A 56,972-nucleotide genomic window follows, 5' to 3' on the forward strand; every position below is an offset into this window, starting at 1 on the left:
TGCGCCGCGAACGCCAGCAGCAGCGGCACGCGGCCCTGATCGAGGCGCTGCTGGCGCCGGAATGATCCTGACCGGGCTCGCGGCCGTTCCGCACCGGTTTTTGCGTCGCAAGTGATTGATTTTCATGGGGCATGCTTGCAATCCGGCCGGATCCCGCTACAATGGCCGGTCCCGCATCCTGAATCGACGGCCCGCCGGCCGCCGGGAGTCCCATGGCCCGCATCACCGTTGAAGATTGCCTGAAAGTCGTCGACAACCGCTTCGAGCTCGTCATGATGGCCGCCAAGCGCGCGCGCCAGCTCGCCAACGGCGTCGAGCCGCAGCTCGACAACTCCGAACTGCAGGACAAGCCGACCGTGCTGGCGCTGCGCGAGATCGCCGCGCGCCGCATCGACCAGGACTACATCGACGCGGTCGACAAGGCCGAGCGCGAGCGCAAGGAGCGCGAGGCGCTGGAGTGGGCCGCGGCCGAGGTGGTCGCCGGCGAGGACGACATGAAGGGCGACGACTGAACGGCGCCCGCCGGCGCCATCCAGTCCACCCCCGGAGGCCCCGCCATGGCGGGGCCTTCGCGCGTCCGGGCGCCGCGTCCGCGGCGCGGGCACGCCGCCGCCCGCGCGCGCGGCGCGGCCCTATTCCCCATTCCCGTCCCACGAATTAGGCTCGCAGGATGACTTCCGGTGAGTCCGCGCTGATCCAGCCCGTGTCCACGTCCGACGCCGACGTGCCCGGCTATGTGCTCGAGTTCGAGCGCGCCGCCTCGTACCTGCCCGAGGACCAGCGCGCGCTGCTGCGCCGCGCCTGGGCGGTGGGCGCGGCCGCGCACGCCGGCCAGACCCGCCGCTCCGGCGAGCCCTACATCACCCACCCGGTGGCGGTGGCCAAGGTGCTGGCCGACCAGAAGGTCGACGTCGAGACCCTGGTCGCGGCGATCCTGCACGACACCATCGAGGACACCCCGCTCACCCGCGAGCAGCTCGCCGCGGAGTTCGGCGAGACCGTGGCCGAACTGGTCGACGGCGTCACCAAGCTCGACAAGCTGCACTTCAGCAGCCGCCAGGAGGCGGCAGCCGAGAGCTTCCGCAAGATGATGCTGGCGATGGCGCGCGACCTGCGCGTGATCCTGATCAAGCTCAGCGACCGCTTGCACAACATGCGCACGCTCGGCGCGCAGCCGGCGCCGGCGCGCCAGCGCATCGCGCGCGAGACGCTGGAGATCTACGCCCCCATCGCCCAGCGCCTGGGCATGAACCTGATCAAGGCCGAGCTGCAGGACCGCGGCTTCCACGCCCTGCATCCGCTGCGCCACCTGATCCTCGAGAAGCACATCCGCAGCCAGCCGATGGTGCGGCGCGAGGCGATGGCCAAGATCGAGGCCCAGCTGGCGCAGAGGCTCACCGCCGAGGGACTCGAATACCGGCTGGTGAGCCGGGTCAAGTCGCCGTGGAGCATCTACAACAAGATGCGCAGCGAGGGGAAGACCTTCGCCCAGGTGATGGACGTGTTCGGGTTCCGGATCGTGGTCCAGTCGGTGGGCGACTGCTACCGCGCGCTGGGCGTGGCGCACTCGGTCTACAAGCCGTTGGACGGGCGCTTCCGCGACTTCATCGCGATCCCCAAGGCCAACGGCTACCAGTCGCTGCACACGGTGCTGTTCGGCCCGTACGGCTCGCCGATCGAGGTCCAGATCCGCACCGAGGAGATGGACCTGATCGCCGAGCGAGGGATCGCCGCGCACTGGGCCTACAAGCACGGCATGGCCGCCAGCGGCGCCCAGGCGCGCGCGCATTCGTGGATCGCCAACCTGCTCGAGTCGCAGCGCGCCACCGGCTCGTCGCTGGAATTCCTGGAGAACGTCAAGGTCGACCTGTTCCCGGACGAGGTCTACCTGTTCACGCCCAAGGGCGACATCCTCGCCCTGCCGCGCAACTCCACCGCGCTCGACTTCGCCTACGCGGTGCATACCGACGTGGGCAACACCGCGGTGGCCGCGCGCGTGGACAAGAAGCTGGTGCCACTGCGTACCAAGCTGGTGAGCGGGCAGTCGGTGGAGGTGGTCACCGCGAAGTCGGCGTTCCCCAAGCCGCAGTGGCTGGAAGTGGTGGTCACCGGCAAGGCGCGCACCGCGATCCGCGCCCAGCTCAAGCAGCTCGAGCACGAGGACGCGGTGACCCTCGGCCACCGCATGATCGACCGCGCGCTGGAGGATCTGGGCACCTCGCTCGACCGGATCCCGCAGGCCCGGCTGGACGAGTTCCTCGGCGAACTGCGCTATCCGCGGCTGGAGGAACTGCTGGCCGACATCGCCCTGGGCAACCGCATGCCGGCGCAGGTCGCGCTGGCCCTGGCGCAGAAGGAGCCGGCCGCCGCCGACGCGGCCCCGGGCGCGGCGCCGGTGCAGCGCCGCGGCGAACGGATCCTGATCACCGGCCACGAGCGCGGCGTGATCAGCTTCGCGAACTGCTGCATGCCGATCCCGGGCGACGAGATCATGGGCTACCACACCGCCGGCAAGGGCATCGTGGTGCACCGGATGGACTGTCCCAACGTCGCCGACTACCGCAAGTCGCCCGACCGCTGGGTGGCGATCGGCTGGGACCGCGAGGTGATCGGCGAGTACCCGGTGGGGCTGGTGATCGAGACCGAGAACAAGCCCGGTTCGCTGGCCGAGGTGGCGGCGGCGATCGCCAAGGCCGAATCCAACATCGAGGGCGTGGAATACCTCGAGCGCGACGCCAACGTCGCCGTGATCCGCTTCTCGCTGGGTGTGCGCGACCGCACCCACCTGGCCGACGTGATCCGCCGCACCCGCCGCCTGGGCGTGGTCCACGGCGTGCGCCGCGCGTAGCGGGGCCGGGGCTCGGCCGGCGCGCGACCTATAATCGGACGCATCCACGCACAGGAGACGCGCGATGCCCCGTACCCCGATCCAGACCGAGCGCGCGCCTGCCGCGATCGGCCCCTATTCCCAGGCCACGCGGGCCGGCTCGATGGTGTTCCTGTCCGGACAGATCCCGCTCGATCCGGCCACCGGCGAAGTCGTCCCCGGCGGCATCGAGGAACAGGCGCGGCGCGCGTTCGACAACCTCAAGGCGGTGGCCGAGGCCGCCGGCGGCTCGCTCGCCGACGTGGTGCGCCTGGGCCTGTACCTGACCGACCTGTCGCAGTTCGCCGCGGTCAACGCAGTGATGGCCGGGTATTTCGAGGCGCCGTATCCCGCGCGCTCGACCATCGAGGTGTCCGCACTGCCCAAGGGCGTGCTGTTCGAGGTCGACGCGATCATGGTGACCGGCTGACCGCGCGTCGGGATGGCCAGGCCCGCCCCCGTGCTGGCCGCCGCCGGCGACCGTCCGCTGACCACCCTGCCGGGCGTGGGCCGGGTGATGGCGGAAAAGTTCGCCGCGCGCGGGCTGACCACGGTCCAGGACCTGTGGCTGCACCTGCCGCGCCAGTACGAAGACCGCACCCGCATCACGCCGTTGCCTGAGCTGCAGCCGGGCGTGGCGGCGCAGGTGGAAGGGCGGGTCGAAGCGGTCGAGCGCGGTTTCCGTTACCGGCCGCTGCTGCGGGTGGCGATCGGCGACGGGTCGCGCGCCACCCTGGTGCTGCGCTTCTTCCACTTCCGTTCGCAGCAGGTCAACCAGTTCCGGATCGGCGCGCGGGTGCGCGCCTACGGCACGCCGCGCATCGGGCAACAGGGGCTCGAGATCGTGCATCCCAGCTACCGGGTGCTGGACGAGGGCGAGGCGGGCGAACTCGGCGACGCGCTCGACCCGGTCTATCCCGCGGTCGAGGGCGTGGGGCCGGGCACGCTGCGGCGCCTGGTCGCGCAGGCGCTCGAGCAACTGCCGCCCGCGGAGGAGCTCGAGCTGCTGCCGCCAGGCTGCCTGCCGGACCAACTGCCGTCGCTGCGCGATGCGCTGCTCACCCTGCACCGCCCGCCGCGCGATGCCGACGTCGGTGCGCTGCTCGCCGGACGGCATCCGGCGCAGCGCCGGCTGGCGCTGGAGGAGCTGTTGGCCCACCACCTGAGCCTGCGCCGCCAGCGCATCGCCCTGCAGGCGCACGCGGCGCCGGTGCTGGTCGACGACGGCGGCCGGGTGGACGCGCTGCTGGCCTCGCTGCCGTTCGCGCTCACCGGCGCCCAGAAGCGGGTGTTCGGGGAGATCCGCGCCGACCTGGCCCGGCCCTCGCCGATGCTGCGCCTGGTCCAGGGCGACGTGGGCAGCGGCAAGACCGTGGTCGCGGCGCTGGCCGCGCTGCTGGCGATCGGCAGCGGCCGCCAGGCGGCGCTGATGGCGCCGACCGAACTGCTGGCCGAGCAGCACCTGGCGAACCTGCGCGCCTGGCTCGAGCCGCTGGGCGTGCGCGTGGCGTGGCTGGCCGGCAAGGTCATCGGGCGCGCGCGCAGCCAGGCGCTGGCCGACGTCGCCAGCGGCGCCGCGCAGCTGGTGGTGGGCACCCACGCGTTGATGCAGCAGGGCGTGGTGTTCGCCGACCTGGCGCTGGCGATCATCGACGAACAGCACCGGTTCGGCGTGCACCAGCGCCTGGCACTCCGGGACAAGGGCGCGCAGGGCGGCCGCGTGCCGCACCAGCTGGTGATGACCGCCACCCCGATCCCGCGCACGCTGGCGATGGCGGCCTACGCCGACCTCGACGTCTCGGCGATCGACGAGTTGCCGCCCGGCCGCACTCCGGTGCAGACCGTGGTGCTCGGCGCGTCGCGGCGGCCGGAGCTGATCGAGCGCATCCGCGCCGCCTGCGCGGAAGGGCGCCAGGCGTACTGGGTGTGCACGCTCATCGACGAGAGCGACGAGGTCGTCGCCCAAGCCGCGCAGACCACCTGGGAGCAGCTCACCGCCGCGCTGCCGGAGCTGCGCGTGGGCTTCGTCCACGGACGGATGAAGGCGGCGGAGAAGCAGGCGACGATGCTCGCGTTCAAGCGCGGCGAACTCGACCTGCTCGTCGCCACCACCGTGATCGAGGTGGGCGTGGACGTGCCCAATGCCTCGCTGATGATCATCGAGAACGCCGAGCGCCTCGGCCTGTCGCAGCTGCACCAGCTGCGCGGGCGGGTGGGGCGGGGCAGCGCGGCTTCGAGCTGCGTGCTGCTCTACCAGCCGCCGCTGTCGCAGATGGCCCGGCAGCGGCTGGAGACCATGCGTTCGACCAGCGACGGTTTCGTGATCGCCGAGAAAGACCTGGAACTGCGCGGCCCGGGCGAGCTGCTCGGCACCCGCCAGACCGGCCTGGCCGAGTTCCGGATCGCCGACCTGGCCCGCGATGCCGACCTGCTGCCCGAGGTGCACCGCATCGGCGAGTCGCTGGCGGCACGGGCCCCGGAGGTCGCCGACCGCCTGGTCGACCGCTGGATCGGCGGCGCGGCGCGCTACGCCGCGGCCTGACCCCCGCCGCGCACGCGGCCCGCGCCGGCCGACCCGGGAACGCGCGGACCCGGCCGGACGGGAGCGGCGGAACCGGGCAGGCGTGGGCCCGGGTCCGCGGTGGCGCCCCGCCGGCCGCCGGAACGGGGACAATGGACCGCCCGACGCCGGATTCCGTCCATGTCCGACCCCATCCCCCTGCTGATCGACACCGACCCGGGCGTCGACGACGCCCTCGCCCTGCTGATGGCCTTCGACGATCCCGCCCACCGCGTGGTCGGCCTGACCGTGTCGGCCGGCAATGTCGGCCTGGAGCACACCGTGGCCAATGCGCTGAAGCTGTGCGAAGTGGCCGGTCGCGCGGACGTGCCGGTCTTCGCCGGCTGCGCGGCGCCGCTGCTGCATCCGGCGCCGGACGCGGCCGAGGTCCACGGTCGCGACGGCTTCGGCGACGTCGGCTACGTGCCGGCCGCGCGCGCGGCGCAGGACGAGCACGCGGCGCTCGCGATCCTGCGCCTGTCGCACGAGCATGCCGGGCGCCTGGTGCTGGTCGCGCTGGGTCCGCTGACCAACCTGGCGCTTGCGCTCTCGCTCGACCCCGGCCTGCCGCGGAGGATCGCGCGCCTGGTGGTGATGGGCGGCGCGGTGACCGCGCGCGGCAACGTCACCTCGGCGGCGGAATTCAACATCCACTTCGACCCCGAGGCGGCTCGGATCGTGTTCCGCGCCTTCCCGCGCTTCGACCTGGCCGACTGGGAGGCGACCGTCGCCCACGGGCTGCCGCACGCCGAGGCGGAAGGCTGGCTGGCCGCCGACACCCCGCAGGCGCGCTTCTACGAGGCGATCTCGCGCCGGACCCGGCGCTGGTCCGCCGACCGCCGCGGCGACCGCTGGTACCTGGCCGACCCGCTGGCCATGGCCTGGGCGCTGGAGCCCGAGGGGGCGGCGGAACTGGCCGAGCGCCCGGTCGAGGTCTGCCTGGAGCACGGTCCGGCGCGGGGGGCGACGGTGGTGGACTGGAACCGCCAGCTGGGCGTGCCGGACAACGCCCGGATCCTGCTGCGCTACGACCAGGCCCGGTTCGAGGCGCGGGCCCGGGTGGCGCTGGCGGCCGAGGGCGGCTTGCGGCGCCGGCCCCCGACGGGCTAGACTAGCGCGCTTACCCCGCGAATTTCCGGTGCCCGCCCATGAAGGCCGACATCCATCCCGATTACCGCGAAGTCGTCTTCCAGGACGTGACTTCCGATTTCAAGTTCCTGACCCGTTCCACGCTGGCCGCCTCCGCCAAGGAGACGATCAAATGGGAGGATGGCAACGAGTACCCGCTGATCAAGGTCGAAGTGTCCTCGGCGACGCATCCGTTCTACACCGGCCAGAACAAGATCGTCGACACCAGCGGCCGCATCGACAAGTTCAAGCGCCGCTACGCGAAGTAAGCGCGCGCCCGGCGCGCTGCGCCACACGCGCCGCCGCAGCCACCACGGCCGCCCCAGGGCGGCCGTGGTGCTTTCTGCGACCGTGCCCACCGACCGCGCTGCCCGCGTAGGAGCGGCTTCAGCCGCGACCGGCGTGGCGCAGAACCAGCCGAAGCGCGCGGTCGCGGCTGAAGCCGCTCCTACGGGGGCCGGCCAACGCGCCGCAGGGCCCGCTCAGCCCAGCTTGAGCGACAGGTCGATCGCGCGGACGTGCTTGGTCAGCCCGCCGATGGAAATGAAGTCCACGCCATCGGCGGCGATCGCGGGCAGGCCGTCGAACTCGACGCCACCCGAGACCTCCAGCGGGATCCGCCCGGCGAACGGCGCGCCGCGGGCGATGGCGACCGCCTCGCGCCGCATGCCCGGATCGAAGTCGTCGATCAGCACCCGGTCGCAGCCTTCGGCCAGCGCTTCGCGCAGTTCGTCGAGCGTTTCCACTTCCACCACCAGCGGCAGCTCGGGCCGCGCTGCGCGTGCGGCGCGGATCGCCCCGGCGACCGAGCCGAACGCGCGCACGTGGTTCTCCTTGAGCATCACCGCGTCGAACAGGCCGATCCGGTGGTTGTGGCCGCCGCCCACGCGCACCGCGTACTTCTGCGCGTGGCGCAGGCCGGGCAGGGTCTTGCGGGTGTCGAGGATGCGCGTGCCGGTGCCGCGCACGGTCTCCACGTGCGCCGCGGTGGCGGTGGCGGTGCCGCTCAGGGTCTGCATGAAATTGAGCGAGGTGCGTTCGGCGGTCACCAGCGCGCGCGCGCGCCCGTGCAGGACGGCGAGCACGGTCCCGGCCTCCACGCGCTGGCCTTCGGCCACCTGCCAGTCGATCCGCACCTGCGGGTCGAGCGCGCGATGGCAGGCGTCGAACCAGGGCCGGCCGCAGACCACGGCGGGTTCCTTGCACAGCAGCCGGGCACGCCCGGCGCGGTCGGGGAGCAGGGCGGCGGTGGCGTCGCCGTCGCCGATGTCCTCGGCCAGCGCGCGCGCCACGTCGGCCTCGACGATGGCCGGGTCGGGCGGGGCGAAGGCGGGAATCGTGGTTCCGGACATGATCGGGGCGGACGCCCGCGGGCGCGCCGCGCGCCTGCGGCAGTGGCGCGCTCAGCCGCGCGGGAAGTCGGGAACCTGCCCGGTGGCGATGCCTTCCTCGGCCAGCAGCACCGGGATGCCGTCGTCGATCCGGTACACCAGGCGGCGGTCGCGGGTGACCAGCGCCTCGCGCAGCGGCTCGGCCTGCGGGCTGCCGTCCACGCGTTGCAGGGTGCCGGCCGCCACCGCCGCGTTGAGCGCGGCCAGCCCGGTGGCGTCGAGCAGGGCCAGCGGTTGCCGGGTCGCGGGGCAGACGAGGAGGTCGAGCAGCTTGCGGTCCATGGCGGGAAGCGGCGTGGGCGAACCGCTAGAATACGTCTTTAGGCACGGGAGCAGCCATGTCCGTCAATCCTGCCAGCCCGCTGGTCGGCGTCGTCATGGGGTCGCGGTCCGACTGGGGCACCATGCAGCACGCGGTGCAGAAGCTCGAGGCGCTCGGCATCGCGCATGAGGTGCGGGTGGTGTCGGCGCACCGCACGCCCGACGTGCTGTTCGACTACGCGGCCACCGCGCAACAACGCGGGCTGCGCGCGATCATCGCCGGCGCCGGCGGCGCCGCGCACCTGCCGGGCATGCTCGCGGCCAAGACCGCGGTGCCGGTGCTCGGCGTGCCGGTGCAGAGCCGCGCGCTCAACGGCCTGGATTCGCTGCTGTCGATCGTGCAGATGCCGGGCGGGATCCCGGTCGCGACCTTCGCCATCGGCCAGGCCGGCGCCGTCAACGCGGCCCTGTTCGCCGCCGCGATGCTCGCCGCCGACCACCCCGCGATCGCCGACGCGCTCGCCTCCTTCCGCCAGCGGCAGACCGACGAGGTGGCCGGCAACGACGACCCGCGCCGGTGACCGCGGCCATGGACACGGTCGGGATCCTCGGCGGAGGGCAGCTGGCGCGCATGCTCGCCCTGGCCGCCGCGCCGCTCGGGCTGCGGGTGCTGGTGATGGACACCGTGGCCGACGCCTGCGCCGGGCAGTGCGCGCCGCTGCTGGTGGGCGACTACCGCGACGAGGCGGCGCTGGCCGAGTTCGCTGCGAAGGCCGGCGTGGCCACCTTCGACTTCGAGAACGTTCCCGCCGCCAGCGCCCAGTGGCTGGCGCGGCGCATCCCGGTGTACCCGGGGCCGGGCGCGCTCGCCGTGGCCCAGGACCGCCTGGCCGAGAAGACCCTGTTCCGCGAGCTCGGCATCCCGGTGCCGGACTTCGTCGACGTGCCCACGCGCGAAGCGCTCGAGGCGGCGGTGGCGCGCATCGGCACGCCCTGCATCCTCAAGACCCGGCGCCTGGGCTACGACGGCAAGGGCCAGTTCCGGATCCGCTCGACGGCCGACGTCGGTGCGGCGTGGGCCGCGCTCGGCGCGCAGGCGGCCGAGGTGGGCCTGATCCTGGAAGCCTTCGTGCCGTTCGAGCGCGAACTGAGCGTGGTCGCGGTGCGCGGCCGCGACGGCGATTTCCGCACCTGGCCGCTGACCGAGAACTGGCACGTCGACGGCGTGCTCTCCGCCAGCCTGGCGCCGGCGCGCTGCGAGCCCGCGATCGAGGCGCAGGCGCACGCGCATGCGCGTGCCCTGGCCGAGCGCCTGGACTACACCGGCGTGTTCGCGCTGGAGCTGTTCTGCCGCGACGGCGTGCTGCTGGCCAACGAGCTCGCCCCGCGCGTGCACAACTCCGGCCACTGGACGATCGAGGGCGCCGAGACCTCGCAGTTCGAGAACCACCTGCGCGCGGTGCTGGGGCTGCCGCTTGGCGCCACCCGGATGATCGGCCATGCCTGCATGCTCAACTGGATCGGCGCGATGCCCGATCCGGCGCCGGTGCTGCGCGAGCCCGGCGGCCACTGGCACGACTACGGCAAGCAGGCGCGCGACGGGCGCAAGGTCGGCCACGCCACGCTGCGTGCGGACACGCCGCAGGCGCTGCAGGCCGCGCTCGAGCGCGTGGGCACGGCGCTGGAGCGGCAGGCCCAGGTGGCGCCGGTCATCGAGCGCCTCGCCGGCTAGCCCGGTCCGGCCCCCGCGCGCGAGGCCTCGCGCGCCCGGTCCAGCCGCGCCTCCACCACCTGCCAGTCCACCAGCGCCCAGAATCCGGCCAGGTAGCGCGCCAGGGCGTCGTCGCCCTCGGGCATGGCGTGCGGCCACAGGCAGCAGGCCAGCAGCGGCGTATCGCCGCCGGTCAGCGGCGTGGCCGAGGCGGGCGTGGCCAGGATCGCGAGCCGGCCGTCGCGGCGCTGTGCCAGCCACAGCCAGCCGGGTCCGGACAGGCGCCCGGCCGCCTCGGCGAACCGCTCGCGCATCCGCGCCGGGTCGCCGAAGGCCTGCTGGATGGCCGCGGCGAGGGCACCGCCGGGCTCCCCGGGCTCGTCGCCGCGCGCCGGACCCAGGGCGGCCCAGTGGAACTCCTCCGCCCAGGCCTGGGCCGCGTGCGCGGCGAGCGCGCCGCGCGCCTCCACCGCCAGGCGGGCCAGGTCGGGCGCCGCGTCGTCGTCGCCGGCGTCCCGCAGCGCGTCGAGGGCGTCCAGCGTCCGCTGCTGCGCCTGGCGGTGGCGTTCCACCTGCTCCGGCGCCAGGTGCGGCACGAACGCGGCGGGCGCGCAGGGCAACGGACGGGGCTCGATCGGCATGGCGGCGGCGTGGTCGGGCGGGGAGAGGCAATACAATACGCAACCCCGAATTCTTCCGGTGCGTGTCCGGCGCCCGGTACTGGAGAGACCCATGGCCGTCCTGGACCGCATCAGGGCCGAAGTCGAGACGCATCCGCTGGTGCTGTTCATGAAGGGCACCCCGGAACATCCGATGTGCGGGTATTCCAGTCGCGCGGTGGAAGTGCTCAAGGCGGCCGGTGCCCGCGACCTGCGCACGATCAACGTGCTCGCCGACCCGGAGATCCGGGCCAACCTGCCGCGCTTCTCGAACTGGCCCACGTTCCCGCAGTTGTTCATCCATGGCGAGCTGATCGGCGGCTGCGAGATCACCCTGGAACTGCACGAGAGCGGCGAGCTGGCGCGGATGATCGCGGAAGTGCAGAAGACGTGAGCGCCCCCGGGACGCCCGCGGGCGGCCGGCGCCTGGCCGGTCGCGTGGTGCTGGTGACCGGCGCCTACGGCGGCTACGGCCGGGCGCTCGCGGTCGACTGTGCCCGCGCCGGCGCGCGCCTGGTGCTGCTGGGCCGCAACGCGCGCAAGCTCGAACGCGCGGCCGACGCGGTCGAGCAGGCCGGGGGCGAGGCCCTGCTGTATCCGCTCGACTTGGAAGGCGCGACCCCGGACGACTACGCCGAGCTCGCCGCGCGCGTGGGCGAAGGCGCGGGCCGGCTCGACGCGCTGGTGCACTGCGCCGCCCATTTCCCCGGCCTGACCCCGCTCGAGCACAGCGACCCGGCGGCCTTCGCGCGTGCCCTGCACGTGGGCCTGACCGCGCGCTGGTGGCTGACCCAGGCCTGCCTGCCGCTGCTGCGCGATTCGGGCGCGGGGCGGGTGGTGTTCGCGGTGGATCCGGGGCCGCGCGCGTTCCCGGCCTACTGGGGCGGCTACGGCGTGGCCCAGCGCGGACTGGAGGCGCTGGTGGAGACGCTGGCCGCCGAGCAGCCGGGCCTGGCGGTGCACGCGCTGCACCTGCCGCCGCTGCGCACGCCGTTGCGCGCGCGCGCCTACGCCGCCGACGAGGACCGCCTGGCGCGCGATCCGGCCGGCTTCACCGGCCCCTGCCTGGACCTGCTGGCCGGTGGCGGGGAGGGCGCATGACGATCCTCTCGGCCGCGCTGCTGCTGTTCCTGATCCTCGACCCGCTGGGCAACATCCCGGTGTTCCTGAGCCTGTTGCGGCGCCTGGAGCCGGCGCGGCAGCGGGTGGTGCTGGCGCGCGAACTGCTGATCGCGCTGGTGGTGCTGATGCTGTTCCTGTGGGCCGGCAAGTACGCGCTGGAGGTGATGCACCTGCGCCAGGAATCGGTGTCGATCGCCGGCGGCATCGTCCTGTTCCTGATCGGCATCCGCATGATCTTCCCCCCGCCGGAGGGCCTGATGGGCGAGATCCCCGGCGGCGAGCCGTTCATCGTGCCGCTGGCGATCCCGCTGGTGGCGGGCCCCTCGGGCATGGCCGCGGTGGTGCTGATGGGCAGCCGCGAGCCCGAACGCCTGGGCGAATGGAGCCTGGCCCTGTTCATGGCCTGGGCGGCCACCGCCGCGATCCTGTTCTGCGCGCCGTGGCTGTACCGGCTGCTGGGCGCGCGCGTGCTCAGCGCGATCGAACGGCTGATGGGCATGCTGCTGGTCGCGATCTCGGTCCAGATGCTGCTTGACGGCGTGAGCGGTTACATCGCCCAAAGCATGGCGGCCTGAATGTGGCGACCGGGCGACAAGGACTTGCCGGAACTATCTCGATCGCTTGTCAATTTCCAGCGCTGTCAATGACTTCCATTGGGCGGCCAGTGTCTTTTGCGTGTCATCTGCAACCGATATCGTGTTAACCTGATGTTAACCCACGGCCACGTCGCCCAGCGCGGCCGCATTCCCATGGCGCACCACCGGCCACACGTTCCACCGGTCCATCCGGTATCCCACGACCACCCATCGAGGCTCCCCACATGACCAGTCGCAACTGCCTTCGACTCTCGAAACTGTCGATCGGCCTGATCGCCGCGCTCGCCGCGGCGCCCGTCTTCGCCCAGAGCACGTCGGCGGGCGTCGGCGGCGTCGTCACCGACGGCAGCGGGCAGCCGGTGGCCGGCGCCGAAGTCGTGATCACGCACGTGGAGTCGGGCACGGTGAGCCGCGCCGTGACCGATGCCAGCGGCCGCTACAACGCGCGCGGCCTGCGCGTGGGCGGTCCCTACGAGATCACCGTCAGCGCCCCGGGCGCGGGCACGCGGACCGAAGACAACGTCTACCTCGCCCTGAACCAGGTGGGCGCGGTCAACATGCAGCTGGTCGACGACACGACCACCCTGGCTGCGGTCGCGGTCACCGCCTCGCGCCTGCTCGACACCTTCAACCCCGACAACAAGGGCGTCGGCACTTCGGTCGGCGGCCGCCAGCTCGAGATCATGCCGCAGGCGAGCCGCTCGGTGGACGACGTCGCGCGCCTGGACCCGCGCATCACCGTGATCGACCAGGCCGGCGGCGCGATCTCGGTGGCCGGCCTGAACAACCGCTACAACGACATCTCGGTCGACGGCCTGTCCCAGGGCGACCCGTTCGGCCTGAACTCCAACGGCATGCCGTACACGGGCAGCCCGATCTCGGTCGACACGATCGAGGCATACGACCTGAAGATCTCCGATTACGACGTCACCTCCGACACCATCGGCGCGCGGATCAACGCGGTCACCAAGTCGGGCACCAACGAGTTCCACGGCTCGGTGTACTACGCCTACAAGGACGCCGGCAGCATGGTCGGCAAGGTCGACGGCGAGGAGTACGACCGGTTCGGGACCGACGAGACCCGCGGCGTGACCCTCGGCGGCCCGATCGTCAAGGACCGCCTGTTCTTCTTCGCCTCCTACGAGGAGCAGACGATCTCCGACTTCGGCGGGACCGGCTCGGCCGACGGCGTGGCCAACGGCTACGTGACCCTGGACGAGGTCAACCGCACGATCGACATCGCCACCCGCCTGGGCATGCAGCCGGGCAGCTACGGCGTGGCCGCCAGCAACGACCTGGAGAACAAGCGCTACCTGGCCAAGATCGACTGGAACATCAACGACAACCACCGCGCCAGCCTGACGTACCAGCAGACGGAGGAATTCCGCATCTCGCCGTACGACGAGGGCGCGCGCAACGTGCTGCTGTCGAGCCACTACTACAACATCGACAACATCACCAAGAACACGTCGCTGCAGCTGTTCAGCGACTGGAGCACGAACTTCTCGACCGAGTTCAAGCTCAGCCACCAGACCTTCGACCAGGTCAACGGCAACGAAGTCGACAACCCCGAGGTGATCGTCAGGACGCCGGGCGGGACGATCTACATCGGCGAGGACGACAACCGCCACGAGAACCAGATCAACACCGAGCGCGTGGCCGCCAGCCTGGTCGGCACCTACTACGCCGGCGACCACGCGATCAAGGGCGGCGTCGACTACCTCCGCCACGACGTGTTCAACCTCTACGGCAAGACGCTGCACGGCGAATACCGCTTCAACAGCCTCGACGACTTCGAGGCCGGCAACTACTCCAACTACATCGTGCGGCGCCCGGTGGACGGCTACACCGAGGCCGACCTGGCGGCGGCGCTGGTCTACACCCAGATCAGCCCGTTCATCCAGGACACCTGGCAGGTCAACGACCAGCTCTCGCTGACCTACGGCGTGCGGGTCAACATCCCCAGCGCCGACAGGGCGCCGCCGCGCACCCCGGGCTTCGAGGAGGCGTTCGGCTACCGCAACGACTACAAGCTCGGCTCGGACAACCGCGTGATCATGCCGCGCGTCTCGTTCAACTACATGTTCGACAGCGAGCGCTTCTCGCAGCTGCGCGGCGGCGCCGGCGTGTTCCAGAGCGTGCCGCCGTTCGTGTGGCTGGCCAACCCCTACCAGAACAACGGCGTGACCGCGCTGCAGTACCGCTCGCAGGATCCGGCGAGCGCGCCGTTCAGCCCCGACCCGTACAACCAGCCGATCCCGAGCGGCGCCTCGACCGAACTGCCGGCCTACCAGGTCGACACGATCGATCCCGACTTCAAGCTGCCCACGGCCTGGAAGTTCACCCTGGGCTACGACGCGGAGCTGCCGTGGATGGGGCTGGTCGGCTCGATCGACCTGGTCGACATCCGCGCCAAGGACGCGGTCTTCTACCAGGCGATCAACATCGGCCAGCCGCAGGGCCAGCTGCGGGATGGCCGCCTGAACTTCCGCTGCCTGCCCGCCGACGGCTGGTTCGGCAGCGCGTTCGACTCGACCCAGTTCAGCGGCAACAACTGCGGCCGCAACGAAGCCTTCGACTGGCGGTCGACCAAGCTCGGCAACACCGACAAGGGCCGTTCCACCGCGATCACCTTCTCGCTGACCAAGCCGATGTCCAACGGCTGGTACGGCAGCCTGAGCTACACCTTCACCGACGCCAAGGAAGTGGCGTCCGACGGCAGCTCGCAGGCCTGGTCCAGCTACCAGTACGTATCGCGGGTCAATCCGAACCAGGAGGTCCTCACCACCGCCGGCCGTGCCATCCGCAACTCGATCAAGGCCACCCTGGGCTGGGAGCGCGCGTTCTTCGGCGACTACAAGACCAGCGTCACGGCGTACTACAACGGCCGCAACGGGTTGCCGTACACCTGGCTGATCGACGGCGACCTCAACGGCGACAGCATCGACCAGGATCCGGCCTACGTCCCGCTGGTCGACGACCCGATCGTGAGCTACGGCAACGCCACGCCCGAGCAGATCGCGGCGTTCCACGAGTTCATCGACGCCAACCCGTACCTGGCCGCGCGCCGCGGCTCGATCGTCGAGCGAAACGGGGCGCGCTACCCGTGGGTGCACCAGCTCGACGTCGGCTTCCAGCAGGAACTGCCGGGCTTCTTCAAGGACCACAAGACGATCGTGCGTCTGGACATCTACAACGTCCTGAACATGATCGACAAGGACTGGGGCGAGACCTGGGGCGGCACCTTCTCCGACAACACCCGCGACCTCGCGGCGCTGGCGGGGGTGAACCCGGACGGCACCTACGTCTACGACCTCGGCTCGGCCGACAGCCCGACCTGGGATCCGCTGTCCCGGTATGACTCCAGCGCGACCCATCCCTCGCGCGTGGTTTCGCGCTGGTCGGCGATGCTGACGGTCCGCTACCAGTTCTGATCCGGAGCGGAGGCTTGGAGGAAACGGCCGGGGCGACCCGGCCGTTTCCGTTCGCGCACCGGCTTGCGCTACATTCCCGCCACACACGAGAGGCAGCCAATGGACAACAAGCGGACCGAGGCGGCCACGGCGTCGCTGCCAGTGGTGAGCACGCGGATCTACCCCCGCGGCGCGCTGGACATCCTGTCGCGCGACGAGGTGGCGCGGCTCAAGGATGCCTCCACCGGCGGCCTGCACGACCTGCTGCGGCGCTGCGCGCTGGCGGTGCTGACCAGCGGCAGCGCCTCGGATGACCCGCGCGCCGCGCAGGAACTGTATCCCTCGTTCGACATCCAGGTCGAGCAGCACGATCGCGGCCTGCGGATCGAACTGGTCAACGCGCCCGCGATGGCCTTCGTCGACGGCGAGCTGATCCGCGGCGTGGCCGAGCTGCTGTTCGCCGTGGTCCGCGACCTTGCCTGGACCGCGATCGAGCTGGGGCCGGACGAGTCCGAGCGGCTGCGGACCTCCGCCGGCCTGACCGACGCGGTGTTCGGCCTGCTGCGCAACGCGCGCATCCTGCAGCCGACCGAGCCGAACCTGGTCGTGTGCTGGGGCGGCCACTCGATCGGCCGCGAGGAGTACCAGTACACCAAGAACGTCGGCTACGAGCTCGGCCTGCGCGGGCTGGACATCTGCACAGGCTGCGGCCCGGGGGCGATGAAGGGGCCGATGAAGGGCGCCACCATCGCCCACGCCAAGCAGCGCCGCCGCCGGCCGCGCTACATCGGCATCACCGAGCCGGGGATCATCGCCGCCGAGTCGCCGAACCCGATCGTCAACCAGCTGGTGATCATGCCGGACATCGAGAAGCGCCTGGAGGCCTTCGTCCGGCTCGGCCACGGCATCATCGTGTTCCCGGGCGGCGTGGGCACCGCCGAGGAGATCCTGTACCTGCTGGGGATCCTGCTGCGCGAGGAGAATGCGCAGCTGCCGTTCCCCTTCATCCTCACCGGCCCGACCGCGGCCGCGCCGTACTTCGAGCGCATCGACCAGTTCATCCGGCTGACGCTGGGCGAAGAGGCCGCATCGCGCTACGAGATCATCGTCGCCGACCCCGAGCGGGTGGCCAAGCGCATGGCCGCGGGCATCCGCAAGGTGCGCGAGTACCGGATCGCGCAGAAGGATTCGTTCTACTTCAACTGGGGGCTGGACATCCCGCTCGAGTACCAGCAGCCGTTCGATCCCACGCACGAAGCGATGGCGGCCCTCGAACTGCGCCACGGCCGCTGCCCGCAGGACCTGGCGGCCGACCTGCGCCGTGCCTTCTCCGGGATCGTGGCCGGCAACGTCAAGGAGCACGGCATGCGCCGGGTGGAGCGGCACGGGCCGTTCCGGATCCACGGCGACCGGGACATCATGGAGGCCCTGGACGACCTGCTGCGCGCCTTCGTCGAACAGCGCAGGATGAAGATCTCGGGCGAGTACCGCCCGTGCTACCGCGTGGTCGCCTGAGCCCGCCGGCCTGCCGACGCTCGTCCCCTTGGTCCGACCGCTCGTCCCCCGGGCGGTTGCCCCCCGGGCCCCGCTCCGTACCCTGTATCGTCAGCCGTTGAACCGGGTGGGGGACATGCAGCGCAACAGTGCAGCGGGCGTCAGCCTCATCGAGCTGCTCGTGACCGTGGCGGTCGTGGCGATCCTGCTGGCGATCGCATTCCCGAACTTCGAGGGGTCGATGCGCCGCAACCGCCTGGCCACGACCACCAACGAACTGCTGGGCAGCGTCGCGCTGGCCCGCTCCGAGGCGATCCGCAACACCCGCGGCGCCGGCATCTGCGCCAGCGCGGACGGCCTGGCCTGCGGCGGCGACTGGAACGACGGCTGGCTGGTGTGGACCGACGGCGTCGATCCGCCGCCGACCGGCACCGTGATCCGGGTGGTCGATGCCCATCCCCGGCTGGAGCTGGTCGCCGCCGACGCCGGCGGCGCCGGCGTGAGCGAGGTCGCCTTCGACTACCGCGGCCGGCCGACCGACTTCGCGAGCACCGTCTTCACCCTCCAGCCCGACGCGTGCCCGAGCGGCCAGGAGCTGGTGCGCACCCTGACGATCAACATCTCCGGACAGATGGTCAACCAGCGGGAGGCTTGCCCATGACGATCCGTCGGGCGGGGGGCGGCGGGCGGCGGCGCCAGGCCGGCTTCTCCATGATCGAGGTCCTGATCGCGCTGGTCGTGCTGGCATTCGGCCTGCTGGGCCTGGCCCTGATGCAGACGCTCAACCTGCGCTACACCCAGAGCGCGCAGCAGCGCACCCTGGCCGTCAACCTGGCCAGCGAACTGCTGGATACCATGCGCACCAACCGCAGCCAGCTGGCCGCGTACGCGATGGCCAAGGCGGACTTCGACAGCATCGACTTCTCCGATGGCTGTCCCACCTTCGACCCGGCCACCGCGGCGAGGAACGTGGAGCGCTGGCAGTGCGAGGTCAAGGAATCGCTCGGCCCGGACGCCTACGCGATCGTCGACGTCTCGGGGGCGCCCACGGTCTCGGTCACCGTGGTGTGGACCGAACGCGGGACCGGCGGCACCGATGGCGCCGCGGAAGGCAGCATCGAACTGGAGACCACCCTGTGAGGGCGCATCCGAAGCGGCGCGGCGCGGCCGGCCTGTCACTGATCGAGCTGATGATCGCGCTGGCCATCGGCTCGCTGCTCATCCTCGCGCTGGTGGAGGTGTTCGCGGCCTCGCGCGCCGCGTACATGCTCGCGACCGGCCTGGCCCGGACCCAGGAGAACGGCCGGTTCGCGATCGACATCCTGCAGCGCGACCTGCGCATGGCCGGCCACGCGGGCTGCGTCAACGACCAGGCGCGCTTCCTGCCCGCCAACGTCACCGCCTCGCGCCCGGCCCTGATCTCGACCTTCCTCACCGACGACCAGCAGTTCAACGGCGACTACGCGGCGGTCGGGTCCCCGGGCCTGCGCTTCGACATGAGCATCACCGGCTACGAGGCGGTCAACACCGCCAGTGGCGACACGGTGTCGATCCCGGCGACCCCGGTGGTCGCGGGGCAAGGCGCCTGGACCGGGATGCCGGGAAACCTGTTCGCGGCCTTCCCGTCGGCGGCAAACGCGCCCGGGCGGCCGGTGACCAACAGCGATGTGCTGGTGCTGCGGTTCTTCGCGCCGACGGGAGTGCAGGTGGAGCAGTTCATCCCGGGCAACCCGGCCACGATCCGCTTCCCGCCCGCGCAGCAGGCGCGGCTGACCGAAGGGCTTTCGAACCCCGGGCTGTTCGCGATCGCCGACTGCATGCAGGCTGCGGTCTTCCAGGCCAGCAACACGCCGTTCACCGCCGCGCCATCGCCTGCCGGCACCATCACCGTGGCCACCGGCGGGCTGAACGCCTCGAGCTTCTTCGCGACCCCGCCGTTCACCAGCGGCCAGGCGATGCTCTACAGGGCCGAGAGCGTCATCTACTACGTCGGCATCAACGGCAACGGCAATCCTTCGCTGTACAGGATCCGGTTCGCCGCCCCGCCGGGCAGTGCCGCGGTCACGGCCATGGCGCCGGAGGAACTGGTGGAGGGCATCGAGTCGCTGCAGCTCGAGTTCGGGCAGGACAGCAACACCTCCGCCGCGCAGACGCCGACCGGCAACATCGCCAGCAGCGTGGTCGCCAGCGGCGTGCAGCCCGCCGGGGATCCGGAAACCGCCTGGCGCCGGGTCGGCATGGTCCGGGTGGGGCTGCTCGCGCGCAGCACCGAACCGGCCTCGGCCGAGCAGCGCAACACCGGCGAGGGCACCACGCGCCTGTCGGCGGTGGGCGTGGTCTTCAACCCGCCCGACGATACCCGCTACCGCGCCGTCTACGAGGACACGGTTGCCCTGCGCAACCGGCTGTTCGGGAACTGAGCAAGCACCATGAAGAACCATTCCAGCCTTTCCAGGTCCAGGCAATCGGGCGCCGTGCTGTACGTGGCGCTGATCATGCTGATCCTGCTGGCGCTGATCGGCGTGATCGCGATGCAGGTGGCCAGCCTGCAGGAACGCATGTCGGCCAACTACCACGCCGGCAACATGGCCTTCCAGAACGCCGAATCCGCCGCCCGCCTGCAGGAGCGCGACCTGGACGCGCTGGTCAACGCCGGCCGCAACCCGCCGACCAACGTGGCGCCGACCAATTGCACCTACTCCTTCGACGCCGCGGCCTGGAACAGCAGCACGCCCTTCGTGCGTCGCCTCGACCTGTGCTTCTCCTGGGGCGCGCTCGACCTGCCCGCGGACGAGGCGGAGCGGACCGACCAGATCTACCAGGTCACGGCCTACAGCCGCGACCGCCCGATCTTCCCCTCATCCGAATCGGTGGTCGACACCGTGTTCATCCCCTGAGCACGGGACGAGGAAGCAGACATGAGCCACAGCACAGTCCTTCGCGTCGGCATCGTAGGCCTCGCGGTCGCCCTGCTCGGGATCCGCAGCGCGAGCGTCCAGTCCGACACGGTCTACTTCGCCGGCTCGCCGCCGACCATCGCCCAGACGCCGCTGTACCTCGACGACGCGGTGCCGCCGTTGAACATGCTGGTGATGGGCAAGGACCACAAGATCTACTACGAGGCCTACAACGACGCCTCCGACCTGGACGGCGACGGCATCCTCGACGTCGGCTACCGCGGCTTCGAGCTCAAGAACCCGGCGCCGACCGACGGCAGTTCGCGCTTCAAGATCGACTATTACGGCTACTTCAACTCGTATGCCTGCTACAGCTGGCAGACCGATCGCTTCGTGCCGGTCGCGGCCGCCCCGAACAAGACCTGCTCCGGCAGCTGGAGCGGCGACTTCCTGAACTACCTCACCATGTCGCGGATGGACGCGCTGCGCCGCGTCCTCTACGGCGGCTGGCGGCAGGTGGACACGCAGGACGAGACCATCCTGCAGGGCGCCTTCTTCCCCCAGGACGCGCACAGCTGGGGCAAGGAGTACCAGAGCATCGAGCGCGACGGCTACGACATCCGCGACTACGCGCCGCTGCCCCTGCCGGCGCCCAACAAGTACCACCTGTTCGCCGTCACCACCGTGAGCGACAGCAGCGCGGGGTTCCCGGACTACACCGCGCCGATGTTCCGGGTGCTGCAGAACAGCGACTTCCGCGTGTGGAACTGGCTGTCGATCGAAGGGCCGGTGGCCGGCAACCGCTGCTTCAACGCGAGCAACACCCGCGTCGATTGCGTGAACAACGCCGCGGCGAGCTGGCAGCTGGTTCCGTCGTCGGCGCTGCAGAACCTGCAGATCTCGACCTGGCGGCGGCCGAACAATGTCGGCAGTCCGGCCGACCTGGCAGGCATGAACGACCTGTTCAACCAGTACGCGGTCTCGAGCCACCTGTGCGGTAGCGGCACGGTCACGCAGATCAACAAGACGAACTCGGGCAACCCGTTCACGGGCAACAGCTGCGGACACGACAATTACCTGACGCGCATCACCGGCCAGATCGTCATCCCCGCGGATGGCACCTACCGGTTCGCGGTGGACGGCGATGACGCCGTCGACCTGTTCATCGACGGCAACCACGTCGTGGGCTGGTACGGTGGCCACGCGAACGACCGCAGCAACGGCGGCCTCAACAGCCACTCGGCGAGCGTCACGCTCAGCGCGGGCGTCCACACCATCGAGTTCCGCCACGAAGAGGCCACCGGCGACGACAGCTGGGGCCTGTTCTGGCAGGACAGCTCGAGCGCGGCCAGCCGCCAGGATTACCTGGTCCGGGTGCAGGCCTGCCGTGGCGGGGACGCATATGCCGACCTGCGCGAGAGCGTGTGCAAGGCCTACGGCACGGCCGACAACCCGATCTACAAGCCGACCGGCATCCTCCACGACTATGGCGAGACCCGGAAGATGTTCTTCGGCCTGATCACCGGGTCGCAGGCGAACAACCTCGAAGGCGGCGTCCTGCGCAGCAACATCGAGGACTTCAACCGCGAGATCGATCCGGACACGGGCATCTTCCGCGCCAACGTCGAAGGCATCGTCCGCAGCATCGACCGCCTGCGCATGATCGGCGGCGGCTACAACAGCGGGGTCACCAACAACCTCAACGGCGACACCAACTGGAACTGGGCGAACACGGCCCACGGGGTCGGCGGCTACTGCGAATCCCAGGGCGGCCGCGCCCTGAGGAACGGCGAATGCCGCATGTGGGGCAACCCGATCGCGGAGATGCTGTACGAGGGGCTGCGCTACTTCGCCGGGGCGGCCACGCCGACCACCCGCTTCTCCAGCGGCGGCAGCAGCCAGGGCCAGGCCGAGGACAACCGGCTGGGCCTGCCGGCCCCGGCCTGGCGCGACCCGTACTCCGACACGGTGGTCGACGGCGTGACCACGCACACGGCCTATCCGTCGTGCGCGCGCCCGCACATGACCATCATCAGCGACATCAACCCCAGCTACGACGGCGACCTGCCGGGCAGTGCCTTCGAGGACGCGATCACGACCGTCAACAACACGCCCGCCACGATCAGCGGCTTCAATGCCGCCGAGGAGGGCGCGGCGATCTGGAATGCCGAGTTCGGCGGGCCGCAGACGGTCTTCATCGGCGAAGTGCTCGGCGACGGCGGGGTGCTGGTCAACGACGGCGCGCCGACGGCGAAGACCGCCTCGAGCTTCGGCACCATCCGCGGCCTGTCGCCGGAGGAGCCGACCAAGCGCGGCACCTACTATTCCGCGAGTGTCGCCCGGTTCGGGCGCAACACCGACGTGAACCCGGCGCCCGGGAACCAGAACGTCAACACCTACTCGATCGCGCTCGCGTCCCCGCTGCCGCAGATCGCGTTCCCGGTGGGCGGCCGCTGGGTCACCCTGCTGCCCTTCGCCAAGACGGTCAGCGGCACGTTCGGCGAGAACCCGATCAAGCCCACCAACACCATCGTCGACTTCTACGTCGAGGACTTCCAGAACTTCCCCGGCCAGCCGGTGGACCCGGCAGTCAACGGCGGCCGGCCCAGCGCGGTGTTCCGGATCAACTACGAGGACGTCGAGCAGGGCAACGACCACGACATGGACATGATCGTGCGCTACCAGGTCGTGGCCAACGCCGACAACACCGTGACGGTCACGCTCGACTCGGAGTACGCCGCGGGAAGCGCGAACCAGAATGCCGGGTACGTCATCTCGGGAACCACCCAGGATGGCGTGTACCTCGAGGTCCGCGACCGCGACAGCGCGCAGAACACCTCGGTGTATGAACTCAACACCCCGAGCGGCGTGTGGGCCGGCGGCTGCATCGGCGCCACCAACACCTGGCCGTGCAACCAGGGCCTCGGCCTGGCCTCCACGCGGACTTTCACCCCCGGCGACGCGGGTCGCGGGGTCCAGCTCAGGGATCCGCTGTGGTACGCGGCCAAGTACGGATCGCCGACCCCGACGGCCTGGGACGCGGATGGTGACGGTGATCCCGACAACTACTTCCTGGTCACCAACCCGCTCAACCTGCGCGCGCAGCTGTCCAGGGCGTTCGACGACATCGCCAGCTACAGCATCGACGCGGGCAGCCAGACCCTGACCGGCGCCCGCGTGGGCAGCGGCTCGTTCACCCTGGTGCCCAGCTTCCAGCGCGACCGGGACGGCAAGGACTGGTTCGGCAACCTGTCCGCGGTCGCGATCACGCCGGAGGGCACGCTGGTCGACACCGAGCTGTGGAATGCGCAGGCCAAGCTGCCGGCGCATGGCTCGCGAAGGATCCACACGGTGGTCCAGCCGGGAGCCAACAACGCGGTGCAGGCGGTCGAGTTCCGCGGCGACAACACCAACCTGGGCCCGGACGATCCGTCCAAGCTGGCCAGGCTGGGGATCACCGGTTCGCTGTCGACCCTGCCCAACGCCTATGGCGCGGTCTATGACGCCGCGGCGATCGTCGACTACCTGCGCGGCGACCAGTCGCGCGAGAGCGGACGCCCCGGCGTGGGCAACACCCTGCGGGCGCGGACATCGGTGCTCGGCGACATCGTCAACTCCGAGCCGGTGATCGCCTCGCCCCGGTCCGACTTCGGCTACGGGAGCTTCAACGATCCCATGTTCTCCGGGTACGCCGGCGAGAACGGCTACCTGGAGCAGAAGGCGTCGCGGCCGACGGTGGTCTACGTCGGCGCCAACGACGGCATGCTGCACGCGTTCAACGGCAATACCGTGCCGTGCGACGCCGGCGATCCCAACAGCGTGGCGTGCGCGCATCCGGCCGCCGGCAGCGAGATGTTCGCCTTCATCCCGCAGGAGTCGCTGCGGCGGATGGGCGCGCTCGCGCTCCCGGACTCCCTGTACGAGCACCGCTACTACGTCGACGGCCAGCTGATGGTCACCGACGCCAAGGACGCGACCGGTGCCTGGAGGACGGTCCTCGTCGGCTCCATGGGCGGCGGCGGCCGTTCGGTGTTCGCGCTCGACGTCAGCAACCCCGAAGGGTTCGGCAACGGCAGCGTGCTGTGGGAGCTCAACAGCAGCGTCGACCAGGACATCGGCCACGTGTACGGCCGGCCGCTGCTGCTGCCGCTGGAGAACGACCGCTGGGGCGTGCTGTTCGGAAATGGCTACGGCGGCAACACCAGCGACCCGTCGCTGTATGTGGTGGATGCCTTCACCGGTCAGCTGATCGCCAAGCTGACGGCCGACGACGGCCATCGGGCCAGCAATGCCGGCACGCCCCTGTCGAACTGGATCTGTTCGGTCACCGGGCTGCTGTGCGCGGAGGTCGACCATCCGTTCAACGGGCTGGGCCAGATCACCGCCATCGACCGCGATGGCAACGGCAAGGCCGATACCGTCTATGGCGGCGACCTGCAGGGCAACGTCTGGAAGTTCGACCTGAGCGGCGATTCCGCGGCCAACTGGGAAGTCGCGCTGGGCGGGCAGCCGCTGGTCACGGCGATCGCCTCCAACGGCGAGCGGCAGCCGGTGACCGGGGGGCTGCGCGTGTCGGCGGGCCCCGGCTCGGGCGTGATGGTCTACTTCGGCACCGGTCGCTACTTCCTCGACGGCGACAACGAGATCCCGCAGGAGCCCGACGTGCAGTCGCTGTACGGCGTGTTCGACAACGACACCCCGATCGTGATCGCCGACGAAACCCAGAAGGACGTGGTCCTGCAGCGCCAGTGGATCCAGGCCGAGGTCGAGACCAACATCGATACCGACGGCGACGGGGTGAACGATACCCGCACCGTGACCCGTAACATCAGCCGCAACCGGGTGAGCTACTACGGACCCAACGCCAAGCGAGGCTGGTACCTGGACCTGGTCGTGGACAACGAGGATGGCACGGCGTCGGGCACGGACCTGCGGCCCGAGGGCGAACGCTTCATCGCCACCCCCAGGATCCAGAGCGGCCGCGTGTTCTTCACCACCTTCTCGCCCACCGGCGACAGCTGCGATCCGGGAGGGACCAACATCGTCTACGCGCTCGACCTGCTGTCGGGATCGGGCGCGCTGAGCAACGTGCGTTCGGTAGGATCCGAGGCCGCTGCGTGCACCGGTCCCAACTGCGGGGCCGTGCAGATCCCGGAAGGCGGAGCCCCGATCACCAGCACCTCGGTGGCGGCGATCAACCCGACCCGCTACGTCACCAACCCGGCCTGCACCCCGGGCGTGGACTGCCCGACGTTCGAGGAATGCCAGGTGGTGATCTACCCGGGCGCGTTCGTCCTGCCGAGGCCATGCGGGAGGCAGTCGTGGCGACAGCTCAGGTGAACCAGCGGCACTGGATCCAAGGGGAAACGAACGTGCGACGTGAACCGACCATCACAGGAAGGCGGGGCCATCGGCAGCAGGGGTTCACCCTGATCGAGCTGATGATCGTGGTGGCGATCGTGGGCGTGCTGGTCGCGATCGCCTATCCCTCCTATACCGACAGCGTGCGCAAGGGCAAGCGCGGCCAGGCCAAGGGGCAGCTGGTGGAACTGGCGCAGCGCGCCGAGCGCTACCGGACCGTGAACAACGGCTCGTTCGCGGGCTTCTGGGACACGGTGCCGAGCACGGACCGGCGCTCCCCGAAGGAAGGTACGGTGGCCTACACCCTGGACTTCGCGGCTACCGATGGCGGGGCCGGCTTCACCCTGTCGGCCGTCCCGCAGGGCGCGCAGACTGCGGACACGCGCTGCATGACCCTGACGCTGACCGATACCGGCAAGAAGGGCGTGACCGGCGGGGCCACCGGGACGGTCGCGGACTGCTGGTAGCGACCTGGCCTCGGCAGGCGAAGGCCGGAAACAGGGAAGCCGCGGCAGGCCGCGGCTTCCCTGGATCATGAACTGGCGCCCGAAGTTGGACTCGAACCAACGACCCCCTGATTAACAGTCAAGTGCTCTAACCGGCTGAGCTATTCGGGCGGGGAGGGCCATTTTAGTGGCTGCCCCGGCAAGGTCAAGGCAAGCCTCAGCCCGCGGGGCAGGGCAGGCCGGCGGCCGGGCGGGTGCTGCGGGCACGGCCGTGGTTGTTGACCACCACCTGGCCTGCGACCGAGCCGTGCCGGCACACGTGGACGGTCAGATTGGAGTGGGCGCTGCGCCCGTCCCTCTGGTAGCGCAGGTACGGCCTCGAGGATCGCAGGGCGAATCCCGGCCCGGTCGGGGCATCGGTGGCCCGCAGGACCTGCTCCGCGGCGCCCGGCCGGCGGTCGCCGTCGAGGTCCACGAAGACCAGCCACCCCCGGCTCCAGTCCGACGCCGTGCTGCAGCCGCCCGACCGGTCCATCGGGCAGACCACCACCTGCTCGCCACGGATCACCGCGGTGCTCCGGGCCATGGCCATGTCGGCCATGAGCAGGTGCAGCGCCAGGGTGACCCGGTTGCGCTGGATCGCCTCGGCGAACGCGGGCACGCCCGCCAGCACGAGGCTCGCCGCCAGCGCGAGCACGACCATGGCCTCGATCAGCGAGAGCCCCCGGATCCGTTCATGCATCATTCTGCTCCGTCCATGGGCAGGCCCGCAGTGTCGGCGACCGTCGGCCGCCGGGGGATCGGCGGGAGCGGCGGTCCGGGGTAGGAAAACGCCGCGCCAGCCCCCATCCACGTGGATCGCTACACTGGACGGCCCGCCCGACGCCCCCGATGACCCGCTCCGCGCCCTCCGCCAGGTTCCAGCTCGTTGCCCCGTACCAGCCCGCGGGCGACCAGCCGCGGGCGATCGAGAAGCTCGTCGAAGGCTTCGAGGACGGGCTTGCGCGGCAGACGCTGCTCGGCGTCACCGGCTCGGGCAAGACCTACACCATCGCCAACGTCATCGAGCGGGTGCAGAAGCCAACCCTGGTGATGGCGCCGAACAAGACCCTGGCCGCGCAGCTGTACGGCGAGTTCAAGCAGTTCTTCCCGCACAACGCGGTCGAGTACTTCGTCAGCTACTACGACTACTACCAGCCCGAGGCCTACGTGCCGTCCACCGACACCTTCATCGAGAAGGACAGCTCGGTGAACGAGCACATCGAACAGATGCGCCTGTCGGCGACCAAGGCCCTGCTGGAGCGGCGCGACGCGATCATCGTCTGCACCGTGTCGGCGATCTACGGCCTGGGCGATCCGAACGAGTACTTCAAGATGGTGCTGCACATGGTGCGCGGCGAGCGCATCGACCAGCGCGAGCTGATCCGGCGCCTGACCGAGATGCAGTACACCCGCAACGACACCGAGCTGCGTCGCGGCACCTACCGCGTGCGCGGCGAGGTGGTGGACGTGCACCCGGCCGAATCCGACGACGAGGCGCTGCGGATCGAACTGTTCGACGGCGAGATCGAGAAGCTCACCTTGTTCGACCCGCTCACCGGCGAGACCCGCAGGTCGCTGCCGCGCTACACCATCTATCCCAAGTCGCACTACGTCACCACGCGCCGGACCACGCTCGACGCGATCGAGGCGATCAAGCGCGAGCTGCCCGAGCGGCTGGAGCAGTTCTACGCCCAGAACAAGCTGGTCGAGGCCCAGCGCCTGCAGCAGCGCACCCAGTTCGACCTGGAGATGATGGCCGAGGTCGGCTACTGCAACGGCATCGAGAACTATTCGCGCCACCTCACCGGGCGGATGCCGGGCGAGGCGCCGCCGTGCCTGTTCGACTACCTGCCGCCGGACGCGCTGCTGGTGGTCGACGAGTCGCACGTCACCGTCCCGCAGATCGGCGCCATGTACAAGGGCGACCGCTCGCGCAAGGAGACCCTGGTGGAGTTCGGCTTCCGGCTGCCGTCGGCGCTGGACAACCGGCCGCTGAAGTTCGAGGAGTGGGAGGCGCGCTCGCCGCGCACGATCTTCGTCTCGGCGACGCCTGGCAGGTACGAGCTGGAGAAGTCGCAGGGGCAGGTGGTCGAGCTGGTGGTGCGCCCGACCGGCCTGGTCGACCCGGAGGTCGAGATCCGGCCCGTGGCCACCCAGGTGGACGACGTGCTGGGCGAGATCAACAAGCGCGTGGCGATGGGCGACCGGGTGCTGATCACCACGCTCACCAAGCGCATGGCCGAGAACCTCACCGAATACCTCGGCGAGCACGACGTGCGCGTGCGCTACCTGCACTCGGACGTGGATACGGTCGAGCGGGTGGAGATCATCCGCGACCTGCGCCTGGGCAAGTTCGACGTGCTGGTGGGCATCAACCTGCTGCGCGAGGGCCTGGACATGCCCGAGGTGTCGCTGGTGGCGATCCTCGACGCCGACAAGGAGGGCTTCCTGCGTTCGACCGGTTCGCTGATCCAGACCATCGGCCGCGCGGCGCGCAACGTGCGCGGCAAGGCGATCCTGTACGCGGACACGGTGACGAAGTCGATGCAGGCCGCGATCGAGGAGACCGATCGCCGGCGGCAGAAGCAGATCGAGTACAACGCCGAGCACGGCATCACCCCGCAGTCGGTGGTGCGCGCGGTAATGGACATCATGGAAGGCGCCCGCGACGAACCCGCGGCGGCGCGGGCGGCGACCGGCAAGGCGCGCCGGGCGGCCGAGGAGGCCGAAGACTACGCCTCGCTCGATCCGGCCAGGCTGGCGGCCCGGCTCAAGGCGCTGGAGCAGCGGATGTACCAGCACGCCCGCGACCTCGAGTTCGAGGAAGCGGCGCGGGTGCGCGACGAGATCCGCAGGATCAGGGAAGCGGCGCTGGCCGGTTCGTGAGCGGCCTGGCCTGCCAGTCGGAGCGGGACGATCCGGCCATGCAAAAGGAAAACCCGCCGCGTGGCGGATTCGTCTCCAGGTTCCAACCCTCGAATCGCTGGTCCTGGTGGGCGGTACAGGGTTCGAACCTGTGACCCCTACCATGTCAAGGTAGTGCTCTACCGCTGAGCTAACCGCCCGGCTGCTGCGTAAGCCGCAGGGGCGCGAATTCTAGCGCAGGCGGGGGGCGGGGACAACCGATCGGGTCGGCATGGCTTGCCGGTCGCCGCACGCCCCCACCCCGGCCCTCCCCCGCAAGCGGGGGAGGGAGTATCGACATGGCCGAGCGAAAAGCCGGTCAGTCACCGGGCGGAGCGACCGACAGCCTCGGCGCCAGAGGCACGCTGACTGCCTGGCGCATGCCCCGCCTCGCCTCGGCGCCAGAGGCACGCTGACTGCCCGGCGCATGTCCCGCCTCGCCGCGGGGCCAGCAGGTCCGGCGGCGTTGCCGGATGGCGCCCGGGACGCCACAGAGGGGAGCGCGCTCGACGTCTGTGCCGTTCCACGCACATCGCCCGCCATGTCGCTCCCTCCCCCGCTTGCGGGGGAGGGCCGGGGTGGGGGCGGGCGGGCGCGGCCGCCGCTCGATGCCTCCAGCCTCTTCGCGCAAATCGCCCAGGCGTGGGTACGTCACTGATGGGACTGCAGTTCGGAGGCGAAGCCCCGGAGAACCCGGGAAAAAGAAGCCCCCGCGGCGGAGGAACCGGCGGGGGCCAGGCGTCGCCCGGTGGAGGGGCCCGGGCGACGTGCGCTGTGGGAGCCGTCAGAAGCGGTAGCTGAAGCCCACGAGGGTGGTGCGCCCGTACTCGAAGTAGCGTTCCGGGCGGTTGGCCGGGTCGCCGTCGTTGTAGGCGGCGAACGGCTCGTCGCCGATGTTGCTCACCTGCAGGTACAGCGACAGGCCTTCCAGCGGGCCGTGGTTGAAGGTGTAGTTCACCTGTGCGTCCTGCACGGTCTCGCCGGCGATGCTGATGGTCTGGTAGTCGGCGCCGAAGCCGCGGGTCTCGCCGCGGAAGTCGGAACGGGTGCGGCGGCTGTAGCGGATCGAGAATCCGCCGCGCTCGTAGTAGACCGTCGCGTTCGACACGTACTTCGACAGGCCGCTGATCGGCTCGCTGGTACCGGGGCCGTTGGGATGGATCGAACTGTCGGTGTCGGAGTAGGTGGCGATGATGCCCAGGCCGTCCAGCGGTGCCCACAGCACGTCCAGCGGTACCGAGGCGGTCAGCTCCAGGCCCCGGATCGTGCCGCCCTCGCCGTTGAACGGCTGGTTGATGCGGCCGATCGGCGAGTCGGGATAGACGTCCTGGCCCGGGATCGGCGGCGGCAGCGGGAAGTCGCTGAAGTCGAACGCGACATCCTGGTTGTAGATGTAGGTCTTGAGGTCCTTGTGGAACCAGGCCGCGCCGACGTAGCCGCGGTTGCCGGCGGCGGTCGTGAAGTACTTCTCCAGCGAGACGTCCACCGCGTCCGCGAGCCATGGGCGCAGGCGCGGGTTGCCGCCGCCGGCGGACCACTCGCCGCGGGTGACGTCGATGCCGACGTTCATGCCCGCGGTGAGCTGGTCCATGCGCGGGCGCGCCATCTGCCGCGCCAGGCCCAGGCGCAGCACGGTCTCGGGCAGGAATTCGAGCCCCAGGTTCAGGCTCGGCAAGGTCACCGAGTAGTCGATGCCGTCGGTGACCGCGCTGCCCGCCGGGTTGCCCTCGAAGGTGGAATAGCCCAGCGACGACTGGTCGACGTAGATCTTCTGCACGCCGACGTTGCCGCGCAGCGGCATGCCGCCGAGCTCGGTATCGATGTCGGCCTTGACGTATACCGTCGTCTGCTCTTCCTCGACCTCCCAGTTCTTGGCCGCGATGTCCTCGTGGTAGTTGTAGACGAAGTTGTAGAGGCCCGAATCCAGGATCGCGTTGGCATCGTACACGCCGAGCCGGCCGATGCCGCCGAAGTTGAAGTCCTGGATGCCGCCGGGGAAGGGCGCGGTCACGCCGAAGCGGCCGCCGCTGCAGTCGGTGAGGCACAGCTTGGCCTCGATCGAAGCCTTGTCCTTGGTGCGCTTGCTGTGGTTCGCGCCGAAGTCGACCGCGCTGATGAAGCCGTTCTCGAAGCTGCGGATGGCGTTGAGGCGCACCGCACGGATCCGGTCGTTGACGCCGAAGTCCTTGAGGTAGCCGTCCTGGCCCCAGCCGCCGGCGTCGGTCAGCACCAGCGTGCCCGGGTCGTCGAAGGTCTGGCCGAGCACGTAGTTGTAGTAAAGCCGGCCGGGGTCGAGGCTGGCCTGGAGCGTGGTGTAGCCGTTGTTGCTGGCCACGCCGGCATAGGTCTCGAGCACGCGGAAGCTGCGCTCGACATCGGACCTGGACAGGTCGAAGTTCACCAGCCAGTGGTCGCCGATGCGGAACTTGCTGTTCAGGCCGATCGAGTCGAGGCGGTCGTCGATGGGATTGCTGTCCATCCGGATCACCGGCGAGACGTCGTCCCAGACGCTGTCGACGATGGTGCCGTTGCCGGCCACCGTATAGCCCGGGCGCAGCACCCCGCTGCCCCAGAGCGTGCCGAACTCCATGCCGGTCTTGATCTCGGTCTTCTCGAACCGGGAGTGGAACCAGTCCAGGGTGCCCTCGTAGACGTCGCTGGGCTTGAACTGCAGGGTGGCCGCGACGCCGGTGCGCTCGTGGGAGTTGTCGAAGCGGTAGAGCTTGCCGCCGCCGAGCACCATGGTGCCGTCCGGCCCGTCGGTGAAGCCCCAGACCTCGTTCTGGTAGCCCGGCTGCGGGCTGTCCATCCTTGACACCGCCAGCATCACGCCGAAGGTATCGTCGGCGAACTGGTCGATGTACGTCGCGCTCAGGCGATGCCCGTTCTCCCTCTGGTCGCGGATCCGGTTGCGCTCGTAGCGGGCGTTGACGCTGACCACGCGCTCGTCGAACGACAGTGGCCGCACGGTCTGCAGGTCCACGGTGCCCGACAGGCCCTGGCCGACGAGCGCCGCGTCCGGGGTCTTGTAGACCACCACCTGGCTCAGCAGCTCGGACGGGTACTGGTCGAACTCGACGCCGCGGTTGTCGCCGGTGCTCGCCTGCTCGCGGCCGTTGAGCGTGGCGGTGGAGAAGTCGCCGGCGAAGCCGCGGATGTTGATCTGGGTGGCGCGGCCGCGCTCGCGCTGCGCGGTCAGGCCGGGCAGGCGCGCGATCGATTCGGCGATGCTGGCGTCCGGCAGCTTGCCGATGTCCTCGGCCGAGATCGCCTCGACGATCGAGGTGGAGGTCTGCTTGGTGTCGATGGACCGTTCGATCGAGGAACGGATGCCGGTAACGACGATGCGGTCGAGCTCGGTGGCCTCTTCGCCGTCCGGCGCCGCGGCGGTGTCCTGCGCGAAGGTCTGCGGTGCGGAAAGCAGGATCGCGGATGCGAGCGCGGTACTCAGCAGGGTGCGCCTGGGTTGCAACATTTTCCCCTCCCGAAAGGCAATGTCGTCATTGGTTCGTGTGGTCTGGCCCGTCGCTCGACGCGTGTCATGACGGGGCGCCGGACGTTCGCCGGACGTGCAGCCATGGTAGTGGCCGCAGCGTCGTCCGGCGCCGTCTTGCATACGTATTCATGCGCGTTATCCGCCCGGGAAAACAGCGTTTTGCGTGCACGCCGCCCGCGCGCGACGAAGCCGCACCCGACGCCGCGGGATACATTCCCGGCATGCCTGGGGACAGGGTGCGGCGACCGCCTGCGACAGGGGCGCGGCCGGCGCGGGCGCTACTCGCGCGCGGCACCGGGCCTGCCGTAGAACACACCGTAGGCAGGCAGTCGCAGGCGTCCGTCCGCCAGCGTGCCGAGGTCGAAGCCAGGGAGGTCGACGGCGCGGGCGTCGATGTCGCCCAGGGCGACGTCCGCGTCCGCGGCGGACAGGTTGAAGGCGACGAGCAGCCGCTCGCCGGCGTGCTCGCGCAGGAAGGCCAGCACCGGCTCGGGCGTGTCGAGGAAGCGGATGCCTCCCTGCACCAGCGCCGGTTCCCGCCGGCGCCACGACAGGAACGCGCGTACCGCGCAGAGGGTCGATCCTGCGTCCGCCTGCTGTGCCTCGACGTTGAGCGCGCGGTGCGCGGCGGGCACCGGCAGCCAGGGCTGTCCGGTGGTGAATCCGCCGTGCTCGCCGGCGGTCCACGGCATTGGCGTGCGGCACCCGTCGCGCCCCTTGAAGTTCGGCCAGAAGGCGATGCCGTAGGGATCGCGCAGCGCCTCGAACGGGACGTCCGCTTCCGGGAGGCCCAGCTCCTCGCCCTGGTACAGGCAGACCGAGCCGCGCAGCGAGCACACCAGCGCCACCAGCATCCGTGCCAGCTGCGGCGGCGCCGAGGGGCCGCCCCAGCGCGTCACCGCGCGGCGCACGTCGTGGTTGGACACCGCCCAGCACGGCCAGCCCTCGGTCATCACCGCTTCAAGGCGCGACACGGTGTCGCGGATGTAGCGTGCGCTGAAGTCGTCCACCAGCAGCTCGAAGCTGTAGCCCATGTGCAGGCGGCGGCCGGAGGTGTACTCGGCCGTGGTCGCGAGCGAGTCCTCGGAGGAGATCTCGCCCAGCGTCACCACGCCGGGATAGCGGTCGATGAGCGCGCGCAGCTCCTCGAGGAAGCTGATGTTCTCGGGCCGGGTGTTGTTGTACCAGTGGTACTGGAACGCGTACGGGTTGTCCGGGCTGAAGCCGCGGCCCACGCGTTCGGACGCCGGCTTGGGCGGGTTGTCGCGCAGCTGCGCGTCGTTGAAGCAGAAGTTGATCGAGTCCAGGCGGAAACCGTCCACGCCGCGGTCGAGCCAGAACTTCACGTAGTCGAGCGTGGCCTGACGGACCTCGGGGTTGTGGAAGTTCAGGTCCGGCTGCGAGGACAGGAAGTTGTGCAGGTAGTACTGGCCGCGGCGCGGCTCCCAGCGCCAGGCGACGCCACCGAAGATCGACATCCAGTTGTTGGGCGGGGTGCCGTCTTCCTTCGGGTCGGCCCAGACGTACCAGTCGGCCTTGGGATTGTCGCGGCTGCGGCGGCTCTCCTGGAACCAGGGATGCTGGTCGGAGGTGTGGCTGAACACCTGGTCGATCATCACCTTCAGCCCCAGGCGATGGGCCTTCTCCAGCAGCCGGTCGAAGTCGTCCAGGGTGCCGAACAACGGATCGATGTCGCGCTGGTCGGCGATGTCGTAGCCGAAGTCGGCCATCGGCGACTTGAAGAACGGCGAGATCCAGATCGCGTCCACGCCCAGCGAGGCAACGTGGTCCAGCCGCTCGGCAATGCCGGGCAGGTCGCCTACGCCGTCGCCATTGGTGTCCATGAAGCTGCGTGGGTAGATCTGGTAGATCACCGCGCCGCGCCACCAGTCCTTCGTCACCTGCATCGCCACCGGGGCCTCGAACGATCCGTGGCGCGCACTATTCCACAACGGCCGCGTGCTGCAGCGGCGCGACGCGTGCCGGCGGCCATGAATACGTATGCATGGATCGACCGGCCCATGCGCCACGTACACCGGCGTCGATGCACGAAAAGCCCTGGAAACAAGGGCTGGGACGCGTATCCGCCAGGCACCGGGCGGGTCCGGCGCTGCTGCGGCGCGGCAAGGACACGGGCGCGCGATCCGGGGACAATGCGCGCGTTGCCAAGGGGAGCGCGTGCTGCATGTCGTCCAAGCCTGAGCTGTCGTTCTGGCAGATCTGGAACATGTGCTTCGGGTTCCTGGGGATCCAGTTCGGCTTTGCGCTGCAGAACGCGAACGTCAGCCGGATCTTCCAGACCCTAGGCGCCGAGGTGGAGCAGGTGCCGGGCCTGTGGATCGCCGCGCCGCTGACCGGCCTGCTGGTGCAGCCGGTGATCGGCTACTTCTCCGACCGCACCTGGACCCGACTGGGTCGCCGCCGGCCTTACTTCCTGTGGGGCGCGGTCTTCTCGACCCTGGCACTGTTCGCGATGCCGAACTCGCCGCAGCTGTGGATCGCCGCCGGCATGCTGTGGATCCTCGATGCCTCGCTGAACGTGTCGATGGAACCGTTCCGCGCCTTCGTTGGCGACCAGCTGCCCTCGCGCCAGCGACCGACCGGCTACGCGATGCAGGGCTTCTTCATCGGCGTGGGCTCGGTGGTCGCCAGCCTGCTGCCGTGGCTGCTGGCGAAGTGGGGCGTGGCCAACACCGCGGCGCCGGGCGAGGTGCCCGACACGGTGCGCTGGGCGTTCTACGCCGGCGGCGCGGTGCTGCTGCTGGCGGTGCTGTGGACGGTCGTGACCACGCGCGAGTACCCGCCGGAGGTGCTGGCGTCATTCGACGACGCCGAGCCGGAGGGCGCGGGCGATCGCGCCGCGGCGGCGGTACCGGGCGCGGCCGGCGGCGTGCCCTGGCTGCTGGTTGGCGTGGTGGGCCTCGTCCTGGTCTGGCGCCAGGGATGGGACCGCATGCTCTACGTGCTGGCGGCGCTGCCCTTGGCCTACGGCCTGCTGCGGCTGCTGGCGCCACGCGCGGCGGCGGGGTCGATCCTGCCGTCGCTCACCACCGACCTGCACGCGATGCCGGCCACCATGCGGCAACTGGCCGTGGTCCAGTTCTTCTCCTGGTTCGGCCTGTTCTGCATGTGGATCTACACCACGCCCGCCGTGACCGCGCTGCACTTCGGCGCCACCGACACCGGCTCGGCGGCGTACAACGAGGGCGCGAACTGGGTCGGCGTGCTGTTCGCCGCCTACAACGGCTTCGCCGCGCTGGCCGCGATCGCGATCCCGTGGCTGGTACGCGCGCTGGGCCTGCGCGGCAGCCACCTGGCCTGCCTGTGGCTGGGCGGCGCCGGCCTGGCCTCGATGGCCCTGGTCCGCGACCCGCAGTGGCTGCTGCTGTCGATGGTGGGCGTGGGCTTCGCCTGGGCGTCGATCCTGTCGCTGCCCTACGCGATGCTGTCCGACAGCCTGCCCGCGGCCAAGATGGGCGTGTACATGGGCATCTTCAACTTTTTCATCGTCATCCCGCAGCTGGTCGCGGTGAGCGTGCTGGGAGTGCTGCTGTCGCACGTGCTGGGCGGCGAGCCGGTCCGGGTGCTGGTGCTGGGCGGCGCCTGCTTCGCGGTCGCGGGGCTGTGCGCGCTGCGGGTGCGGCTGCCGGGGCGCGGGACAGGACGGGCATGATGGCCGGGAGGAGTGCAGTGATGGGCATCCGGGACGTTTCACTGGCGCGCCGCGCAGCGCGCGTGCTGCCGCTGCTGGCGGCGCTGTCCGCGTGCGCCTGCGGTGCGGCGCCCACGGCCCCTGCCGACGAGATCCACGGCACGCTCGAGCCGTTCGCGCGCGAGGCGGTCTACTTCGTGGTCACCGACCGCTTCGTCAACGGCGACCCCGGCAACGACCACCGCGACCAGGGCGGGGAACACCGCACCTTCGACATCCCGCTGCCGCCCTGCGATGGGGTGTCGGGCAACATCGGCTACCTTGGCGGCGACTTCCGCGGACTGGCCGACAACCTCGACTACATCCAGGACATGGGGTTCAGCGCGGTCTGGATCACGCCGGTGGTGGACAACCCCGACCAGGCCTTCACCGGCGGCGAACCGCCCGGCTGCGGCAGCATCCTCACCGACCGCGGCAAGACCGGATACCACGGCTACTGGGGCGTGAACTTCTTCAAGGTCGACGAGCACCTGCCCAGTCCGGGGATGGAATTCCCCGACCTCGCCGGCGAGCTGCACCGCCGCGGCATGAGGCTGGTGCTCGACATCGTCGGCAACCACGGTTCGCCGGCCTGGACCATGCCGGTGGCGCAGCCGCAGTTCGGCCAGGTGTTCGACCGCGACGGCAGGCTCGTGGCCGACCACCAGAACCTGCCGCCGGCGCAGCTCGACCCGGCCGGCAATCCGCTGCATGCGTTCTACAACGCGACCGGGCCGGTCGCGGACGGGCAGGGCTCGATCTACGACGGCAACCTCGCCCAGCTTGGCGACTTCGACGCCTCCAACCCGGCCGTGCTCGAGTACCTGGTCGAGGCCTATGGCCACTGGATCGACCAGGGCGCGGATGCCTTCCGCATCGACACCATCGCCTGGATGCCGACCTCGTTCTGGCAGCGCTTCAGCGAGCGGATCCGCGAGAAGCGCCCCGGTTTCTTCATGTTCGGCGAGGCCTTCGACTACGACGCGGCGAACATCGCGATCCACACCCGCCCGGGCCATGGCGAGGTCAGCGTGCTCGACTTCCCGATGAAGCAGGCCATGGAAGAGGTCTTCGGCCGCAAAAACGCCGGCTTCGAGCGGCTGGAGCCGGCGTTGTTCCTCGAGGACGGCCCGTACGCGAACGTGTACGAGCTGGCCACCTTCTACGACAACCACGACATGCCGCGCATGGACGCCAGCGACGAGGGCTTCATCGACGCGCACAACTGGCTGTTCACCGCGCGCGGGATCCCGGTGGTCTACTACGGCTCGGAGGTCGGCTTCATGCGTGGCCGCGCCGAGCATGCGGGCAACCGCAGCTACTTCGGCCAGGAGCGGATCGACGCGGCGAAGGACAGCGTGATCCACCAGCAGCTGCGCCGGATCGCGCGGCTGCGCCGCGAGACGCCGGCGCTGCAGCGCGGGATACAGGTGAACCTGCTGCTGGAGGGCGAGACCGCCGCCTTCTACCGCGTGTTCCAGCACGAGGGCGTGGCCCAGACCGCGCTGGTGTTGCTCAACAAGGGCGACGCGCCGCGGACCGTCACCGTGGATGCGCTGGTGCAGCCGGGCGACTGGCGCGACGCCTTCGACGGTTCGCGCGTGGAGATCGGCCAGCGCATCGAACTCCAGGTGCCGGCGCACGGCGTGCGCGTGCTGCTGCGCGATGCGCCGGTGGAGGCGCCGGCCCTGCGGGAGCTGCTGCTGCGGCGGATGGAGGCGCGGGCGCACGGCGCAGGTGCGGAGACGACGCCCGGGTGATGCGCGGCGTCGGCCTGGCCTGAGCGAGCCCCGCGCCGGTCGGCGCAGGGAGTCGGAGTTCGCGTCCTATTGCCCGCCCGTGCCGTGGACGGGCGGCGCCGGCGCACCGCCGGTGGATTCGCGCACCACCAGCGAGGCCGGCATCCGCACGCTCTCCACCGGCTCCCGGGCGATCAGCCGCACCAGCGCATCGACCAGCAACTCGCCGGCGCGGATCGTGTCCTGGACCACGGTGGTCAGGGTCGGGCTGGCGATGCGCGCGGCGGGGATGTCGTCGAAGCCGACCACGGCCACGTCGCCGGGGATGCGCAGGCCGCGCTCGCGGAAGGCCTGCATCGCGCCGATCGCGATCAGGTCGCTGGCCGCGAACACCGCCTCGAACGGCAGCCCGCGTTCGAGCAGGGCGACCGCCGCGGCGTACCCGCAGTGCTCGGCGCTTTCGGCATCGACCTGGAGCGCGCGGTCCAGTCCTTCGCCGCCGGCCTCGCGCAGCGCGGCGTCGCAGCCGGCGAAGCGGTCGAGGAACTCGGGGTAGTGCTCGGAGGCATCGCCCAGGAAGGCGATCCGCCGGTAGCCCAGCGCGGCCAGGTGCGCGCCGGCCAGGCGGCCGCCGCCGAAGTTGTCGCAGCCGATCGACACTCCCGGCTGTTCGGGCATCACCGCGCCCCAGCGCACGAACGGCGTGCCCCGTTCGACCAGCTTGGCCAGCTTGCCCTCGTAGGCCAGGTAGTCGCCGTATCCCAGCAGGATCAGTCCGTCGGCCTTGTGGCTGTCGCCGTACTCGGCGTGCCAGTCGTCGGAGAGCTGCTGGAACGAGACCAGCAGGTCGCGGTCGTGGCGCGCGCAGGTGCGGGTGATCGATCCCAGCATGGGCAGGAAGAAGGGGTTGATGTGGGATTCGTCCGCGGTCGGGTCCTCGAACAGCAGCAGGGCCAGGGTGCCGGCGTACTGGCGGCGCAGCCCCGAGGCGTTCTTGTCGACCTTGTAATTGAGTTGCTCGGCGATGGCGAGGATGCGCTTGCGGGTCTCCTCGCTCACCATCGGACTGCCGCGCAGGGCGCGCGAGACGGTGGGCTGGGACACGCCCGCCAGGTAGGCGATGTCCAGCGAGGTGGGCCGGCCGCGGATGGTCATGCCCGGATGATGCCACGGCCGCGGCGGCCGGAGCGTCGCCGGTGGGCGGGGCGCCGCCCCCGGGAGGCCGCGTCCACCGCCGTGCGGCCGCGATTTCGGCTAGAATCGCGACGTCACGACCGCAAACAAGGTGGCCCGCGCGCGCGCCGGCCGAGTGTGCGACATGGACACTAGCAACGCCCAGCGCTGATCCCGCACGAGGCCTCCCGGCAGGGCGCCCTCGTGGCGCCTTTTTTGTGGCCGCGGCGCGGTGCGTCCAGGCCGGCCCGCTGATCCCGCCGACCCGTCCGTGCCTCTCGATCCCCAGCCCCCCGACCCCGCCCGCACATGATCACGATCACCCTCCCAGACGGCAGCAAGCGCGAGTTCGAGCACCCGGTGACGGTCATGGACGTCGCCCGTTCGATCGGTCCCGGCCTGGCCAAGGCCACCGTGGCCGGCAAGGTCGACGGCCGCCAGGTCGACGCCTGCGACCTTATCGACCGCGACGCCACGCTGCAGATCCTCACCCCGAAGGATCCAGAGGGCGTGGAGATCATCCGCCACTCCTGCGCGCACCTGGTTGGCCACGCGGTCAAGCAGCTCTACCCTGACGCCAAGATGGTGATCGGCCCGGTGATCGAGGACGGCTTCTACTACGACATCTGGCACGAGCGCCCGTTCACGCCCGAGGACATGGCCGCGATCGAGCAGCGCATGCGCGAGCTGATCGCCCAGGACTACGAGGTGGTCAAGAAGATGACCCCGCGCGACGAGGTCATCGAGGTGTTCAAGGCCCGCGGCGAGGACTACAAGCTGCGCCTGATCGAGGACATGGGCCCGGAGGTCACCGCGATGGGCCTGTACCACCACCAGGAATACGTGGACATGTGCCGCGGCCCGCACGTGCCCAACACCCGCTTCCTGAAGCACTTCAAGCTGCTGCGCATTTCCGGCGCGTACTGGCGCGGCGACTCGAAGAACGAACAGCTGCAGCGCATCTACGGCACCGCCTGGGCCGACGACAGGCAGCTCAAGGCCTACATCCAGCGGATCGAGGAGGCCGAGAAGCGCGACCATCGCCGGATCGGCAAGCAGCAGAACCTGTTCCACCTGCAGGAGGAGGCGCCGGGCCTGGTGTTCTGGCATCCCAAAGGCTGGGCGCTGTGGCAGGTGGTCGAGCAGTACATGCGCCGCGTGTACCGCGAGACCGGCTACGGCGAAGTGCGCTGCCCGCAGATCCTCGACGTCGAGCTGTGGAAGCGCTCGGGCCACTGGGACAACTACAAGGACAACATGTTCTTCACCGAGTCCGAGAAGCGGACCTACGCGGTGAAGCCGATGAACTGCCCGGGCCACGTGCAGGTGTTCAACCAGGGCCTGCACAGCTACCGCGACCTGCCGATCCGCTACGGCGAGTTCGGCTCCTGCCACCGCAACGAGCCCTCGGGCGCGCTGCACGGCATCCTGCGCGTGCGCGGCTTCACCCAGGACGACGGCCACGTGTTCTGCACCGAGGAGCAGGTCGAGTCCGAGGTCCGCGCGTTCCACGCCCAGGCGCTGAAGGTCTACGCCGACTTCGGCTTCGAGGACATCCGGATCAAGATCGCCCTGCGCCCGGAGAACCGGCTGGGCGACGACGCCACCTGGGACAAGGCCGAGGAGGCCCTGCGCTCGGCCCTGCGCGCCTCCGGGGTGGAGTGGCAGGAGCTGCCGGGCGAGGGCGCGTTCTACGGGCCCAAGATCGAGTACCACCTGCGCGACGCCATCGGCCGCACCTGGCAGCTGGGGACCATGCAGGTCGACTTCATGATGCCCGGCCGCCTGGGCGCCGAGTACGTGGACGAGCACAGCCAGCGCCGCCACCCGGTGATGCTGCACCGGGCCATCGTCGGCTCCATGGAGCGGTTCATCGGGATCCTGATCGAACACCACGCCGGCGCCTTCCCGGCCTGGCTGGCCCCGGTCCAGGCGGTGGTCATGAACATCACCGATGCCCAGGCCGAGGCGGTGGAGAAGACAGCCAAGTTTTTGAATTCAAAGGGATTCAGGGTAGAATCGGATACCCGCAACGAGAAGGTGGGCTACAAGATCCGCGAGCACACCCTGCAGCGGGTGCCCTACCTGCTGGTGGTCGGGGACCGCGAGCGGGAGGCGGGGGCGGTGGCGGTCCGGACCCGGTCCGGCGAGGACCTGGGTGCGATGCCGGTGGACGCCTTTGCCGCCCGGCTGGCGGAAGAATCCCGCCCCTGACGGTTGTATCGCGGCCGGATTCCGTTAAAAATCCGTCCCATCCCGCACGGCGGGCGCCCGGTGGCGCCCCCGGTATCCCCATTTCCGGAGACCTCGTATTAGCACCCAAGACAAGCAGAATCGCCGCAACAGCGAGATCCGCGTGCCCCGCGTACGCGTGATCGGTTCCGATGGTGAGATGGTCGGCGTACTGTCGCGCGACGAAGCACTGCAGATGGCCGAGGAAGAAGGCCTCGACCTGGTGGAGATCCAGCCCAATGCGGATCCCCCGGTCTGCAAGATCATGGACTTCGGAAAGTTCAAGTTCGAGCAGCAAAAGCGCGCCAACGAGGCCAAGAAGAAGTCCAAGCAGGTCGAGATCAAGGAAGTGAAGTTCCGCCCCGTCACCGACGAGGGCGACTATCAGATCAAGCTTCGCAAGATGCGCGGCTTCCTGGAGGAAGGCGACAAGATCAAGGTCAACATCCGCTTCCGTGGCCGCGAGATGAGCCACCAGGAACTGGGCCGGGAGATGGCCGCCCGCATCGAGGCCGACCTGGGCGAGGACATCGTGATCGAGTCGCGCCCCCGCCTGGAAGGCCGGCAGATGGTGATGATGATCGCCCCCAAGAAGAAGTAACCGCGGGCGCGGCCCGCGTACCGGCCCTCCCCACCCCCGCGGGCGGGGGAGGGCAGGATGGAGAGCGCGCCCCCAGGCGCGCTTCGTTTTTCGGGCGCCCCGCCCCGGCCCGCCCCACGCTCCGGCCCCGGCCCTCCCCGCAAGCGGGGGGAGTCAGCGAAGGCGCATCGATTGCGCCCAAAACCGGCAGCGGGCATAATGGCCGGCCCGGTTCGTCCGGGGACAGGCCGCGAGGCCTTCGGACCCGCCCCCGGCTCCTTCGGGACCAGTGGCTTGCAAACCGGCCAGGCAGGATGGAAAGCGTGCCGACGATCGGCGCCGCCCGGGCCAGTACTCGAAACGACCCCAAGGACATCGCAATGCCCAAGATCAAGACGCATCGGGGCGCGGCCAAGCGCTTCCGGAAGACCGCTTCCGGCAAGTACAAGGCGGGCCACGCCAACCGCAGCCACATCCTCACCAAGAAGGCGACCAAGCGGAAGCGCAACCTCCGGCAGACGAACCACGTCCGCGCCGAGGACGCAGGCCGTCTGGACCGCATGCTGCCGTATCTCTGAGGAGGGCTGAACCATGGCAAGAGTCAAGCGTGGCGTGCAGGCGCGTCGTCGCCACAAGAAGGTCCTCGCCCGTGCCAAGGGCTACTACAACGCCCGGCGCAAGGTCTTCCGCGTCGCCAAGCAGGCGGTCATCAAGGCCCAGCAGTACGCCTACATCCACCGCAAGCAGAAGAAGCGCAATTTCCGCAGCCTGTGGATCACGCGCATCAATGCCGCCGCCCGCGCCAACGGGCTGAGCTACAGCCGTTTCATGAACGGGCTGTCCAAGGCCGGCATCACCCTGGACCGCAAGGTGCTGGCGGACATCGCCGTGCACGACGCGGCCGGGTTCACGGCCCTGGCCGAGAAGGCGAAGGGCGCGCTCGCGGCGTAATGTCACGTGTCCCGGCGCGGCCGCCGCACGCGCGCGGCCGGCTGTCGGGAGACCAGGTGGTACACGCATGGGGAAGGGCGCAAGTCCTTCCCCATTCGTTTTTCCAGGGCCGGTCGGCGCGCGCGGGGTCCGCGGCGCGGGGACCGGAACCGGGTCGGGACCCGCGGCCGGCGGCGCCGTGGCGGGAACCGGCCGCCAACCGGGCCGCGGCCCGGAACGCAAGGGGCGTTCGATGAGCGACATCGAGTCACTGTCGAAGCAGGCGATGCAGGACATCGCCGCGGCCACCAGCGCCGACGCGCTGGAGGGGCTGCGCGTGGCGCTGCTGGGCAAGGGTGGCAGCATCACCGCCCGGCTCAAGGCGCTGGGCACCCTGCCCGCGGAGGAGCGCAAGGCCGCGGGCGAGGCGATCAACCGGGTGCGCGACGCGGTGACCCGCGCGCTGGCCGCGCGCCGCGCGGAGCTCGAGGACGCCGAGCTCGACGCGCGCCTGGCCGGCGAGTCGATCGACGTGACCCTCCCCGGCCGCGACCCCGGCCGCGGCACCGTCCACCCGATCAGCCGCACCATGCAGCGCATGGCCGACATCTTCGGCCGCCTGGGCTACGACCTGGCCGACGGCCCGGAGATCGAGGACGACTGGCACAACTTCGAGGCGCTGAATTTCCCGCCGCACCATCCGGCGCGCGCCATGCACGACACCTTTTACTTCGGTGACGGGCGCCTGCTGCGCACCCACACCTCGGGCGTGCAGGTGCGCTACATGGGTGAGGCGGTCGCCAGCAAGAGCGGGCCGCCGCTGCGGATGATCGCGCTGGGCAAGGTGTACCGCTCCGACTCCGACCAGACCCACTCGCCGATGTTCCACCAGTGCGAGGGCCTGCTGGTGGACGAGCACTCCACCTTCGCCGACCTCAAGGGCACGCTGGCCGAGTTCGTGCGCGCGTTCTTCGAGCGCGATTTCGAGATGCGCTTCCGCCCCAGCTACTTCCCGTTCGTGGAGCCCGGCGCCGAGGTCGACATCGCCTGGCAGCGCCCGGACGGCAGCACCCGCTGGCTGGAGGTGCTGGGCTGCGGCATGGTCCACCCGAACGTGCTGCGCGCGGTCGGCATCGACCCGGAGCGCTACACCGGCTTCGCCTTCGGCATGGGCGTGGAGCGGCTGGCGATGCTGCGCTACGGCGTGGACGACTTGCGCGCGTTCTTCGACAACGACCTGCGGTTCCTCAGGCAGTTCGCCTGAGGCAATGGCCGGCGGCGCGGGTCCGGCGCGCCGCCCGCCAGCGACGACTGATCACGGGAATCCAGCATGAAGTTCAGCGAGAACTGGCTCCGCCAGCACGTGCCCACCGACGCCGGCCGCGAGCGCCTGGCGGCGGTGTTGACCGCGATCGGCCTGGAGGTCGAGGACGTGGCCGAACTCGGCCAGGACCTGGACGGCGTGGTGGTGGCGCGCATCCTCTCGGCCGAAAAGCATCCGCAGGCCGACCGGCTGCAGGTCTGCCGCGTCGACGCCGGCCAGGGCGAGCCACTGCAGATCGTGTGCGGCGCGCCCAACGCCCGCGCCGGGCTGGTGGCGCCGCTGGCGCTGGTGGGCGCGCGTGTGGGCGACCTCACGATCAAGGCCGCGAAGCTGCGCGGCGTCGAGTCCAACGGCATGCTCTGCTCGGCGAAGGAGCTGGGCATCGACGCCGATGCCTCGGGCCTGATGGAGCTGCCCGACGACGCCCCCGTGGGCGCGCCGCTGGCCGGATACCTCGGCCTGCCCGACGCCAGCATCGAGATCAAGCTCACCCCGAACCGCGCCGACTGCTTCAGCGTGCGCGGCATCGCCTACGACGTGGCCGCCGCGCTCGGTGGCACGGTCGCCGACCACGACGCCACGCCGGTGGCCGCGACCGGCACGGCCACCCTGCCGATCGAACTCGGCGCCGGGGCCGATGCGCCGCGCTACGTCGGCCGCGTGATCGAGGGCGTGGACGCGCGCGTGCGCACGCCGGTGTGGATGGCCGAGCGCCTGCGCCGCAGCGGCGTGCGCCCGGTGAGCTTCCTGGTCGACGTTACCCAGTACGTGATGCTCGAACTCGGCCAGCCGATGCACGCCTTCGATCGCGACCTGCTCAAGGGTCCGGTCGGCGTGCGTCGCGCCCGCGCCGGCGAGCGCCTGGTGCTGCTCGACGGGCGCGAGGTGGAGCTGGACGGCGAGTTCCTCGCCATCACCGACGCCGACCGCCCGGTGGCGCTGGCCGGCGTGATGGGCGGCATGGATACCCGCGTCACCGACGCCACCCGCAACGTGTTCCTGGAAGCCGCGCACTTCGCGCCCGCCGCGATCATCGGCCGCAGCCGGCGCCTGGGCATGCATACCGACGCGGCGCACCGCTTCGAGCGCGGCGTCGATCCGCAGCTGCCGCGCACCGCGATCGAAGTGGCGACCCGCCTGGTCCTGGACATCGCCGGTGGCCGCCCCGGCCCCGTGGTCGAGGCCGCGCTGGAAGAACACCTCCCGCAGCCACGGCCGATCCTGCTGCGCCGCGCCCGCCTGGCCCGAGTGCTGGGCCTGCAGGTGCCGGACGCCGAGGTCGCGCGGATCCTGCGCGCCCTGGGCATGGAGGTCGAGGACGTGGCCGGGGGCTGGCGGGTCCTGCCGCCGAGCCGCCGCTTCGACGTGGCGATCGAGGAGGACCTGATCGAGGAGGTCGCCCGCATCCACGGCTACGATGCCATCCCCACCACGCTGCCGGGCGGCGCGGCCCGCATCGCCGCGCCCAGCGAGACGCGCGTGGCCGAGGACACCCTGCGCGCGCAGCTGGTGGCGCGCGATTACCACGAGGCGCTGTGCTTCGCCTTCGTCGACGCCCAGCTGCTCGACCACTGGCAGGCCGCGACCGGCAGCGTGCCGCTGTCCAATCCGCTCAGCGCCGAGCTGGGCGTGATGCGCACCATGCTGCTGCCGGGGCTGGTCTCGGCGCTCGGCCGCAACCTCGCGCGGCAGCAGTCGCGCGTGCGCCTGTTCGAGCTGGGCAAGGTATTCGCCGCCGCCGGGCCGGGCGAAGCGCCGGTGGAGACGGCGCGCATCGCCGCCGCGATCCACGGCGACGCGCGCGCCGAGCAGTGGGGCGAACCCGCGCGCGCGGCCGACTTCCACGACCTGCGCGGCGACCTGGACAGCCTGGCCGCCTGCGCGGGTGCCGTGCTCGACTACCGCCGCAGCGACGCGCCGCACGGGCATCCCGGCCGCAGCGCCGATGTCTGGCGGGTGGACGGCGGCGAGGCGCGGCTGGGCTGGATCGGGGAACTTCACCCGCGCCTGCTGCGCGCGCTGGACCTCGACGGACCGGTGCTGGGCTTCGAGCTGGACCTGGCCCCGCTGTGCCGGCGCGCCATTCCGCGTCCCCAGGCCCTGTCGCGCTACCCGTCCGTCCGCCGGGACATCGCGTTCGTCGCCCCGGATACGGTGCCCTGGAGTGCCCTGGAGGCCACCATCCGGCGCGCCGGGGGCCCGCTGCTGTCCGAAGTGCGGCTGTTCGACCGTTATCTCGGAAAGGGGGTCGATCCGGGATTCAGAAGTCTCGCAACCGGCTTGATTCTGCTGGATAAATCCCGCACTCTCACCGATGGCGACGTGGATCGCGCGGTGGCCGCCATCATGGCCGCGCTGCGGGACGAACACGGCGCCCGGATCAGAAGCTGAGTTGCCTTGGGGGACAGCGTGGCGTTGACCAAAGCCGAGATGGCCGAGAAGCTCTACGAGGAAGTGGGGCTCAACAAGCGGGAGGCGAAGGAATTCGTGGACGCCTTTTTCACCGCGCTGCGCGAGGCCCTCGAGGGTGGCCGCCAGGTCAAGCTGTCGGGCTTCGGCAACTTCGACCTGCGGCGCAAGAACGAGCGCCCGGGCCGCAACCCCAAGACCGGCGAGGAGATCCCGATCTCCGCCCGCACCGTGGTCACCTTCCGCCCGGGCCAGAAGCTCAAGGAACGGGTGGAAACCTACACGGGACCGGGCGATGCTTGACCCCGGCAGTAACCGCGAGCTCCCGCCGATCCCGGCCAAGCGCTACTTCACCATCGGCGAGGTCAGCGAGCTGTGCGACGTCAAGCCGCACGTGCTGCGCTACTGGGAGACCGAGTTCCCGAGCCTGAACCCGGTCAAGCGCCGCGGCAACCGCCGCTACTACCAGCGCCATGACGTGCTGATGGTGCGCCAGATCCGCGGCCTGCTGTACGAGCAGGGCTACACCATCGGCGGCGCCCGGCAGCGGCTGGAGGGCGAGGCCGCGCGGCGCGAGTCCACCTTGAGCAGCCAGATCGTGCGCCAGGTGCGGATGGAGCTCGAGGAAATCCTGCAGCTGCTCAAACGCTGAGAGGGCGCCGGCCGCGGACCCGTGGCCGATCCGCGCCCGGCGACGCGCGCCGGGGTATAATGCCCGGCCACACCGGGGTATAGCGCAGCCTGGTAGCGCACTTGTCTGGGGGACAAGTGGTCGTCGGTTCGAATCCGGCTACCCCGACCAACACGCCGTTCCGGGTCGCGCCCGGAACACGGAAAAGCCCCGTGTGCATCCGGGGCTTTTTTCTTGGCCGTTCTGCTGCCCCGGACCGGTCGTGGCGCGCGCGGGACAGGCTGGCGGCAGGCTGGCCGGATCCGGACCGGCCGTGCGGCGGCAGCCTCCAGCGGACGATGCGCCGGGTGGAAATTCCGTCGCAGGCCGTTTGCGTCGCGGCTCAGCGGCCGGCGGCCGCGCGGGCGCCCCGCCGCTTGCCGCGTTGCGCCACGTCCCGGCTCCGGGCGAACTCGGGGAACACCTCTTCGAGCGCAAGCGTCTCCGGGAGGATGTAGAACACGCCGCCACGCTCGAAGGCGGGAGTCACGACGTGCTCGTAGAACCCCGGCGAAACGTTGATGCAGCCGTGGGTGACGCGGTTGTCCTCGGGTGTCGGCGAGGCGAGGCGTTCCGGCCGCCTCTCGGCGGGTACTCCGGTCGCCGTCGGATGCATCGAGACCGCGGAATCGTAGTCGACCCACAGTACGCGGCCGGCGTCGATCGACGGACCGAATCCGCCGATGAAGCGGCCCGCCGGCGTGGTGCGATCGCGGCCGGGGATCTCGCGCAGCGCGAGTCCGGCGATGCCCGGCGCGGTGTGGTCGCCGATCGCCGAACCGAACAGTCCGGGAGCCGCGCCACGGAGCCGCCCGTCGCCCCCGAACACCAGGACCTGGGCGGCCTGCTTGTCCATGATGGCGAACGGATACCCCTGGTTGTCGCCGGTGGCGACGATCCAGCCGGCGAGTTCGATGACCGTGTCGGAGACTTCCTGGCCAGGCGGGAGCTCGTCGACCGCGGGGGTGGGCTGGGCTGCGACGGTTCCGGCGCCAGCCACGGCCAGGCATGTCACTGCGACTGCGTGCAGCAGCGCGCCACGGAACGCGCGGTAGGCAGGAAGCATGCGTGTTCGGATGGGGAGGTTCCTCATTCAACGGGGCGGACGATGTCCAAGGACCGGTGGCCGGGGTGGCCACCGGTCCAGTTGGACCGACGTCGCGGACTGCGCCGGACGATCAGCCGCGCGGCGCGCGGCGCGGAGCCGCTTCGAGCTGCTGGACGCGGCTCTCGATCTGGTCGAGCCGCTGGTTGGCCTGCTGCGCCGACTGGTTGGCCGATTCGGCGCTCTGCGCGGCGCTCTGCACCCGCGAGTCGAGCTGGTCGAGGCGCGAGTTGATCGTCGCGAACTCGTCGGCGTAGGTCGCACAGCCGGACAGGCCGGCGGCGGCAACGATCGCCACGCCGAGCACGCTTGCCTTGAGGTGTCGCTTGCTTACGGACATTTCGGATGCTCCTTCGTCAGGGACGGGGCGAATATAGCGGGGATTGCGTCGCGCGGCCCCGGCGCGACTCAAGGGTCCGTTGGAGTACGTGTTGGGATTGTGAAGGAGATGTGAAAGCCCGCGTCCCGGCAGGTCCAGCGCATCGCGCGGAGGGGACTGCGTCGCGACCGGGTCGCGGAACAGGCCCTCGGGCGTGATGGCGCCACAGGGCGACACGCCGTCACCCGGGAGGGCCGCCGCCGGCGTCCGCGATGCCCGATACTTGGGCCATGGCGGACTCCGCGCGCCACTGGATCGATGCCCTCGGGCTGGAACCGCACCCCGAGGGCGGGCATTACCGTCGCATCCATGCCTCGGCGACCGAGGTCGTCGTACGCGGGCTGCGGCGGCCGGCGATGACGGCGATCCGCTACCTGCTCGAGGCCGGCACGCGCAGTGCGTGGCATCGCGTCGACGCCGACGAGTCCTGGCACTGGGATGCAGGGGGCGCGCTGGAACTGCTGCTGCACCGCGAAGGCAGCGACGCGGTCGATGTCCACGTGCTGGGGCCGGCGGCAGCGGGATACGCGACCACGCACATCGTCCCTGCCGGGCTCTGGCAGTCCGCGCGCGCCCTCGATCGCCATGCGCTGGTCACGTGCGTGGTCGCCCCCGGCTTCGTCTGGGAGGGCTTCGAGCTGCTCCCGCAGGAGTCGGCGCTGGCCGCGGACCTGTCGCGCCTGGGGGCGCTGCAGCGTTGACCGTGCCGGCCCGCCGCCTGTCTCCCGCGTCGCGACGCCGGCGAGAACGCCTGGGCGCTCAGGCGCCGATCCGGTCGCGGCCGGCGTCCTTGGCCCGGTACAGGGCGACGTCCGCCTCGTCGATCCACTGCTCGACCGTCGCGTGCGTCGCGCGCGCCGGGGCGATGCCGATGCTGGCGGTCAGGCGCGCGCCGGGCAGGGCGGCGACGCCAGCCTGCCGGATCGCCTCGAGCAGCGACTCCGCCAGCGCGCGCGCCTGGGCCGGCGTGGTCCCCGGCAGCACCAGCCCGAATTCGTCGCCCCCGTAGCGGCCGGCCTCGCCGGCCTCGCCGACGGTGGCGCGGATCGCCGCGGCCACGGTGCGCAGCACCTCGTCGCCCTGCGAATGGCCGTGGCGGTCGTTGGCCACCTTGAAGTGGTCGATGTCGAGCAGCAACAAGGTCATCGGCACGCCTTCCTCGCGATGCTGGCGCAGGGCGCGGTCGGCGAGCTTGAGCCAGTGGCGGCGCACGTGCAGCCCGGTCAGCGAATCGGTGCGGCTGAGTTCGTCCAGTTGCCGGTTCTTCTCGCGGATCTGCTGCCCCATGTGGCTGACGGCCAGGGCCACGCCGATCGTGTGGATGGTGAGCACCGGCAGCGAGAACAGCAGCTCGGTCATGCTGGTCTCCAGCCGGACCGCGAAGCCGGTCGCGAGCGCGCCGCACAGCAGGCCGGAGGCGAACGCCGGCAGCGACCACAGCCACAGGCGCGGGATCCCGGTGCTGATCTTGTCCACCGTCACCAGGGTGAACAGCAGCACCGAAGGCAGCAGGTTGAACTGCATCATCGCCACCCAGAACCCGGCCTGGGCCGAATCCAGCAACAGGTTGCGGCGTTCGGCGCGGTAGGGCGACGCGCTGCGCCGCGCGACCTGCAGCGCCAGGTGCGGCCAGAGCAGGGCGGTGAAGGCCAGCAGGCCCCAGGTCGGCGGGTTCGCGCCGTTCTCGAGCAGCACCGCGCCGATGCACAGGCCGCCAAGACCCATGCCCAGCAGGCGGAAGCGGTAGGTCAGCCACGGAAGGCGATCCGCCCCGCGGGGCACCGCATGGCCGCGGCCGGTGGCCGCAGCTGTCGCCTTCGCACTCATCGACTCCCCCCGTGCCAGATGTCCCGCAACGCCCGGGCCCGGTGTCGCCGGCCCCGCGATCCCACGGCGTCCCTGCCTTCCGTCCTTCAGCCCGATGCGCTGAGCAGCGTGCGCTGGTCTTCCTGTCCGGGCCAGCGCCGCAGGATCGCGGCACGGATGCCGGCTGCGTCCAGCCCGGCCTCGGCCAGCAGCGCCTCGCGGCTGGCGTGGTGCTGGAACGCGTCCGGCAGCCCGAGCTGCAGGACCGGAAGCAGCACGCCTTCGGCGTGCAGCAGTTCGAGCACGCCCGACCCCGCGCCGCCCATCACCACGTTGTCCTCGAGGGTGACGAAGCCCTGGTGGGACTGCGCGAGCTCGAGCAGCAGCGCGCGGTCGAGCGGCTTGACGAAGCGCATGTTGACCACGGTCAGGCCCAGTTCGGCGCCGACCTGCTCGGCCGCCGGCACCAGGGCGCCGAAGGCCAGCAGGGCGAGGCGGGAGCCGTGGCGCCGGACCTCGGCCTTGCCGATCGGCAGCGAGTCCAGCGCGTCGCCCGCGGCGACGCCGGGGCCGGTGCCGCGCGGATAGCGCACCGCGGCCGGTCCTTCGTGCCGGAAGCCGGTGCTCAGCATCTGCCGGCACTCGCGTTCGTCCGCTGGCGCCATGACCACCATGTTCGGCACGCAGCGCAGGTAGCTCAGGTCGAGGTTGCCGGCGTGGGTGGCACCGTCCGGGCCGACCACGCCGCCACGGTCGATCGCGAACAGCACGTCGAGGTCCTGGATCGCCACGTCGTGCACGAGCTGGTCGTAGCCGCGCTGCAGGAAGGTCGAATAGATCGCGACGACGGGCTTGGCGCCTTCGCACGCCATGCCCGCGGCCAGGGTCACCGCGTGCTGCTCGGCGATCGCGACGTCGAAGTAGCGTTCGGGGTATTCCCTGGAGAAGCGCACCAGGCCCGAACCCTCGCGCATCGCGGGGGTGATGCCCATCAGCCGCGGGTCGGCCGCGGCCATGTCGCACAGCCAGTCGCTGAACACGTCGGTGTAGGTCGGGCGCGACGGCCCGGCCTTGGGCACCACGCCGCGCGAGGGATCGAACGGGGTGACCGCGTGGTAGCCGATCTGGTCGCCCTCGGCCCGTTCGTAGCCCTTGCCCTTGGTGGTGATCACGTGCAGCAGCTGCGGACCTTTGAGGCCCTTGAGCGTGCGCAGGGTGTCGACCAGCGCCTTGACGTTGTGGCCGTCGATCGGGCCGGTGTAGTGGAAGCCCATTTCCTCGAACAGGGTGGAGGGCACGAACATGCCCTTCCAGTGCTCCTCCCAGCGCCGCACGAAGCGCGCAGGCGGCTTGTTCTTGTCGCCCAGCAGCCTCTTGCCGCCCTCGCGCAGGCGGTTGAGCGTGGCGCTGCCGGTCATCCGGCCGAGCATCCGGGTGAGCCCGCCGACCGCCTCGCTGATCGACATGCGGTTGTCGTTGAGGATCACCAGCAGGTCCGGCTCGGGATCCATGCCGCCGGCGTGGTTGAGGGCCTCGTAGGCCATGCCGGCGGTCATCGCGCCGTCGCCGATTACCGCGACGACCTTGCGCGCGGGCGCGCCCTGGGCGCGCGCGTTGGCCACCGCCATGCCCAGCGCGGCCGAGATCGAGGTGCTCGAGTGGCCGACACCGAAGGTGTCGTACGGGCTTTCCTCGCGCTTGGGGAACGGCGCCACGCCGCCGGCCTGCTTGACCGTGTGGATCGTGTCGCGGCGGCCGGTGAGGATCTTGTGCGGATAGCACTGGTGGCCGACGTCCCAGACGATGCGGTCCTCGGGCGTGTCGAAGATCCAGTGCAGCACGGTGGTCAGTTCGACCACCCCCAGCCCCGCGCCGAAGTGGCCGCCGGACTTGCCGACGGACTCGATCAGGTAGGCGCGCAGTTCGTCGGCGACGGCCGGCAGCTCGGCTTCGTCGAAACGGCGCAGGTCGGCCGGGCTGTCGATGCGCGCGAGGCGCGGATAGCGCGTGGAATCGATCATCCGCGCATTGTAGATCCTGCGCGGTGCAAGCGCCGCGCAGAAGCCCGTTCAGCGAACCGCTAGCGTCCGCGCAGCCGGCCCAGCAGGCCGCCGCCGCGCGCCGGGGCAGCGGGCTCGGGCGGTGGTTCGGCCACTGCTTCGGCCACGCCGGTGGCCAGGCTGGCGTTCACGAAATCGGCGATTTCCTCGATCGCGATCCCGCTGGCGGCGGCGATTTCCGGCAGTGTCGCCGGGCCCTTCATCATCGCGGTGGCGATGCGGAAGTGGCGCGGGAACTCGCGTTCGGTCTGCGGCCAGCGGGTGAGCTGGTAGCGGGCCTCGGGATCGTGCCCCGGCAGCAGGCGACCCTTGCCGGTCACCAGGGCGCCGAGCCAGACCAGCCGGGCCAGCGGCTGGGGGTCGCCGGCGGCGGCCGTTTCCTGCGCCCAGGCCGCGTCGTCGAGCGGCTCCAGGTCGGCCTGCGCGACCTCGCCTTCGAAATACTGGGCCAACGGCTTGAGCGTCGCGGGACCATGGTAGGCGGGCGTCTCGGCGTCGATCAGCAGGGTCGGGCCGCTCGCCCGGCGCAAGCGCAGGCGTCCGCGCAGTTGGCCGCCGGTAAGCCAGGCGAACAGGGTGGACGGGGCGGGCGCGGCCGGCTCCGGCTCCGCCGCTGGCGCGGCCGCGGGCGTCGGCGTCGGCGTCGGCGTCGGCGTCGGCGTCGAGGCGGCGGTGGCGGCGGTGGCGGCGGTGGCGGCGGTGGCGGCGGTGGCGGCGGTGGCGGCGGTGGCGGCGGTGGCGGCGGTGGCGGCCGGCGGCGCCGGCTCCGGCGCGGCGGCCGTGGCCTCGGCCGGCCGGGTCGACTCGCCGGCCGCGGCGCCGTCGCCGCCGGACGCGTCCACCCCGGCCTGGATCTCCTCGAGCAGGGCCAGGAACGAGTCGGCGCTGAATGGGCGCCCCAGGCGGTAATCGGTCTGCGCCCGCGACGCGGACGTCAGCCCCACCACGCGCTTGCCCGAGGCATGCAGGCGCAGCCAGCTCATCGGGCCGTACATGCTGTCCATGTCCACCACGATGTGGTCGGCCTGGGTCTCGGGGAGCAGCTGCCAGCGCCCGGAGAGGCGCTCGTTGGCTTCCAGGAAGGCAGCCTTGAGCGCGGCTTCGGTGGCCGGATCCATCCCGGCCAGTCCAATGGTCAGGGACATGCTGGAGCTTCGTTCAGGAAGGTAGCGGGAGTGTAAACCAGCGCCGCGCGAAAGGGCCGGTACCCCGGGCAGCGCCGCCGCCGACCGTCTACTGGCGCCGGCGGCGCGGCAGGTGCGCCTCCAGGAACGCCATCTGGTCGGCGAGGATGTTGCGGTTCGACAGGATCAGGTGCTCGATCCAGCTCGGCCGGTACGGCACCGCCAGCAGCGGCATCGAGGCCTGCTGCGGGGTCCGCCCGCCCTTGCGGGAATTGCAGTGGAAGCAGGCGCAGACCACGTTCTCCCACACGTCGCGGCCACCCTGCGACAGCGGCACCACGTGGTCCCGGGTGAGCTGCTGGCGGCCGAACCCGCGGCCGCAGTACATGCACAGGTAGTGGTCGCGGGCGAACAGCGAGGCGTTGGTCAGCGCCGGCGTCGGGTCGAGCGCCTGGGGGCGCACGTGGCCGCGTGCGGCGATGATCGGGTGCAGTTCGAGCACGCTGCGCGCGCCGGTGCCGCGGTTGATCCCGCCGCGGATGCTCAGGTAGGGTTCGCCCAGGGTCCAGACCACCGCGTCGCGCGCGTAGAGGCAGGCGGCGTCCTGCCAGCTGATCCAGTTCAGGGCCCGGCCGTGGGCGTCGAGCGAGAGCAGCCGCACCGAGTCGAGCCGGTGCGGAAGGGCGCCCGGAATCGGCAAGGCGCCGGCCAGGCCCGGGTGGAACTGCGTTCTGTCAGGTTCCATCGGTCCCCGAGCATAGCGCTATTCCATTGCGTTTGCTCGACCCGCGGCGCGGCTGGCGGGCCGCCGCCAGGGCCGCGGCTGCAGCATCGACACCCGGCGCTGCCCATGAGCGGCGTTGGTCGCGCCGCGGCGGTGGGCGGTCAAGCGGCGGCTCAGTCGAAGTGTTCGGCCGCCAGCGCCAGCAGCGGGCCCGGGCCGCTGTCGATCGCGGCCTTGTGCAGCAGGGTGCGCGGCAGCAGGCGGGCGTAGAAGAAGCGGGCGGTCTCGCGTTTGGCGGCCTTGAACGATTCCGGCTGCGATGAGGCGTCGGCGGCTGCCACGATCCGCGCCCACCAGTACGCCAGGGCCACGTAGCCCGAATAGAACAGGTAGTCGTAGGCGGCCGCACCGATCTCCTCGGGATCGCGCGCCGCACGCCCGGCGATCGCCATGGTCAGCGCCTGCCACTCCTGCGCCTTGGCCGCCAGTGGACCGGTGAACTCGGCCAGCGCCGCGTTGCCGGCGTGCTGCTCGCAGAATCGCTGGACCATGCCGAGGAACACCTTGAGCCCGGCGCCCTGCAGCTGCATGGTCTTGCGGCCCATCAGGTCCAGCGCCTGGATCCCGGTGGTGCCTTCGTAGAGGGTGGTGATGCGCGCGTCGCGGGCCAGTTGCTCCATCCCGTGCTCGGCGATGTAGCCGTGGCCGCCAAAGCACTGCAGCGCATGGTAGGTGCACTCCACGCCCCACTCGGTGAGGCAGCCCTTGACGATGGGCGTGAGGAAGCCGAGCAGGTCGTCGGCGTCCTTGCGCGCCTGCTCGCTGGCCCCGTGCGCGGCCAGGTCGAACTGGAGCCCGGCATGGTAGGCCAGCGCGCGGCCGCCCTCGACCAGCGCCTTGCAGGTGAGCAGCATCCGGCGCACGTCCGGCTGCACGATGATCGGGTCGGCGGGCTTGTCGGGAAACTTCGCACCCGAAAGCGAGCGCGACTGCAGCCGCTCGCGCGCGTAGCGCAGCGCGTTCTGCAGCGCGCGCTCGGACAGTCCCAGGCCCTGCATGCCCACGCCGATGCGCGCGGAATTCATCATGGTGAACATCGCCGCCAGGCCGCGGTGCGGCTGGCCGACGAGGTAGCCCTCGGCGCCGTCGAAGTTCATCACGCAGGTGGCCGAGGCGTGGATGCCCATCTTGTGTTCGACCGAGCCGCAGCGCAGGGCATTGCGTTCGCCGACGCTGCCGTCGCGCGCGACCTTGAACTTGGGCACGATGAACAGCGAGATCCCCTTGCTGCCGGCCGGCGCGTCGGGCAGGCGCGCCAGCACCAGGTGGACGATGTTCGGGGCGAGGTCGTGCTCGCCGGCGGTGATGAAGATCTTGGTGCCGGTGACCGCGTAGGTGCCGTCCGCGCGGGGCTCGGCGCGGGTGCGCAGCAGGCCGAGGTCGGTGCCGCAGTGCGGTTCGGTCAGGCACATGGTGCCGGTCCACTCGCCCGAGACCAGCCGGGTCAGGAACACCTCGCGCTGCCACTGCTCGCCGTGGTGGAGCAGGGCGTTCTGGGCCCCGTGCGAGAGCAGCGGGAAGTTGCCCCAGGCCAGGTTGGCGGAGTTGATCATCTCCTCCATCGACAGCCCGAGCGCGTGGGGCATGCCCATGCCGCCGTACTCGGCCGGCGCGGTGAGGCCGCCCCAGCCGCCTTCGGTGAACTGCGCGTACGCCTCCTTGAAGCCGGGCGCGGTGGTGACGCTCCCGGTGTCGGCGTCATAGCCCACGCCGTGGCGGTCGCCGACCTGGTTGAGCGGCGCCAGCACGCTTTCGCAAAAGCGCGCGCCTTCCTCGAGGATCGCGTCGACCGTCTCGCGGCCGGCATCCTCGTAGCCGAGCTGGCGGAACGTGGCCTCCACCCCCAGCACGTCGTGCAGGGTGAAGCGGATCTCGTGCAGCGGTGCGGAATAACTGCTCATCGGGCGGACACCTGCGGGGGAAGAACTCAGCGCAACACGCCGGGCAGGCCCGGGACCGGACTCAGGCGGCTGTCGCGCCTGACCTTGTACTCGCGGGCCTTGCCGCGGTCGGCGGGGGCGGCGCGGACGGTGCCCTCCAGCCGATAGCTGGTGCCCGTGCCGTCGGCCAGGCGGCCGGCCAGCAGCAGCCGGGCGTTGGCGGAGGGCGCGAAGGGCAGCGTCACCACATCGGCCGATTCGGGGCCGATCGTCAGCGCCGGCTGCGCCTCGAGCGGACCGGCATCCTCGCCGCCGACCTGGATCGCGAGCGACACCGACTCGAAGCGCATTGGCATGCTGCTGTAGTTCTGCAGGCGCAGGTCGACCGACCAGCTGCCGTCGGCCTGCACGGTGAGCTGCTGGATGCTTGCGGCCGGCTCGGACACCCGGCGCGGCGTGCCGCCGCTGGAACAGCCGGCCAGCACGGCCAGAAGCACCACCGCCGACACGAGCGCCGGCACGCGCCATCCACGCATCATCTCGTCTCCCCGCTGTTCAAGGACCGGCGCAGGATACTACGACGTACGGACGCGGCCGGGGCGGTGGCGGGCGGGTGTGCAGGAACGCGCGAAGCCGTCGGGCAGGGCGCCGTGGCGGGCCCGACCGGGGGGCGTGGCGGTGGTGGCCGTCGGCGCGACACGGGGCGCGAGCGGCGCGGCCGGACGGTGGCTTGCCGCGC

Annotated in this window: 47 protein-coding genes and 3 tRNA genes (1 of these 50 only partly in view); 33 read left to right on the plus strand and 17 right to left on the minus strand. The window is 70.8% G+C overall.

Going from position 1 to position 56,972, the window contains the following annotated elements:
• The 7 genes from gmk to FQY79_RS07980 all read left to right on the plus strand — a co-directional run.
• Window positions 1-65, plus strand: partial view of a guanylate kinase gene (gene gmk / locus FQY79_RS07950; protein ID WP_146312535.1) — the final stretch only. 553 nt of this gene lie to the left of the window's left edge; only the last 65 of its 618 coding nucleotides appear in the window; its start codon lies beyond the left edge, outside the window; its stop codon occupies window positions 63-65.
• A 147-nt stretch (window positions 66-212) separates the two neighbouring features.
• Window positions 213-512 carry a DNA-directed RNA polymerase subunit omega gene (gene rpoZ, locus FQY79_RS07955; protein ID WP_146312373.1) on the plus strand — a complete coding sequence of 100 codons (300 nt, stop codon included), beginning with the start codon at window positions 213-215 and terminating at the stop codon, window positions 510-512.
• A 158-nt stretch (window positions 513-670) separates the two neighbouring features.
• Window positions 671-2,848, plus strand: a complete 2,178-nt coding sequence (locus tag FQY79_RS07960) for a RelA/SpoT family protein (RefSeq protein ID WP_146312374.1) — start codon at window positions 671-673, stop codon at window positions 2,846-2,848.
• A gap of 64 nt (window positions 2,849-2,912) precedes the next feature.
• Window positions 2,913-3,296, plus strand: a complete 384-nt coding sequence (locus FQY79_RS07965) for a RidA family protein (RefSeq protein ID WP_146312375.1) — start codon at window positions 2,913-2,915, stop codon at window positions 3,294-3,296.
• A gap of 12 nt (window positions 3,297-3,308) precedes the next feature.
• Complete coding sequence (gene recG, locus FQY79_RS07970; RefSeq protein ID WP_146312376.1) at window positions 3,309-5,408, plus strand: ATP-dependent DNA helicase RecG; 2,100 nt, start codon at window positions 3,309-3,311, stop codon at window positions 5,406-5,408.
• A 159-nt stretch (window positions 5,409-5,567) separates the two neighbouring features.
• Complete coding sequence (locus FQY79_RS07975; RefSeq protein ID WP_146312377.1) at window positions 5,568-6,536, plus strand: nucleoside hydrolase; 969 nt, start codon at window positions 5,568-5,570, stop codon at window positions 6,534-6,536.
• Between the two features lie 38 nt (window positions 6,537-6,574).
• Window positions 6,575-6,823 carry a type B 50S ribosomal protein L31 gene (locus FQY79_RS07980; protein WP_146312378.1) on the plus strand — a complete coding sequence of 83 codons (249 nt, stop codon included), beginning with the start codon at window positions 6,575-6,577 and terminating at the stop codon, window positions 6,821-6,823.
• Window positions 6,824-7,036: 213 nt separating this feature from the next.
• Here the strand turns inward: FQY79_RS07980 and nadC are convergent, their stop codons facing one another.
• The gene (gene nadC / locus FQY79_RS07985) at window positions 7,037-7,906 is read right to left on the minus strand and encodes a carboxylating nicotinate-nucleotide diphosphorylase (protein WP_146312379.1); all 870 of its coding nucleotides are present in this window, start codon (window positions 7,904-7,906) and stop codon (window positions 7,037-7,039) included.
• 51 nt (window positions 7,907-7,957) lie between these two features.
• A complete protein-coding gene (locus FQY79_RS07990) occupies window positions 7,958-8,227 on the minus strand; it encodes a Trm112 family protein (RefSeq protein ID WP_146312380.1) in 270 nt (89 codons plus the stop codon).
• Window positions 8,228-8,283: 56 nt separating this feature from the next.
• Here FQY79_RS07990 and purE point away from each other — a divergent pair, with 56 nt between their 5' ends.
• The gene (purE, locus tag FQY79_RS07995) at window positions 8,284-8,787 is read left to right on the plus strand and encodes a 5-(carboxyamino)imidazole ribonucleotide mutase (RefSeq protein WP_146312381.1); all 504 of its coding nucleotides are present in this window, start codon (window positions 8,284-8,286) and stop codon (window positions 8,785-8,787) included.
• An 8-nt stretch (window positions 8,788-8,795) separates the two neighbouring features.
• Window positions 8,796-9,938 carry a 5-(carboxyamino)imidazole ribonucleotide synthase gene (locus tag FQY79_RS08000; protein ID WP_146312382.1) on the plus strand — a complete coding sequence of 381 codons (1,143 nt, stop codon included), beginning with the start codon at window positions 8,796-8,798 and terminating at the stop codon, window positions 9,936-9,938.
• Here FQY79_RS08000 and FQY79_RS08005 read toward each other — a convergent pair.
• Entirely contained in the window at window positions 9,935-10,558 is a 624-nt protein-coding gene (locus FQY79_RS08005; RefSeq protein ID WP_186759860.1) for a superoxide dismutase, read from the minus strand. The genes FQY79_RS08000 and FQY79_RS08005 overlap by 4 nt on opposite strands.
• Before the next feature lie 91 nt (window positions 10,559-10,649).
• Here FQY79_RS08005 and grxD point away from each other — a divergent pair, with 91 nt between their 5' ends.
• The 11 genes from grxD to FQY79_RS08060 all read left to right on the plus strand — a co-directional run bounded on the left by grxD (window position 10,650) and on the right by FQY79_RS08060 (window position 25,926).
• Window positions 10,650-10,970, plus strand: a complete 321-nt coding sequence (gene grxD / locus FQY79_RS08010) for a Grx4 family monothiol glutaredoxin (protein ID WP_146312384.1) — start codon at window positions 10,650-10,652, stop codon at window positions 10,968-10,970.
• Window positions 10,967-11,677, plus strand: coding sequence for an SDR family NAD(P)-dependent oxidoreductase (locus FQY79_RS08015; protein ID WP_246123041.1), 711 nt, complete (start codon window positions 10,967-10,969; stop codon window positions 11,675-11,677). Before grxD ends, FQY79_RS08015 begins: the two co-directional genes overlap by 4 nt.
• Window positions 11,674-12,273, plus strand: coding sequence for a YhgN family NAAT transporter (locus FQY79_RS08020; RefSeq protein ID WP_146312385.1), 600 nt, complete (start codon window positions 11,674-11,676; stop codon window positions 12,271-12,273). Before FQY79_RS08015 ends, FQY79_RS08020 begins: the two co-directional genes overlap by 4 nt.
• 245 nt (window positions 12,274-12,518) lie before the next feature.
• Window positions 12,519-15,728 carry a TonB-dependent receptor gene (locus FQY79_RS08025; RefSeq protein WP_146312386.1) on the plus strand — a complete coding sequence of 1,070 codons (3,210 nt, stop codon included), beginning with the start codon at window positions 12,519-12,521 and terminating at the stop codon, window positions 15,726-15,728.
• Window positions 15,729-15,827: 99 nt separating this feature from the next.
• Window positions 15,828-17,222, plus strand: coding sequence for a nucleotide 5'-monophosphate nucleosidase PpnN (ppnN, locus tag FQY79_RS08030; protein WP_146312387.1), 1,395 nt, complete (start codon window positions 15,828-15,830; stop codon window positions 17,220-17,222).
• Window positions 17,223-17,337: 115 nt separating this feature from the next.
• Window positions 17,338-17,862, plus strand: a complete 525-nt coding sequence (locus FQY79_RS08035) for a GspH/FimT family pseudopilin (RefSeq protein ID WP_146312388.1) — start codon at window positions 17,338-17,340, stop codon at window positions 17,860-17,862.
• Window positions 17,859-18,341, plus strand: a complete 483-nt coding sequence (gene pilV / locus FQY79_RS08040) for a type IV pilus modification protein PilV (protein WP_146312389.1) — start codon at window positions 17,859-17,861, stop codon at window positions 18,339-18,341. Before FQY79_RS08035 ends, pilV begins: the two co-directional genes overlap by 4 nt.
• Window positions 18,338-19,621, plus strand: coding sequence for a PilW family protein (locus FQY79_RS08045; RefSeq protein WP_246123042.1), 1,284 nt, complete (start codon window positions 18,338-18,340; stop codon window positions 19,619-19,621). The genes pilV and FQY79_RS08045 overlap by 4 nt, the downstream gene beginning before the upstream one ends.
• A 9-nt stretch (window positions 19,622-19,630) precedes the next feature.
• The gene (locus FQY79_RS08050) at window positions 19,631-20,098 is read left to right on the plus strand and encodes a pilus assembly PilX family protein (protein WP_146312390.1); all 468 of its coding nucleotides are present in this window, start codon (window positions 19,631-19,633) and stop codon (window positions 20,096-20,098) included.
• 21 nt (window positions 20,099-20,119) lie between these two features.
• Window positions 20,120-25,438, plus strand: a complete 5,319-nt coding sequence (locus tag FQY79_RS08055; RefSeq protein WP_146312391.1) for a PilC/PilY family type IV pilus protein — start codon at window positions 20,120-20,122, stop codon at window positions 25,436-25,438.
• A 32-nt stretch (window positions 25,439-25,470) separates the two neighbouring features.
• Window positions 25,471-25,926 (plus strand): type IV pilin protein, encoded by a 456-nt coding sequence (locus FQY79_RS08060; protein ID WP_281289298.1) that lies wholly within the window; start codon window positions 25,471-25,473, stop codon window positions 25,924-25,926.
• Window positions 25,927-25,999: 73 nt separating this feature from the next.
• On the opposite strand, the gene FQY79_RS08065 is transcribed toward FQY79_RS08060, so the two are convergent.
• Window positions 26,000-26,076, minus strand: a tRNA-Asn gene (locus tag FQY79_RS08065).
• Window positions 26,077-26,122: 46 nt separating this feature from the next.
• Window positions 26,123-26,647 carry a GspH/FimT family pseudopilin gene (locus tag FQY79_RS08070; protein WP_186759861.1) on the minus strand — a complete coding sequence of 175 codons (525 nt, stop codon included), beginning with the start codon at window positions 26,645-26,647 and terminating at the stop codon, window positions 26,123-26,125.
• Between the two features lie 149 nt (window positions 26,648-26,796).
• On the opposite strand from FQY79_RS08070, the gene uvrB reads away from it, so the two are divergent.
• Complete coding sequence (uvrB, locus tag FQY79_RS08075) at window positions 26,797-28,833, plus strand: excinuclease ABC subunit UvrB (RefSeq protein ID WP_146312394.1); 2,037 nt, start codon at window positions 26,797-26,799, stop codon at window positions 28,831-28,833.
• Between the two features lie 104 nt (window positions 28,834-28,937).
• Here the strand turns inward: uvrB and FQY79_RS08080 are convergent.
• The 3 genes from FQY79_RS08080 to FQY79_RS08090 all read right to left on the minus strand — a co-directional run bounded on the left by FQY79_RS08080 (window position 28,938) and on the right by FQY79_RS08090 (window position 34,254).
• Window positions 28,938-29,012, minus strand: a tRNA-Val gene (locus FQY79_RS08080).
• Between the two features lie 623 nt (window positions 29,013-29,635).
• Window positions 29,636-32,326: a TonB-dependent receptor gene (locus tag FQY79_RS08085; protein WP_186759862.1), complete on the minus strand. Its 2,691-nt coding sequence runs from the start codon at window positions 32,324-32,326 to the stop codon at window positions 29,636-29,638.
• Window positions 32,327-32,625: 299 nt separating this feature from the next.
• Window positions 32,626-34,254: an alpha-glucosidase family protein gene (locus FQY79_RS08090; RefSeq protein ID WP_146312396.1), complete on the minus strand. Its 1,629-nt coding sequence runs from the start codon at window positions 34,252-34,254 to the stop codon at window positions 32,626-32,628.
• 278 nt (window positions 34,255-34,532) lie between these two features.
• Between FQY79_RS08090 and FQY79_RS08095 the strand changes: the two genes are divergently transcribed.
• Both FQY79_RS08095 and FQY79_RS08100 read left to right on the plus strand, forming a co-directional pair.
• The gene (locus FQY79_RS08095) at window positions 34,533-36,020 is read left to right on the plus strand and encodes an MFS transporter (RefSeq protein ID WP_146312397.1); all 1,488 of its coding nucleotides are present in this window, start codon (window positions 34,533-34,535) and stop codon (window positions 36,018-36,020) included.
• 20 nt (window positions 36,021-36,040) lie between these two features.
• Window positions 36,041-37,798 (plus strand): alpha-amylase family glycosyl hydrolase, encoded by a 1,758-nt coding sequence (locus FQY79_RS08100; RefSeq protein WP_146312398.1) that lies wholly within the window; start codon window positions 36,041-36,043, stop codon window positions 37,796-37,798.
• Between the two features lie 66 nt (window positions 37,799-37,864).
• On the opposite strand, the gene FQY79_RS08105 is transcribed toward FQY79_RS08100, so the two are convergent.
• The gene (locus FQY79_RS08105; RefSeq protein WP_186759863.1) at window positions 37,865-38,932 is read right to left on the minus strand and encodes a LacI family DNA-binding transcriptional regulator; all 1,068 of its coding nucleotides are present in this window, start codon (window positions 38,930-38,932) and stop codon (window positions 37,865-37,867) included.
• Window positions 38,933-39,259: 327 nt separating this feature from the next.
• Here FQY79_RS08105 and thrS point away from each other — a divergent pair, with 327 nt between their 5' ends.
• The 9 genes from thrS to FQY79_RS08150 all read left to right on the plus strand — a co-directional run bounded on the left by thrS (window position 39,260) and on the right by FQY79_RS08150 (window position 47,227).
• Entirely contained in the window at window positions 39,260-41,164 is a 1,905-nt protein-coding gene (gene thrS, locus FQY79_RS08110) for a threonine--tRNA ligase (protein ID WP_146312399.1), read from the plus strand.
• A gap of 97 nt (window positions 41,165-41,261) precedes the next feature.
• On the plus strand, window positions 41,262-41,783 hold the full coding sequence (infC, locus tag FQY79_RS08115) for a translation initiation factor IF-3 (RefSeq protein WP_146312400.1): 522 nt from the start codon (window positions 41,262-41,264) through the stop codon (window positions 41,781-41,783).
• A gap of 359 nt (window positions 41,784-42,142) precedes the next feature.
• Window positions 42,143-42,340, plus strand: coding sequence for a 50S ribosomal protein L35 (gene rpmI / locus FQY79_RS08120; protein ID WP_024889803.1), 198 nt, complete (start codon window positions 42,143-42,145; stop codon window positions 42,338-42,340).
• Window positions 42,341-42,353: 13 nt separating this feature from the next.
• A complete protein-coding gene (gene rplT / locus FQY79_RS08125) occupies window positions 42,354-42,713 on the plus strand; it encodes a 50S ribosomal protein L20 (RefSeq protein WP_146312401.1) in 360 nt (119 codons plus the stop codon).
• A 232-nt stretch (window positions 42,714-42,945) separates the two neighbouring features.
• Complete coding sequence (pheS, locus tag FQY79_RS08130) at window positions 42,946-43,956, plus strand: phenylalanine--tRNA ligase subunit alpha (RefSeq protein WP_146312402.1); 1,011 nt, start codon at window positions 42,946-42,948, stop codon at window positions 43,954-43,956.
• Between the two features lie 66 nt (window positions 43,957-44,022).
• Window positions 44,023-46,407 carry a phenylalanine--tRNA ligase subunit beta gene (gene pheT / locus FQY79_RS08135; protein ID WP_146312403.1) on the plus strand — a complete coding sequence of 795 codons (2,385 nt, stop codon included), beginning with the start codon at window positions 44,023-44,025 and terminating at the stop codon, window positions 46,405-46,407.
• An 18-nt stretch (window positions 46,408-46,425) separates the two neighbouring features.
• Window positions 46,426-46,728 (plus strand): integration host factor subunit alpha, encoded by a 303-nt coding sequence (locus tag FQY79_RS08140; protein WP_146312404.1) that lies wholly within the window; start codon window positions 46,426-46,428, stop codon window positions 46,726-46,728.
• Window positions 46,721-47,077 carry a MerR family transcriptional regulator gene (locus tag FQY79_RS08145; RefSeq protein WP_146312405.1) on the plus strand — a complete coding sequence of 119 codons (357 nt, stop codon included), beginning with the start codon at window positions 46,721-46,723 and terminating at the stop codon, window positions 47,075-47,077. Before FQY79_RS08140 ends, FQY79_RS08145 begins: the two co-directional genes overlap by 8 nt.
• A gap of 73 nt (window positions 47,078-47,150) precedes the next feature.
• A tRNA-Pro gene (locus tag FQY79_RS08150) sits at window positions 47,151-47,227 on the plus strand.
• Window positions 47,228-47,438: 211 nt separating this feature from the next.
• Here FQY79_RS08150 and FQY79_RS08155 read toward each other — a convergent pair.
• On the minus strand, window positions 47,439-48,161 hold the full coding sequence (locus FQY79_RS08155; RefSeq protein WP_146312406.1) for a hypothetical protein: 723 nt from the start codon (window positions 48,159-48,161) through the stop codon (window positions 47,439-47,441).
• Window positions 48,162-48,273: 112 nt separating this feature from the next.
• Complete coding sequence (locus tag FQY79_RS08160) at window positions 48,274-48,540, minus strand: membrane protein (protein WP_027071393.1); 267 nt, start codon at window positions 48,538-48,540, stop codon at window positions 48,274-48,276.
• A gap of 269 nt (window positions 48,541-48,809) precedes the next feature.
• Between FQY79_RS08160 and FQY79_RS08165 the strand changes: the two genes are divergently transcribed.
• Window positions 48,810-49,280: a cupin domain-containing protein gene (locus FQY79_RS08165; protein ID WP_146312407.1), complete on the plus strand. Its 471-nt coding sequence runs from the start codon at window positions 48,810-48,812 to the stop codon at window positions 49,278-49,280.
• 58 nt (window positions 49,281-49,338) lie between these two features.
• Here the strand turns inward: FQY79_RS08165 and FQY79_RS08170 are convergent, their stop codons facing one another.
• From FQY79_RS08170 to FQY79_RS08200, 6 genes are all read right to left on the minus strand, one after another.
• Window positions 49,339-50,406, minus strand: a complete 1,068-nt coding sequence (locus tag FQY79_RS08170) for a GGDEF domain-containing protein (RefSeq protein WP_146312408.1) — start codon at window positions 50,404-50,406, stop codon at window positions 49,339-49,341.
• An 86-nt stretch (window positions 50,407-50,492) separates the two neighbouring features.
• Window positions 50,493-52,406, minus strand: coding sequence for a 1-deoxy-D-xylulose-5-phosphate synthase (dxs, locus tag FQY79_RS08175; RefSeq protein WP_146312409.1), 1,914 nt, complete (start codon window positions 52,404-52,406; stop codon window positions 50,493-50,495).
• Window positions 52,407-52,465: 59 nt separating this feature from the next.
• Window positions 52,466-53,590, minus strand: coding sequence for a hypothetical protein (locus tag FQY79_RS15365; RefSeq protein WP_186759864.1), 1,125 nt, complete (start codon window positions 53,588-53,590; stop codon window positions 52,466-52,468).
• Window positions 53,591-53,678: 88 nt separating this feature from the next.
• The gene (locus FQY79_RS08190) at window positions 53,679-54,314 is read right to left on the minus strand and encodes an HNH endonuclease (RefSeq protein ID WP_146312410.1); all 636 of its coding nucleotides are present in this window, start codon (window positions 54,312-54,314) and stop codon (window positions 53,679-53,681) included.
• Between the two features lie 152 nt (window positions 54,315-54,466).
• Window positions 54,467-56,254, minus strand: a complete 1,788-nt coding sequence (locus FQY79_RS08195; RefSeq protein ID WP_146312411.1) for an acyl-CoA dehydrogenase C-terminal domain-containing protein — start codon at window positions 56,252-56,254, stop codon at window positions 54,467-54,469.
• A 26-nt stretch (window positions 56,255-56,280) separates the two neighbouring features.
• On the minus strand, window positions 56,281-56,772 hold the full coding sequence (locus FQY79_RS08200) for an LEA/WHy family protein (protein ID WP_146312412.1): 492 nt from the start codon (window positions 56,770-56,772) through the stop codon (window positions 56,281-56,283).
• Between the last annotated feature and the right edge of the window lie 200 nt (window positions 56,773-56,972).

The organism is Luteimonas wenzhouensis (assembly GCF_007859305.1).
Lineage (GTDB): Bacteria > Pseudomonadota > Gammaproteobacteria > Xanthomonadales > Xanthomonadaceae > Luteimonas > Luteimonas wenzhouensis.

Bases quoted from the DNA above. Each gene is read 5' to 3' on its own strand.
- FQY79_RS08025 (WP_146312386.1), top strand. From the start codon at position 12,519: ATGACCAGTCGCAACTGCCTTCGACTCTCGAAACTGTCGATCGGCCTG.
- uvrB (WP_146312394.1), top strand. From the start codon at position 26,797: ATGACCCGCTCCGCGCCCTCCGCCAGGTTCCAGCTCGTTGCCCCGTAC.
- pilV (WP_146312389.1), top strand. From the start codon at position 17,859: ATGACGATCCGTCGGGCGGGGGGCGGCGGGCGGCGGCGCCAGGCCGGC.
- grxD (WP_146312384.1), top strand. From the start codon at position 10,650: ATGGCCGTCCTGGACCGCATCAGGGCCGAAGTCGAGACGCATCCGCTG.
- FQY79_RS08195 (WP_146312411.1), bottom strand. From the start codon at position 56,254: ATGAGCAGTTATTCCGCACCGCTGCACGAGATCCGCTTCACCCTGCAC.
- FQY79_RS15365 (WP_186759864.1), bottom strand. From the start codon at position 53,590: ATGTCCCTGACCATTGGACTGGCCGGGATGGATCCGGCCACCGAAGCC.
- rpmI (WP_024889803.1), top strand. From the start codon at position 42,143: ATGCCCAAGATCAAGACGCATCGGGGCGCGGCCAAGCGCTTCCGGAAG.
- FQY79_RS08000 (WP_146312382.1), top strand. From the start codon at position 8,796: ATGGACACGGTCGGGATCCTCGGCGGAGGGCAGCTGGCGCGCATGCTC.
- FQY79_RS08100 (WP_146312398.1), top strand. From the start codon at position 36,041: ATGGGCATCCGGGACGTTTCACTGGCGCGCCGCGCAGCGCGCGTGCTG.
- FQY79_RS08160 (WP_027071393.1), bottom strand. From the start codon at position 48,540: ATGTCCGTAAGCAAGCGACACCTCAAGGCAAGCGTGCTCGGCGTGGCG.
- FQY79_RS08095 (WP_146312397.1), top strand. From the start codon at position 34,533: ATGTCGTCCAAGCCTGAGCTGTCGTTCTGGCAGATCTGGAACATGTGC.
- FQY79_RS08200 (WP_146312412.1), bottom strand. From the start codon at position 56,772: ATGATGCGTGGATGGCGCGTGCCGGCGCTCGTGTCGGCGGTGGTGCTT.
- FQY79_RS08070 (WP_186759861.1), bottom strand. From the start codon at position 26,647: ATGCATGAACGGATCCGGGGGCTCTCGCTGATCGAGGCCATGGTCGTG.
- FQY79_RS08105 (WP_186759863.1), bottom strand. From the start codon at position 38,932: ATGACCATCCGCGGCCGGCCCACCTCGCTGGACATCGCCTACCTGGCG.
- thrS (WP_146312399.1), top strand. From the start codon at position 39,260: ATGATCACGATCACCCTCCCAGACGGCAGCAAGCGCGAGTTCGAGCAC.
- recG (WP_146312376.1), top strand. From the start codon at position 3,309: ATGGCCAGGCCCGCCCCCGTGCTGGCCGCCGCCGGCGACCGTCCGCTG.
- nadC (WP_146312379.1), bottom strand. From the start codon at position 7,906: ATGTCCGGAACCACGATTCCCGCCTTCGCCCCGCCCGACCCGGCCATC.
- FQY79_RS08050 (WP_146312390.1), top strand. From the start codon at position 19,631: ATGAAGAACCATTCCAGCCTTTCCAGGTCCAGGCAATCGGGCGCCGTG.
- purE (WP_146312381.1), top strand. From the start codon at position 8,284: ATGTCCGTCAATCCTGCCAGCCCGCTGGTCGGCGTCGTCATGGGGTCG.
- FQY79_RS08155 (WP_146312406.1), bottom strand. From the start codon at position 48,161: ATGCTTCCTGCCTACCGCGCGTTCCGTGGCGCGCTGCTGCACGCAGTC.
- FQY79_RS08190 (WP_146312410.1), bottom strand. From the start codon at position 54,314: ATGGAACCTGACAGAACGCAGTTCCACCCGGGCCTGGCCGGCGCCTTG.
- rpoZ (WP_146312373.1), top strand. From the start codon at position 213: ATGGCCCGCATCACCGTTGAAGATTGCCTGAAAGTCGTCGACAACCGC.
- FQY79_RS08170 (WP_146312408.1), bottom strand. From the start codon at position 50,406: ATGAGTGCGAAGGCGACAGCTGCGGCCACCGGCCGCGGCCATGCGGTG.
- FQY79_RS08090 (WP_146312396.1), bottom strand. From the start codon at position 34,254: ATGCAGGTGACGAAGGACTGGTGGCGCGGCGCGGTGATCTACCAGATC.
- FQY79_RS08165 (WP_146312407.1), top strand. From the start codon at position 48,810: ATGGCGGACTCCGCGCGCCACTGGATCGATGCCCTCGGGCTGGAACCG.
- FQY79_RS08085 (WP_186759862.1), bottom strand. From the start codon at position 32,326: ATGTTGCAACCCAGGCGCACCCTGCTGAGTACCGCGCTCGCATCCGCG.
- FQY79_RS08005 (WP_186759860.1), bottom strand. From the start codon at position 10,558: ATGCCGATCGAGCCCCGTCCGTTGCCCTGCGCGCCCGCCGCGTTCGTG.
- FQY79_RS08055 (WP_146312391.1), top strand. From the start codon at position 20,120: ATGAGCCACAGCACAGTCCTTCGCGTCGGCATCGTAGGCCTCGCGGTC.
- dxs (WP_146312409.1), bottom strand. From the start codon at position 52,406: ATGATCGATTCCACGCGCTATCCGCGCCTCGCGCGCATCGACAGCCCG.
- FQY79_RS07975 (WP_146312377.1), top strand. From the start codon at position 5,568: ATGTCCGACCCCATCCCCCTGCTGATCGACACCGACCCGGGCGTCGAC.
- FQY79_RS07960 (WP_146312374.1), top strand. From the start codon at position 671: ATGACTTCCGGTGAGTCCGCGCTGATCCAGCCCGTGTCCACGTCCGAC.
- pheS (WP_146312402.1), top strand. From the start codon at position 42,946: ATGAGCGACATCGAGTCACTGTCGAAGCAGGCGATGCAGGACATCGCC.
- ppnN (WP_146312387.1), top strand. From the start codon at position 15,828: ATGGACAACAAGCGGACCGAGGCGGCCACGGCGTCGCTGCCAGTGGTG.
- FQY79_RS07980 (WP_146312378.1), top strand. From the start codon at position 6,575: ATGAAGGCCGACATCCATCCCGATTACCGCGAAGTCGTCTTCCAGGAC.
- FQY79_RS08020 (WP_146312385.1), top strand. From the start codon at position 11,674: ATGACGATCCTCTCGGCCGCGCTGCTGCTGTTCCTGATCCTCGACCCG.
- rplT (WP_146312401.1), top strand. From the start codon at position 42,354: ATGGCAAGAGTCAAGCGTGGCGTGCAGGCGCGTCGTCGCCACAAGAAG.
- FQY79_RS08145 (WP_146312405.1), top strand. From the start codon at position 46,721: ATGCTTGACCCCGGCAGTAACCGCGAGCTCCCGCCGATCCCGGCCAAG.
- FQY79_RS08035 (WP_146312388.1), top strand. From the start codon at position 17,338: ATGCAGCGCAACAGTGCAGCGGGCGTCAGCCTCATCGAGCTGCTCGTG.
- pheT (WP_146312403.1), top strand. From the start codon at position 44,023: ATGAAGTTCAGCGAGAACTGGCTCCGCCAGCACGTGCCCACCGACGCC.
- FQY79_RS07990 (WP_146312380.1), bottom strand. From the start codon at position 8,227: ATGGACCGCAAGCTGCTCGACCTCCTCGTCTGCCCCGCGACCCGGCAA.
- FQY79_RS07965 (WP_146312375.1), top strand. From the start codon at position 2,913: ATGCCCCGTACCCCGATCCAGACCGAGCGCGCGCCTGCCGCGATCGGC.